This is a genomic window from Nostoc sp. PCC 9305 (assembly GCF_963920915.1).
Taxonomy (GTDB): Bacteria; Cyanobacteriota; Cyanobacteriia; order Cyanobacteriales; family Nostocaceae; genus Nostoc.
This window is the reverse complement of sequence record NZ_CAWUDN010000064.1, coordinates 1-45,435: the sequence shown is the minus strand read 5'-3', so window position 1 is coordinate 45,435 and position 45,435 is coordinate 1. Positions and strand designations below refer to the sequence as shown.

Here is a 45,435-nt window from a genome sequence, read left to right as displayed (position 1 = left end):
AGGGTAAAGTCTTGGCCATCTAATACTTGGCTTATTTCCGCCGTGCTGTACTAGTTGTAGCGGTCATGATTTTGGGCTGATTGATAAGTATGGGTTAATTGCCTGGATTCGTTCACGAAATATATAGCATTCCAGGCTTTTACCTGATTTCAATCTTTAAGCATCTCCAACAATTGTGCCTCGCTTAACTGCGTAATTCCCAATGAAATTGCTTTTTCTAACTTGGAACCGGCATCTTCTCCTAAAACTAAATAATCTGTTTTTTTACTTATTGAATCAGTCACTTTTCCACCAGCTTTTTGAATTAAAGCCTTCGCTTCATCTCGCTTTAAGGTTGGCAATGTACCTGTAATTACAAAAGTTTTACCTGCAAACTTTTGATTACCATCACCAACTGTTTTTGTTTCCTCAGCGGCAGTTAATTGCAATCCTTCTGCTTGTAGGCGTTCTATTAACCTTTGGTTGGCGTCAATCCGAAACCACTGGTACACTGATTGGGCAATTTCAGCACCAATACCGTAAATTCCTTCAATATCTGATTGCTTTGCTGTCGCTAACTGGTCTACAGTGAAGTATTTTTGAGTCAATAATTGAGCATTTACACTGCCAACGTGACGGATGCCTAAACCATACAATACCCTTGACCAAGGTTGATTTTTTGATTGAGCGATCGCATCTATCAACTTCTCTGCCGACTTTTTACCCATCCTCTCCAATGCAGATAACTTCTCTGCTGTCAACTCATATAAATCGGCAACACAATCCACCAAATCTTTATCAACGAGTTGATATACCAGCTTTTCGCCCATACCTTTAATATCTAAGGCATCACGACTTACCCAATGTTCAATGGAACCTTTAAGAATCGCTGGACAACAAGCATTAATGCACCGAGTCACCGCCTCACCGGATTCTCGCACCACCAATTGGCCGCAAACTGGGCAATGGGTGGGCATAACGAAGGGTTCGGTGTCAGCGGGACGGAGTTCTTTGATTACCCTCAGCACTTCTGGAATGATTTCTCCAGCTTTGCGGACAATGACAGTATCACCAATGCGAATATCTAATTGATTAATGCGATCGCTATTATGTAAAGTCGCGCGGGAAACTGTTGTTCCTGCTAGTTGCACCGGGCGCATCTCTGCTAATGGCGTTAATGCCCCTGTTCTCCCAACATTTACAGCAATATTTTCCACACGCGTAGGCGCTTCTTCGGCTGGATACTTTAAAGCGATCGCCCAACGGGGGAATTTCTGGGTAAACCCTAGCTGTTCCTGAAGTTTAAAAGAATTCAACTTCACCACTACCCCATCAGTCATGTAGGGTAAATTCAGCCGTTCCGTATCCCAATATTCATAATATTTTGCCACTTCTGCGATCGAGGCACAAAGTTTGTGGTTGGGGTTGACTCGAAAACCCATCTTTTCCAACAACTCCAACGCTTCCCATTGGGTATTAGCAATACTGGTGTCATCCCTACCAGGAATGTGCAAGGTGTAGCCAAAGAAATCTAACCGCCGTTTAGCCACAATGCGGGAGTCTAATTGCCTGAGTGTACCAGCTGCGGCATTACGGGGATTAGCAAATAATTGCTCGCTGGCTTTTTGCCTTTCCTCGTTGATTTGTTTAAACACTTCCAACGGCAAAAACGCCTCACCTCGCACTTCTACCCTTTCTAAAATTTCTAACCCTTCAAAATTCAAACGTAAGGGAATTGAGCGAATTGTCCGCACATTTTGGGTGATATCTTCACCCGTCACCCCATCACCCCTAGTTGTGCCTCTAACTAGAATGCCATCTTGGTAAGTAAGAGCCAAAGCAGAACCATCAATTTTAAGTTCACTGACATATTCCACTGAATCTATTTTCGGTACTTGTCGCCGCCAACGCTGATCCCATGCTTGTAACTCATCAATATTGAATGCATTCTCCAGACTGTACAAGGGGATATTGTGCCGCACCGAGGTAAACTGTGTTGCCGGTCTTTCACCCACCCGCTGAGTCGGACTATCGGGTGCTGTCAATTCTGGATATTGAGTTTCCAGTTGTTGCAATTCTCGATATAGCTGGTCATAGACTGCATCCTCCATGATGGGAGTATCTAAGACGTAATAAGCATAGCTTGCTTGTTGCAATAACTGGCGCAGTTCTTCTGTGCGCTTTACTTGAGGTTTAATCTGTGTCATGAGAATTCTTATAAAATATCTAGGATTAGGGCTAACAAATCATACATTTGTACTATACAAAATTTTGGCTTTTGAGCCATATCTAAAGCTAAATAAGTTTTACCAAATCCCCCACACCCTCTGCTACCCCAATACAGTTCGGATTGGTCTGGGGAAAGGGTAAGGGGTAAAGGGGAAAGGATGTATTCAAAACCTTTCCCTTTCCCCTTTCCCCTTTACCCTTTAACCGAACCGTATTGTCTGCTACCCAATACTTGCATAGGGCGATCGCGTTGCAAACTTCAGTAGTGCGCTTCCCCTGAGTACTAAGTATAATTCCACTGATAAAAAATGTAGAGCGATCGCAAGTCAATAAATCGCTATATAAAAGAATGTAGAGGCGTAGCACTGCTACATCTCTACAAGGGTAATAACGCATATTTAATTTCACCAGAGTCTATTAGAGAACTGGGTTGAGTAGCTGTGAATAGGCGAAATTATCTGTAGGATGGGGCATCGCCCCACCCCAAATTGTTATCCAATTACCTCAGCAGTCTTCTTCTTATCCAACTTCAGAATCAACACACCCAAAGGTGGCAAACACAAATCCAGTGAATAAGGACGACTGTGCAAAGACCAATCATCCGTCCATTTACCACCTAAATTGCCCATATTACTGCCGCCATACTGACGTGCATCACTATTGAACAACTCAGTATAAAATCCCTTTTGCGGTACACCGATACGGTAATGAGAATGGGGTTGTGGTGTAAAATTACAAACCACGATCGCAAAATCATCAGAATCCTTGTCGCGACGGATAAAGGAAACTACACTATGGCGGTTATCGCTACAGTCAATCCACTCAAACCCCGGTTCAGCAAAATCCTGGGTATACAAAACTGGCTCAGAACGGTAGAGATGGTTCAATTCCCGGAAAAACGTTTTTAACTGTTGGTGGGCTTCATGTTGCAATAAATGCCACTCCAAATCAGCCCAAGCATTCCATTCACTCCACTGCCCAAACTCCATGCTCATAAACATGGTTTTCTTGCCTGGGTGAGTAAACATATAGCTAAATAAACAACGGATATTAGCTAACTTCTGCCATGTATCCCCCGGCATTTTACCGATGATATTGCTCTTACCATGCACCACTTCATCGTGGGACAGAGCCAGCATGAAGTTCTCGCTGTGGTTGTACCACATACTAAAGGTGATGTTATTTTGGTGGAACTGACGGAACCAAGGGTCCATGCTGAAGTAATCCAGCATATCGTGCATCCAGCCCATATTCCACTTCAAGTTAAAGCCCAGTCCGCCTGTATAGGTGGGCCAAGATACCATTGGCCAGGAAGTTGATTCTTCCGCAATTGAGAGAATACCGGGGAAATAGCTAAAGATAATGTGATTTACCTGACGCAGAAAATCTGCTGCTTCTAGGTTTTCTCTGCCGCCGTACTGGTTGGGCAGCCATTCTCCTGGTTCGCGGCAATAATCATTGTAGAGCATTGAGGCAACAGCATCGACACGAATCCCGTCAATGTGGTACTTGTCGAACCAGAAGAGGGCATTTGCTGCTAAGAAATTACTGACTTCATGGCGACCGTAGTTGAACACCAAAGTACCCCATCCTTTGTGTTCGCCTTTACGGGGGTCAGCGTGTTCGTACAGGTGGCTGCCATCAAAGAAAGCTAAACCATGTCCATCTTTGGGGAAGTGACCGGGAACCCAATCCACAATTACCCCTAGATCGTTTTGGTGACATTTGTCAACAAAATACATAAAATCTTCGGGTCTGCCAAAACGCGAGGTAGGGGCGTAGTAACCAGTTACTTGATAACCCCAAGAACCATCAAAGGGATGCTCCGCAATGGGTAGCATTTCTATGTGGGTGTATCCTAATTCTTTGACATAAGGAATGAGTCGGTCTGCCAGTTCCCGATAGGTAAGAAAACGTGCGCCCGGTTTCAGTTCCGAAACGACAACTACAGGTTCCGTTTCACCATTGGGGAGTTTAGCTGGTTCTGCACTTGAAGCGTGTAACCAAGAGCCTAAATGCACTTCGTAAACTGAAACTGGCTGAGTCAGCGGGTCACTACGACGCCGCTTTTCCATCCAATCTTCATCAGTCCAACTGTAAGTATCTAAATCAGTGACAATGGATGCCGTTTTTGGACGGGGTTCCTGCTGGAAACCGTAGGGATCGGATTTTTCGTAAATGTGTCCTTCAAAATTTTTGATTTCATATTTGTAAGACTCCCCTACACCAATTTCAGGAATAAATAATTCCCAAACTCCGGTGGGGCCTTTACGCATCTGGTTTTTACGCCCATCCCAGAGATTAAAATCTCCCAACAATGAAACATTACGAGCGTTAGGTGCCCAAACGGCAAAATAAACACCTTTAACGCCGTCTATTTCCGTGGGGTGCGCTCCCAGTTTTTCATATATCCGGTGATGGTTGCCTTCACCAAACAAATGCAAGTCAAAATCTGTCAAGCGGGGAGAGCGGAAAGCGTAAGGGTCATAGATGACACGCTCATGTTCTCCTTCCTTAATCCGTAACTGGTAGTTTGCCAGTTCGGCAGTTTCAATGGTGCATTCAAAAAAGTGAGGATCGTGCACCGTTTGCATTGGGTATTCCTTGCGTTGTTCAGGAAGAACGACCCATGCTGCACTTGCATTTGGTAGGTAGGCCCGCACAGCCCAGACAGTTTTGCCGTCTTGTTCTATGGGATGAGAACCTAGTATTTCAAAGGGATCGTTATGCTGATTCCAAACGATGCTGTTAACCTGTTCAGGGGCGATCGTGGTCATGGACATGAAGCTACCTAAGTGAAATAACGTGATTGACTAAATCTACTTTTTTAATATCTATATATATTCTTTACATTTATTTGCAATTTTGTCGCCACCGTTATCCTACATCAGAATGGGGTATTGAGCATGAGGCGTTGGGCATAGGGCAAAACAGTTCCGTTAGCTACCCGCTAACATTCCTCAGCACTATTGAGGGGTATTGGGCAGAGGATGAATGACAAATGACAAATTTATCAAAAATTTAAAAATGGAAAAAACTGCAATAAGGTTTTACGTAAGCGAAGCAAGAAAATCTGTTCTCGAATTTTGGGGTCTAGTTTTGGTGGCGGGACTTCTTGCAGCTGGGCTTGCAATTGGATATACTCGGCAGCTGTTAGGAGTCTTCCATCAATAGGCGATCGCGCTTCTATAATAATCTTTGTCCGTAATATTTCTTCTGGTGTATCTTCTGGTGGCGGTAATGCTATTGCTGCCGATCTCCAATAGCTACTTAAAAGAATTGAAGTTACAGTAATTACAATTAAGCTCAGTAATTTTATATATTTTCTCGTTTTAACTCTCCTCATCTTCTGAACTACCTTCACAACGCAGGATGAAAATCTGTTTTTCTCATACCCAAATTTTCCCAATAAAAATCTGGCAACATCAAGGGAGATTACCAAGTCTTTCCTGATACGGAATAGACTACAGGAATGCTCTTGAGAAATTGCCAGCGATCGCAATAAATTATTTTACCCTCTCAAAACTTAGTAGTATAAGCAATTTAAAATGCCAAACGAGGGAAGTACCTGCCGACAAAATAGCTTAGATTGACTCAACTTTCTTGGACTGGTAACAAGGTTTGAGCGGGTGAGAATTTCAGGAGGACACTTGGTAGAGGACATAACCCTCTTTACCAGTGTCCTCTACTTAGTTGATATTTGAGCAAACTCTAGGCTCTGATAAACCAGCATAAAAATGAGGCTTTTTCGTGAACCCAATTAATTTGAGCGATATTTCGAGCTATGTAGTGAGGAATGCTGTCACTAAGTAGTTCTGGGTGCGATTTAAACTAAAGTTTAAGATTCCTTATTTAGGAGTCGCTGCGGGAGTCGCTGCGGGAGTTGCTGCGGGAGTCGCTGCGGGAGTCGCTGCGGGGGTAGTTTTAACAGGTGCGTCAGTTGGTTCACCTGTAGCAGCTGGAGTAGCAGTACCACCACCATCACCACCACCTTCACAGGCCCCAAGAATTGCAGCCAGACTTAACATTAAAGCAAAACCAAAGATTTTTGTTTTCATAACTCCTCTTTCACCAATTGTGGCTAGAACAATTTTTCGCCTGTTGAATACGATACCGTATTTATTGCTTTTTTTAAATTCTGCGAGATTACATACTTAAAAAAAACAATCCTTTGGGGTATTGTTTTTGGAATTACGTATCCTGGTTAGTTTCTCTTAACTCAGGAGCAAAACGAGAATTACCAACTTATTTAGCAAATGGAGCTATGATAGCAAAAAATTTTATTTTTTTCACAGAGTATTGCATCTTGCTATGTGACGTTGCCATACTTTAGGTGCGATACCTAAAGGGTAAGCTGTCCAGTTTCTAATCGCTGATTGCAAACATTGCATATCTGGGGATGCAAAAATTGATACAGCTACCTCTCAGAAAAGTCAAAAGGGTATAGTCTGTTATGTGTGCTTGTTGCACAGAAGGTGATTTCAACCTGAGCAAAAACAGACAATCAATCTAAAGTGCAGTATTTTCCATCTAAAAAAATTTAAAAATTTATGGTAGTTGCTCGTAAATCTACTGTTTCTACAAGGGGTAATTGGTTCCGGCGAGACTCTCTCCTTTCTTTAGGAAGGCGACGCTCTGCGCCTATGGAGTCAGCAGCACGGAGCGCTTCTACACCAGTCTCGTCTCAAAAACAACAGCGTTCCTCAAAAAATTTAGCGGTTTCTCCCACAAATAAGGCAGTTATAGCTAAATCGGTGAAAGAGTTGGGTAGACAACAATTACCAAATCTCAAAGAGCAGTTGAATACGAACTTAAAAAGTCCAGGGGAAGGTTTTCTTGGGCTTCCCACAATGCCTAATTCTGGAACTGCACCTTTGTGGTTGCTGCGCTTGTATACCTTTCATCGTTATTCGTCAGTTGTGGCGTTCTTGTTAGTAGCATCGACACTTGCTGTTTATGCTTGGACAGTCTATTCTCAAGAGCTTTGGGGTCAGTCATATCGCAGATTGCAAAACCTCCAACGTCATGAACGGCTGCTAACGACAACCAACGCGACGCTGAAAAATAAAATGGCTAATGAAGCAGAACAACCAACAGCAGGCCTGGTATCGCCAACTCCTGAAGGGATGATTTTCTTGCCGCCAGCATCTCAGAGTCCGAAGTCAGCATCGCCTAACACAACGCCAAATTCTGAAACCCAACCGCAAACACTCTCGCCACTGGGATACTAATCCCTAAGAGTCATTTGTCATTTGTCATTAGTCATTAGGACTGAGACTTCTGGTTAATCACAAAAGGCAACAGACAAAGCGCAAAGTCTGAGCGGAGGTTTCCTCCGTTGGCGTAGCCCGCCGCAGGCATCAGAACTTTGTAAGAGAGGACAAAGGACAAACCCAATGCAGAAGTCACCAAGCAAAACAAAATTCAGAAAGTTTCGGAATCCAAAATTTACAGGGCGACACAAAGGTGAGAAACGAGGGCTTTTAGGAAAATTAGCCTCTAGTATGCAAGACCAAACATCCAATACTAAGTCCCGACTGTTTATCGTTTGGGGCGTATTAATGGCATCAGGGTTGGGGTTGGCTATTAACTTGTATAATCTCCAAATTGTCAAGGGGCCAAAGTTAACTGAGTATGCACGCAACCAGCAAATGGTGAATGTGCGACCTTTTATGCCCCGTCGCCCAGTGGTAGATCGCAATAGCGATCTGTTGGCTATTGACCGACCTGTATATACCTTGTACGCTCATCCCAAGCTGTTTGATAAGTCTAATGAAGATATGGCAGAGCGACTTGCCCCAATTTTGGCAAAAGATACTGCTGAACTGGTGAAAACTTTTCAAAGCAAAAGAAGCGGAATTATACTTGCGCCAGCCTTACCAGAAGAAATTATCGATCGCGTCATCTCTTTGCGCTTAAATGGCCTGGAGTGGAATCAAAAATACTCCCGATTTTACCCGCCAGACGATTTGGTTGCTGATGTGGTGGGCTATGTAAATGTCGATCGCCGCGGTCAAGCTGGTGTGGAATACTCTCAAGAGAAGTTGTTAGAACGTCCCGTGCAAACGGTGCGGCTCAGTCGGTCGGGAAATGGGGTCTTGATGCCGGATCGGGCGCCCGAAGGTTTTTTGCATTTTGACGATTTGCGATTACAACTCACTATCGATAGCCGTCTACAACGAATTGCTCGGATTGCGCTCAAACAACAGATGGAGAAGTTTGACGCCAAACGTGGAGCGGTAATTGTCATGGATGCATTGGATGGTTCCTTACTCGCCCTTGTTTCTCAGCCTACTTACAATCCTAATGAATATGCTAAATCTGATATTTCCCTATTTAAAAACTGGACAGTAGCGGATCTTTATGAACCGGGATCGACTTTTAAGCCTTTGAATGTGGCGATCGCTCTGGAAAATGGCATCATCAAACCAGATGATATGTTTAATGACTCTGGTTCGATTCGAGTCGCTAATTACACCATCAAAAATGCGATGAATAATGGTAATGGGCGAATCAGCATCGCTCAGATTTTGCAATATTCTAGCAATATTGGCATGGTGCAAATTATCCAACGTTTAAAGCCTTCAATTTACTACAACTGGTTAGAACGCTTAGGGTTAGGACAAAAAGTTGATACAGATTTACCTTTTGAAGTCGGCGGACGCCTCAAAAGTCAAGAAGAATTTATCGCTTCGCCAATTGAAGCAGCGACTACTTCCTTTGGACAAGGCTTTTCCATGACACCCTTACAGCTAGTGCAAATGCACGGTGCTTTAGCTAATGGCGGTAAGTTAGTTACACCCCATGTAGTTCGCGGGTTGATTGATAGCAAAGGACAGATGCATGATTCACCCACTCACACCATCCCCCGCCAAATTTTTTCAACCGCAACAACTCAAAAGGTTGTGGAAATGATGGAAACTGTTGTTACTCAAGGTAGCGGTAAGCCGGCACAAATTCCGGGATATCGCATTGCTGGTAAAACTGGTACAGCCCAAAAAGCTAGTCCCAATGGCGGATACATCAAGGGTGCGAGAATGACCAGTTTCGTGGCTATTTTACCCGTGGAATCTCCTCGCTATGTAGTGTTTGCACTGGTGGATGAGCCAAAAGGAGAAAGTGCCTATGGTTCTACTGTCGCCGCGCCAATTGTGAAGTCGGTGATCGAAGCACTTATTCCTCTTGAGCAGATTCCGCCCAGTAAGGCAATTGAGGAACAGAAGGGAGTGCCGTAGGGAGTGGGGGCAGGGGAGCAGAGGGAGTCAAGAAGGGAATAGGATACAGGTTACAGGGTACAGATTATTCCCTATCACCTATCACCTGTCACCTCTCCCCTCTCCCCTAATCCCCATGCCCAATGCCTCATTCGTTTAAAACTTAATTTTTCTTTATAACCAGGGAAAGAGGTACAGAAAGCTACTGGTGTGGAAACTTAGATATTAGAGGTGAAAGTAATTTCTCACTTTTCCAAAGTACCGAAGATTCCATGCAAAGCAATTTAGTTATATTTCCTAAGACTGAGGCTGCGAAAAATAGCACGCAAACTAAAGAAAGAACAATTACCAAATACGACCGTGCTGAGGAGCAATTTATAGAATTGCTAGCAATGGAAAATTTGGATAATAAATTGAATGCAAAACCTTCAATAGCTAGTGAGTTTGAACAGTCACTCTCTATGGCAATTGAGGCTGCTTATAAAAACGATCGCTCTGATGAACAGGCTCACCGTTTTCTCCAACGGATACTTTATCGAATTAATCGACTAAAGCTGTTTTGGTACGACGATTTGCGGCATTATACCAATGAGCGATCGCTATATTTGCACTCTTGTCGCGACCAAATTGAAGCTGCTTGGCAACAGTGGGAACTAGTACAATTCGATGTGGCTGCACTACAACAACTTGATGTAAAACAAGCTTTAATTGAGCGTGCATCTGCCGATTTAAATCCGCCTTTGTCGGAGAATAGCCGCTACATTCGTGAGGAAATGACTGAAGCTGGCTATCGTCACTTGCTAGCGATCGGTTCCTTTGATGGTTTGGTGGAAGGTAGTCGCCTTTGCTACGTATTGGGTGGTGCTGCTAATGAAATCCAGTGTACGCTGGTGCGAGTACTACTAGAAGAGTACGGCAATGGTCGTTTATCCCGCAAGCACTCGACATTTTTTGCTCAAATGTTGGCTGAGTTTGGAATGAACACTGAACCGGAAGGATACTTCGATTTAGTGCCTTGGGAAGTCTTAGCTTGCGATAATCATAATTTTCTGACTACCGATCGCAAACGCTATTTTTTACGTTACAGTGGCGCGTTGACATATTTTGAGGTGGCTGGCCCTGCGACTTATAAAAACTATCTGGCGGCGGCGCAACGATTGGAACTATCAGAGGCGGCGATGGGTTATTGGGAACTACACATTAAGGAAGATGAACGCCACGGTCGTTGGATGTTAGATGATGTAGCTTTGTCTTTGGCAGAACGATATCCCAATGATGCGTGGGAACTCGTGCTTGGCTATGACCAAGAGAAACAAATGGGCGATCGCGCTGCTAGTGCTGTTGTGCGATCGATACGTGAAGCGAAATAAGCCGCTTTACTCCTATGAGCAATCCCAAAAATTATAAATAGCAGGTTATTCTTAGCATTTTAATTTGACATTTTAAGTCATTTTATTGCTGATTCTCCTGCAAACAAATTTCTTTAGCAATCCTTTGCTAAAGGAACAGTTTTTATTGCCTTAATACAAGGTAATAAATAACCTCCTATTACATTGATTATACCTTACACTTTGAGTTGCAGTCAAATGAAAGATATCTTTTTTTGTCCTGAAGAATCTAATTTCTACTCAAATTGCTTAGAAAGTTTTGTGATTAGAAATTGCCAAAATTCTGAATCTATTGTAGAGTTTGGCTCAGGAGATGGCAGCCCTGTAATTAATTCGTTATTGAGAAACAAGTTTGATGGAGTCATCCAGGGATTTGAATTAAATACTTCTGCATGGAAAGTTGCAAATTCAACCATTGATGAATACAATCTCACTAATAAATACATCATTCACAATTCATCTTTGTTTAATTCTTCTCAACCTGATGCCGAGTATCTTGTAGCCAATCCGCCCTATCTCCCTGCACCAGATAACGATATTTATATGCCACTTCTGTTTGGGGGTGTAGATGGAGCCACAATTACCAATGAGCTTTTATCGTTAGGTTATGAAAATGTGTTGGTTTTAATATCTAGCTTTTCTAATCCAATCAATACGTTGAACATAGCAAAAGAAAATGGTTATTATGTTCAAAACTTCATGGTGTTACCTTTGCAGTTCGGCTACTATAGCTCTGACCCCAAGGTAAAGAAGCACATCGAAAAACTCCAAAAAAATCAGATGGCATTTTATTCTGGCGATTATTATTTTTTAGCTGGTGTTTTATTTAAAAAATACCAGGAGTCTGTAATTGATTTATCTAATCAATTAGCTCAGGTGATGACTAGTTTGTGAAAATCAAGAACAACTTAAGTGATGTCATCCCTTGCCTAAAGTACAGATGTGTCTCTAAGCCACGCTTCGAGACATATCCTCAAAGATTTTCAACGAGCATTTTTATAAATCCATATTCCCAAGTAATCATTTTATCTGGCTGAAGTTATTGCATTAACTTCTTTGTTGTATGGCTGCACTTTTAGAGTGAGGTTTGGGCTTAAATGCAGCAAATAAAATTACACCAGCACCGAACAACAAAATAGGAAAGCCTGAAGTTGGTTCCGCTACAGAGACAGATGAGATTGGCGTCAACAGGAAGGCGTGTAATTCACCATTAACTGCACCACGACCGACAATTTGCCCATTATTATTAATGGCAGATGCCGCTGTCAAGGTAAAGCCACCCTTTGAACTAGGAGCAATCAGGTTATTTAAGTCGTACAGAGTCTGATCGCTATAAAGAAAAGCCCGCAAACCGTTGCCATCTGCGGCAAAAAAGTTATTGTTAGTGCCAGAAAACCCGACTACTTGACCCAAATTATTGATCCCCAAACCAGTACTAAACAAATCTGTAGGACGTAACCTACCAAGGTCTTGGAGTCCTGTGCTAGAACTGTACACAAAAGCACGACTATCATTTACGCCAGTGAGTCCCGAACTACCAACTACTTGTCCTAAGTCATTAACATCGTTTGCTTGACTGTAGGTGTCACCTGGCAAAGTTCCCAAGTTAGTAGTTTGTCCGTTTTCATATAGAAAAGCTCTTCCTGAATTGAGAATACCTACTGCTTGTCCCAAGTTATTTAAACCGTAAGCAACTGTACCAGGAGTTCCTATGGTGGTTGTTACACCATCGCTGTACAAAAAAGTCCCTGTACTTGCTCCCCCTACTACTTGGGTGCGATCGTTAATTGCATAAGGAATAGCATCTTGAATTGGGAGGGGTTGGGTGAGGCCATTGCTGTACAAGAAAGGGTTATTTCCAGTGTATTTATTACTATTAACCGAATTACCAACTACTTGCCCCAAGTTATTGATATCAGCCACTCCAAGTTGATTATCACCGGGCAACGGACTAATTGTTTTGAGCGAACCATTGCTGTAAAAAAAAGAATTAGAACTATATAAAGAATTAATGGCTACCTCACCTGAGTCATTAATATCTGAAGCATAACTATTGGCATCTCCCGTAAGAGCACCTAAGTCAGTGACTGAGTATAAAGATACCGCCAATGCCGACTTAGATACAGCAAGACTGATTGCAGTGAAGGTAATTGCTGCTATACAGGATTTCCACTTAAGTAAAACCATGTTACTTTTCTGTGATTTTGTATTACCCTACCAAATTACCACTGAAGAGTAGAGTGGCAAGCTGCCGTATCAGGGTAATCGCTAAATACGCCATCAACACCTAAGTTGAAAAATAGTTCATATTCACCTTGGGGATTTCCTTGAAAATCCAGTGGCAAAAAACAGTCTTCATTGCGGAAAGTCCAGACATGAACCAGTAAACTAGCCGCATGAGCATCTATAACTAAAGATGTAGGCGGTCGCAATTTACCATTGTTGTCTCTCGGAACCAGTAAATTTTTATGAATTCCTATCGCTTGTGCATATTTGGCAATTTCTTTTAAGCCTGATGCAGTAACTAAATCTGCATAAGTGCGATGCCTACGGCGGGCTTCTCTACGAGAGGCTACGCCAACGCCTACGCAACCACTTACGACAAAATCATAAGGTTTACCACTGTTATTCAGCAATTGCACTAGAGGTAAATCAGTCTTTGTGGATAAATCTTGTAAATTACCTACTTCAAAAGACTGAATAAAAATAGGTGCGTTAGCTCCCTGATAACCGTTGGCTGTTAAAGTGGCAAGTAGGGGTGCTTCTAGGGCTAACCCAATAGATTGAAAGTAAGTTGGGTGCTTAGTTTCTGGGTAAATGCCAATCGTCCGATTAATTTCGGCACTTTTAACCTTGACTAAATCGATTATTTCTTGCAGTGTGGGGATTTCAAAAAGTCCATCATAGGCGGTATTTTGCGATCGCACTTGGGGAATTCGCTCTTTGGCTCGTAGTGTTTTCAGTTCTCTTAGGGTAAAGTCTTCAGTAAACCAGCCAGTTTTTGATTCGCCATCAATTATTTTAGTGGTTTGAAGATGAGCAAATTCTGCATGGCTTGCAACGTCGGTGGTTTCAGAAATCTCATTTTCGTGACGAGCAATTAAAATACCATCTTTGGTGGAAACTAAATCAGGTTCAATATAATCAGCCCCAAGTGCGATCGCTAATTCATAAGCAGCTAAAGTATGTTCTGGACGATAGCCGCTAGCACCTCGGTGTGCAATGATAATTGGAGATGTATCTTGCAAAGTTGTAGTCATTACTTTACTCACCTAAGTAGGACAACGTAAACAATTAAAGGTTTGTAGTGAGGGCTTTGCTACTCAACCTACAATTATTTTTCACTTAATTTTAAATAAATTAAGACAAATAAAACTCTCTTTAGATAGTTGTAATTTTTCATTAGTAATAGTTTCAAGAGTCTTTACATTTAATAATATAGTTATGTTCATTCACACTGAATGACTTGTTGGCTGATAATTTAATTATTCAAATCTACGGTGTTAATACACTAAATCGATAAAGTTTTAGTAATATTTAAAAAACTAATATCGAACAATAAGTATTGCTATTAAATAATAAATCTGTCATATTTAAGAATCTTATTTGATCCCTCCTTTAATCCTATTGTGTTTAACACATCCTATAGGATTAATATTTGTCTCTTCAAAAAACTCAGTATATATCTATTTTTTTCTTCCGTGTTCCTTACCTATGCAAGTAAATTCAGAAATGAAATCGGATTTATAGATAATTAATTTGTTTCATTGTTCAATAATAGGAATTAGATCGTGAATAGTCTACAATCTGCTCAACCTCCAAAACTTGATAGTTGTAACAACCAAGCGATCCTCAATTACTTTGAGAATGCTTGGCAACTGGAAGATATATTATTGAAAAGTCTAGTTGGGGAAGAGACATTTTATCTCAATCCTGACCCTTTGAGAAATCCTCTAATTTTTTACCTGGGACATTCGGCAATTTTCTACATCAATAAATTAATTCAGGTAGGGTTATTAGAAAAACGCCTCAATCCAGAGTATGAAATTTTGTTTGAAATTGGAGTAGATCCAGAAAAACCAGAAGAATTGAATGCAGCGATCGCTCATTTGCAATGGCCGCAAGTTTCACAAACTTGGGAGTATCGAGAACAAGCATATTCCGTAATTTACGAACTAATTAAGACAACCCCAATTACTCTGCCAATTCATCCCAATCATTCTCTTTGGGCTTTAATGATGGGGATTGAACACCAGCGTATTCACATTGAAACTTCTTCGATGTTAATTCGCCAATTACCAATTGAGAGAGTAAAACGTCCTCAAAATTGGCAATATGCTCCTTTTAATGGTTACACTTCTCAGAACGAAATGCTCGAAGTCGCCGGTGGAGTAGTAAAACTCGGAAAAGCCTTAGATGATTCGACTTATGGATGGGATATTGATTATGGCGATCGCACTGTTGAAGTTGCACCCTTTTTCGCCAGCAAATATTTGATTACTAATGGCGAATTTATCTATTTTGTCAAAGCTGGTGGTTACGAAAATCAAGACTATTGGGATGAAGAATCTTGGAATTGGAAAACTCGATACAATATTCAATGTCCCAAATTTTGGTTACATGAAAATGGTAGCTACAAATATCGAGCCATGTTTGATGAAATTGACTTACCTCTAGACTGGCCTGTGGAAGTCAATCATTATGAAGCAATGGCTTATTGTCGTTGGCAAGGTAAAGATACTCGCTTAATGAGTGAACCAGAATACCATTTAGCAACTTATGGTAATAGTTCATTAGATGATGTCGAAAATTATAATCTCAATTTAAAATTTGGTTCACCTAGTCCCGTTGGAATGTTAGAAACAGCCAAAAGCTCTTCGGGATTGTGCGATTTACGTGGGAATGTCTGGGAATGGTTGAGTAATAACTTAAACCCTCTTCCAGGATATCAACCTCATTTTCTTTATGAAGATAATTCTGCAATATTTTTTGATGATAAACATCAAATGATGTTAGGAGGATGTTGGATAACTAATGGTACAGAAGCTTTAAAATATTACCGCAACTGGTTCCGTCCCAATTTTTATCAACATGCTGGTTTTCGGATTGTTCAAGATATGAAAGATTAATAGAATATGCCTCAGTCACATACTATAAGGTTACAGAGATGCAAAAGTTTTTGAATTTCTGTTCTGAGATCGAATTCTATCTCAAGATCGCTATTAGTTGTACGATTGTTCAGCAGGTATTTTATTTGCTGTTAAACAATATCGAGATCGACTTGATAACGCAGGTGCTATTGTACTGGCTCCTTGGTTCTATCTCATTTTATAGTATTGGCATTTTCATTGAAAAAGGAATCAAAAATAACGATGTTTTAAGAGATAAGCTGACTGCAAGAGTCAAGACAGTTAAAAATCAACCATTTCCTTCTTTTACTGTCCAAGGCATCATAACAGGAGAAATTAAAGCTTTTCTATCAGCATTAATTATTCTATATCTAGCTCCAGAGGTTCATAGAGGAAATAGCTTACTCTTAAACTTTGGATGGTTCTTGATGAGAATAGTTGCTGCTGATTTCTGTTTTTATGTTGCTCATCGTCTCTTGCACACAAGATTCTTGCAGAAAATCCATCTTAAACATCATGAGTTTCGTGACTCATCAAGTTTTGTTGCTGGACACAAGAGTTTGGTTGAATATATTATTGTTGCGATCGCTGATGTTTTACCTATTTTTATATTTGGATATGACATCACTCAATTGTGTGCATGGAGCATTATAGGCAATGCTTACAACTTAGAAGGTCATAGTTCTTTGTCAGTATTTTTCATTCCATCAGATTTCCACGATCTTCATCACACTTGTTTTAATGGAAACTATGGTATTCAGGGATTCTGGGACAGAATATTTAACACACTGAATCCTCCTACCAAGAAGCCGGGAATTATGTTTCCCGTGAGTTTTATCGAGCATATAACTATTCAGTCATCTATGAATAATGACACCGAAAAAATGTAATTCTTGTAAAGACGGCGATTCATCGCGTCTCTTGTCTTAACCGAACAGTATTGCCTCAAGGTTCTCATGCAGATATCTGGAGTTGAGCAATTACGGCATTATTAGCAGATTTAGGTAAATTAGGCAATCAACTAAGTTTTGTCTTTGGGATGCCTCCCAAAATGACAAAATAATGATATTATCGAACGCCCCGATCGAGATACTTCTAGGACTTACGCACGGGTAACGGAAAACGAACCACAGAGGGCGCAGAGTTCACGGAGGAATGAGAGTTTGAGAGGGTTTTTGCGTAAGTCCTAACTTCCTTACGTTTGGAATTATATTATCGCTACCCACCTAATGATAGGATTTTTCTTACTACCGGATTTTAAATAATCATAAATTCTAAACATAACACAGTTAATGGTACAGTTTAGATTGGATTAATCTGAACTTCCTTTACCTTTTAATTGCAGTATGGAAAAAGATATGAAATTATGCTGACCGGATTAGTATAACTTTACCAACTAAAAATTCTAGATTCTAAAGGCACTAACAGGACAGGAAAAATCAACATTCTCTATGCGATCGCATTTTCTATGGATGTCAAGAAACATTATTCAATAAATTAGTTTGATGCCACCTGAAAATACCTTGCGTTTCAAAGGAATAATACTGCTTATTTTTGTAATTCCGCGAACAAATATTGCGCGATCGCTATGGAGAGTACATTGCAGATTATCTTAAAATCTTAAGCAAATGATATTATTTAGAATGCATCTATCTATGGATTCTAAATAATATCTATAGCGGCATGAAAAATAATTCTGCGTAATTTAAAAATCATTCTAGAGACGTTACATTGCAACGTCTCTACATTCAGATCCTTGTTTTGCTTAAGCCTTTTTCAACCAGCTAAACATAGCGCGTAAATCTTTACCAACTTCCTCAATTTTGTGTTCAGCTTCTTTACGACGCATGGCGGTAAATCCTGGTTTACCAGCTTGGTTTTCGAGAACGAATTCTCGTGCAAATTGCCCAGATTGAATTTCGCTAAGAATCTTCTGCATTTCAGCTTTGGTTTGTTCGGTGACAATCCGCGGCCCACGGGTATAATCGCCATATTCAGCAGTGTTAGAAATGCTGTCGCGCATCTTGGCTAAACCACCTTCCACAACCAAGTCAACAATCAGCTTGACTTCATGCAGACATTCAAAATAAGCCAATTCTGGTTGATAACCAGCTTCTACTAAAGTTTCAAATCCAGCTTTAATTAAAGCACTCAAACCACCGCACAATACGGCTTGTTCGCCAAATAAATCTGTTTCGGTTTCTTCGCGGAAAGTAGTTTCGAGAACACCAGCGCGAGTACCACCAATACCTTTAGCGTAAGACATGGCGCGATCGCGTGCCTGACCACTAGCATCTTGATAAACTGCAAACAGCGCTGGGACACCTTCCCCACCTTCATAAGTCCGCCGTACCAAATGCCCCGGCCCTTTTGGTGCTACCATCACCACATCTACATTATCTGGTGGTACAACTTGCCCAAAGTGAATATTGAAGCCGTGGGCAAAGGCTAACACATTCCCTTCTTCTAAATTTGGTTCAATCTCGTTTTTGTAAATCGTTTTTTGAACTTCATCAGGTAACAAAATCATGATGAAATCAGCAGCATTGGCAGCATCTGCGACATTCTTCACAGTTAACCCAGCAGCTTCAGCTTTTGCTACTGACTTACTACCCGGATATAGTCCCACAATCACATTCAAACCACTATCTTTGAGATTGAGAGCGTGGGCATGACCTTGAGAACCATAGCCGATGATAGCAATAGTTTTTCCAGCCAAAAGGTCTAAATTGGCATCTTCGTCATAGTACATCCGGGCCATAGAAGCATCTCCTGTCAGCAAGCATCGTCATTTATTGGCAGGCTTACGATTGTACCTCAAATTGAGTAACACAGATGAACTATGAGCCATTGAATTTATCCGTTTCAAGTGAAGTTTGAAGGGGAAACAACGAACCACAGAGGCGCAGAGGGCACAGAGTCAGAGAAAAAAAGAGATGCTCATAAAACCTTTAGAATTTTTTTCTCCTTCTCTCTGTGTTCTCTGTGCCTCTGCGGTTCGTTCTTTAACCCCGCCAGAGGGGCAACAAATAACTATGCCCAATGCCCAATCCTGTTACATAAATCGCAACAATCCAGGTTTTGAATTTTTATTCAGTAATACTGGGGTTAACTTCATCTATCTAGGGGTAGATTATGTATACTGCGACGAAATTACCGCGCACATCTGCTTTATTTATAAGTGCGTTATTGGGAGGATTGATTTTCACCAGTTGCGCCTCTTCCGAACAGACGGCAAATAAGGCTGCACCTCAAATTGCAGCCAATGGCGCGGTAAATCAATTATCTGCTCGTGAAAGCAGTATTTCCCAAAAGGCGGAAACTGCACCAATAAACCGTTCTCGTCCCCAACTGATCAAAAAGGCAGCAATCTCTTTGACTGTCAACTCTGTAGATAAGACTGTTGATGCTGTTTCGCAAATTATCAATCAACAGCAAGGAGATTTAATCGGGTTGAAACAACAACAACCTAAAAATGACAACCCGCGTTACACAGCAACAATCCAATTGCGGATACCAGAGGATCGGCTAGAACCTACCCTAGAACAACTAGCTAAATTGGGCACTGTCGAGAGTCGTAATATCACTGCCGAGGATGTAGGCGATCGCCTGGTGGATTTTCAAGCCAGATTAACCAATTTACAAAAAACTGAAGCTAATTTGCAAAAAATTATGGATCGGGCTGGTTCTGTCAGAGATGTGCTTAGTGTTGCCCAAGAATTGAGTAATGTCCGCCAAACCATAGAACAAATTGATGCCCAACTAAAAAGCTTACAAAATCAAGTTGCTTATTCCACTATCACGCTGAACCTAGAAGCAGCAGTTTCTAGTACCAGTCCCCAACCTGCCTTGGGTTTGCAAGTTAAGGAAACTTGGAATAACTCTACCCATTCTTTGAGTGCATTTTCCGTTGGCTTACTTAAACTGGGTATTTGGTTAATTGTTTACAGCCCCTATTTGTTAATTTTTGTTGCTCTTATCTATGGCTTTAGGCGTTGGCGGCGAACTCATTTACCACGTTTGCCACAAACACCAGAGTCAACTAGTTCTGACTAAACTTGCATAAATTCTACATCTACCTTTGATAAATCTACACAGATAAAGAGGGATTGAAAGATTCCAAACTCTTATTGTCTGTACCTTTCTCTTAAAAAATTTTGTTTATCCTGTAGTCTCAATTACTTTAATACTTTTTCAAATGTAAAGAGCAATACAAAATATATGATGACAATTTTGATACAAATCTGTTAAGAATAGTTACAATAGTCGGCATACGCGATAATATTTCTTATGGTAAATTCACTTGACAATAATCCACCCCATCAAGTTGTTATTGTTGGCGGTGGTTTTGGTGGACTTTATGCAGCAAAAACACTCGCCAAAGCGGCAGTAAACGTTACTCTGATTGATAAACGTAACTTTCATCTATTTCAACCCCTTTTATATCAAGTCGCCACAGGTGCGCTATCTCCTGCTGATATCTCCTCACCGTTGCGTTCTGTCCTCAGCAAGAGCAAGAATACGAAAGTGCTGCTGGGAGAGGTGAATAATATCGATCCACAATCAAAACAAGTGATTGTGGGCGACGAAGCAATAGCTTACGATACGTTAATTGTCGCCACAGGTGCGAAGCATTCCTACTTTGGCAAAGATAACTGGGAAGAATTCGCCCCCGGCTTGAAAACTGTAGAAGATGCCATAGAAATGCGTAGCCGGATTTTTTCAGCCTTTGAAGCCGCAGAAAATGAAACCGATCCAGAAAAACGTCGTGCTTGGTTAACTTTTGTAATTGTGGGTGGCGGCCCAACAGGTGTAGAGTTAGCTGGTGCGATCGCAGAATTGGCAAACCAAACTCTCAAAGAAGATTTCCGCAACATTGACACCTCAGAAGCGAAGATTTTGCTATTAGAAGGTTTGGATCGGATTTTGCCACCCTTTGCACCAGAGTTATCACAAGAAGCGGAAGCATCCTTGACGCGCTTAGGGGTGATTGTGCAGACAAAAACACTGGTAACGAATATTGAAAATGATACTGTTAGCCTCAAACAAGGCGAAGAAGTTAAAGAAATTGCTTCAAAAACGGTATTATGGGCAGCAGGTGTAAAAGCTTCCGCAATGGGAAAAGTGCTAGCAGAACGCACAGGTGCTGAGTGCGATCGCGCTGGACGGATTATCGTTGAACCTGACTTGAGTATTAAGGGACATCCCAATATTTTTGTAGTTGGCGACTTAGCAAATTTTTCTCATCAAAATGGTAAACCCCTACCTGGTGTTGCACCTGTAGCGAAGCAAGAAGGTGAATATGTAGCAGCATTAGTCCAAAAGCGGCTTGCAGGTAAAAATTTACCACCCTTTGCTTATACCGATCATGGTAGTTTGGCGATGATTGGGCACAATTCTGCTGTGGTAGATTTGGGCTTTACCAAGCTGAAAGGTTTCGTTGCATGGCTGTTTTGGCTATTTATTCACATCTACTTCTTAATTGAATTTAACAACAAATTAGTAGTAATGATTCAGTGGGCATGGAGCTATTTCACCCGTAATCGTGGAGCAAGATTGATTACAGGAAGAGAAACCATCACGGAGTTTGTAATTAGCGATCGCAACAATTATTCAGCTGAGAATAAACAGCCGGTAAATGTCTAATTGGGAAGAGGTGATAGGTGACAGGTAGCAGGTGATAGGGAATAATCTGTACCCTGTAACCTTTACCCTATTCCCTTCTTCACTCTCCATAACAAAGTTATCGCCCTCATAAATTAGCAGTAAGCTATTTGAGGGCGTTTTTTCATAATCTACATAATGGCAACTATTAACGACAACTACCTGAAGCTGAAAGCGGGTTATCTGTTTCCAGAAATTGCTCGGCGGGTGAATGTCTTTGCAGAAGCAAATCCTGATGCTAAAATCATCCGTTTGGGCATTGGCGATGTCACCGAACCGCTGCCAGAGGCTTGCCGCACAGCGATGATTAAAGCTGTGGAAGAAATGGGCGATCGCAATACCTTCAAAGGCTACGGCCCTGAGCAAGGCTACGCATGGTTGCGGGAAAAAATTGCTACTCAAGATTTCCAAGCACAGGGAGCCGATATAGATGCCTCAGAAATCTTTATCTCCGATGGTTCCAAGTGCGACACAGGCAACATTCTAGAAATCTTTGGTCATGACAATATAATTGCCGTAACTGACCCAGTTTATCCCGTGTATGTAGACACCAACGTTATGGTGGGAAATACTGGGGATGCCAACGATAAAGGCGAATTTGAGGGTTTAGTTTATCTACCAATTACGGCTGATAACAACTTCACCGCCGAAATTCCCTCAAAGAAAGTTGATTTAATTTATCTCTGCTTTCCCAATAACCCCACTGGCGCAACTGCTACTAAGGAATATCTCAAAGCATGGGTAGACTATGCCAAAGCTAATAACTCAATTATTTTCTTTGATGCAGCCTACGAAGCTTATATTACCGATCCGTCGATTCCTCACTCAATTTATGAAATTGAAGGTGCAAGAGAAGTTGCGATCGAATTTCGGTCTTTCTCCAAGAATGCAGGTTTTACAGGAACTCGTTGCGCGTTAACCGTAGTACCGAAGACACTCACAGCAAAAGCCGCCGATGGTTCCGATGTCGAACTATGGAAACTCTGGAATCGTCGCCAGTCTACCAAATTCAACGGTGTTTCTTACATCGTCCAACGAGGAGCCGAAGCGGTTTACTCTGAAGAAGGACAAGCGCAAATCAAAGGATTGGTGAGTTTCTATTTAGAAAACGCCAAAATTATCCGCGAGAAACTCACAGCCGCAGGATTATCAGTTTATGGTGGTGTGAATGCACCTTACGTTTGGGTAAAAACGCCTAATAGTTTATCCAGTTGGGAATTCTTTGATAAGCTGCTGCAAAATGTCAACGTTGTCGGGACACCTGGTTCTGGCTTTGGTGCTGCGGGTGAAGGTTACTTCCGCATTTCGGCGTTTAACAGCCGGGAGAATGTGGAAGAGGCGATGAAGCGGATTGCAGAAAAGTTTAAAGTGTAGAGCGATCGCTTTTAGCTGCTTTTGTTAAACTCATTCTATTAATCTAAAGGTTACGGTGGGCTATATTATCCACCGCAACCTGATAGATAATTATTAAAAATCAGCTTACTTGTATTCTGGTTATGACTTCTGCCATCCCCGTTTTTAAACCTGTTAGCCAGATGCAGTTAGCACCTGGTAGCACGGTGACAATTCCAGATGTTAGCTGGGAAGAATTTGAATCTATATTACAAGAATTGGGAGAAAAAAGAACTACACGAATTGCCTACAGCCAGGGTACTTTAGAAATTATGGCTCCTTTACCAGACCATGAAATTCCCAAAGATTTAATTTCTGATATTGTCAAAATATTGCTGAAAGCTAAAGATATCAGATATCAACCTTTTGGTTCCACCACCTTTAAACGACAAGGTGTAGCAGGAGTTGAACCTGATGCTTGCTTTTACATTCAGAATTATCAACAAATGATTGGCCATCGCCGCTTGCAACCTGATGATCCGCCGCCAGATTTAGCGATTGAGACTGATGTAACATCAAAAACTACTCTTGATGCTTATGAAGCTATTGGAGTCCCAGAATTATGGGTTTACGATAGTGGGAGTCTTTCTATTTATTTGCTGAGAGATGGGAAATACATAAAATCTAATACCAGTCATAATTTTGAAGATATAGCTATTACTCAAATTATCCCTGCTGCGGTGGAACGTAGTTGGCAAGTAGGAAGTTTTCAAGCTTTAGAAGAATTGGAAGCGATGGTTTAGTAAATAATAAAGTAGCTGCCGGATGGTATAAAAATAATTAATTTAATCTCAAAGATAAGCATTATCGAATAAATTTGTTTAGCTCCTCAACTAAAAGATGTACTGTTGTTGAAGGATTATCACTTTCTGGATTAGAAGGGTTATATTGCTTGAGAAGACTTTTAGCGTGTTTGATGGCAGTAGATTGCCGATTTTCTATTTCTTCATAGATGGTTGCACTATTTTTTTTATATTTGTATCCAAGCAATTTCTCTAATTTATCGATGTAATCCTTGCGAGGAAGTCCAGTATTTAAAAACTCAAAATGCAATACATACCATAACTCAAAAGCTTCATTAGAATAAGCAACTTTAAAACCTTCTCTTTCAGCGTTTGCAATGGCGTTGTTAAAATCTTGCTTAGGCCAATCATCCCTATCAAATACGCACCAAATTTGATCGTAATCTCCTTGAGCTTTTAATTCTTTAGCTTCTTGTACTAGTTTACTTGGATTGTATCCAAATCCTTTAACATCAATTTTCTTCACAGTCGTGGAAACGCGAAAGCTCATGAAGTAATTTGGCTCGGTTTTTTCACCTTCACAAACAATTAAAAATATTTGCCTAAGTTCTCTTGTTTCAACTTTTCTATCGGTATATCCACGAGATGATGATCTCCTTGAATTATTTCTAGGCATTAGGCTCACCAATAAATGGAATAGCACCATATCTGCCTTTAAGATAGTCACTTTCAAAAGAGGCATCATTCCGTATTTTATATTCAACTAAGGAATATAAATCTGTAGCACCATATTTGTTTTTCTCAGTAAACCAAATCTGATCTCTCCGAAAGATTTTATTACTAAGCAAATTGGTGTCATCAGTCATAAATATTAGTTGTGCATTATTAGAATTTGTCTTTTTGGAGTTAAATAATTCAACAATTGCTTTACTGATTAGCGGGTGAAGTCTCGCATCCAATTCATCAAATATCAAAATTTTGCCATATTTAAGAGTATCTACCAAAAGTCCAGCAATAGAAATTATTTTTTTAGTTCCCTCCGACTCTTGATTTTCTAAATCGAAGAACTTTATAGAAACATAATTACCTTTTTTGTCAAATTTTTGATGCCCTGTCTTAATTAAATTTTCTGTTTTAAAATGATAAGAGCTTTGTTCTATAGGAATAATTTCTGCTTGCTTTATTCTTATTTGTTTAATACCTAAATCTAGTTGTTTAATTAACTGAATTATTTCTGATTTATTATCATTATTCCTGGCTAAATAACTTACTGTATGAATCAAATGCTCTTGATCATCTAAACCTGAAACTATATTTACTTTTTTTGTAAGCCAATCTAGTATTCTCTCAGCTATTTCAACATTAAATTGAGCAGCTACTGATAGAAAAAGTGCATTACTCCTAGTTTTTGGGTAAATACCCTGAGCTTTAAACTTTTTAGATAGATATTTTAGCTTACGCGAATTCCCTTCAGAAACTCGCTCAAAAAGAGGAGTTTTCCTTGTGTTAGGAACGTAAGATAGCCACTCAGAAATAACTCTTTTTTGATTAGCTTGAAACCCATATATATACTTTGTAGCATCTAATAGAAACACAATTTCAAAAAAAGATGGTTGTGCTTCAGTTTCTGTACTTAGCTCAAATGGCTCAACTCCTATTTTTTCTGTACTTTGAGTTTCCTTAGAGGAATTAATCATAAACCACTTCATGAAGCTCAAAGCTTTCGCAAGATTACTTTTGCCACTGGCATTAGCACCATAAATTGCAGCACTTTTGAGTAATTTTAGATCATCGTCTATTGCAAAAACGTTGTTTTCATCAAGTTCCTTTTCTTTGGCAACAATATTGGCAGCCACCATACTAAAGGTTACTTTATCCTTAAAGGATCGGTAATTACCAATACTAAACTCTATGAGCATAGTAACTTTTTATCCTAAACAGCATATTTGTGAAACGATCGCAAATATATAAGTTAAGCATAGCGGTTATCGCACATAAAATATGGCTACTCTGACTATGTGATGCCTACAGCGGTAAACTATACACTTTCCCAATTATCGATTTATGCAATCAATAAATTATTTCTGAGAATTACTTCCTCCTTCTTCTCTATCATCAGGTAAATCAATTTTTGGTTGCCCATAATTAGCCAAAGTCACCCCTTCTTCTAAATATATAGCAGAGTATTTGCTCAACCCGATACGCTGTGCAGAGTAAATTCCTGAATGACCTGAAAATAAATAGCTCACTATACAGCCAATACCAATAAATACCCCCGATTCCAGACCAAATAGTTCAATTCCCATTAATGTGGATGCTATAGGTGTATTTGCTGCACCTGCAAATACACCCACAAATCCCATTCCTGCTAAGAGTGGTGCAGGTAATGCTAAAAGCAACGATAAAGCATTACCTAAAGTTGCACCAATAAAAAATAAAGGTGTCACTTCTCCTCCTTTAAAACCTGCTCCTAAAGTTAAAGCAGTCAGACCTAATTTTGCAGCAAAATCCCAAGGAGGTAACTGAGTGAAAAAAGAATCAACAATAGTTGGAATACCAAGCCCAATGTATTTGGTTGTACCACTCAATCCAACAATTACTCCTATCATTGCACCGCCGATAAAAGGACGCATTGGAGGATAAGATATTTTTGTTTTAAATAAGTGGCTAATTTGGTGAGTTACTTTCGCAAAAAATCTTGCGACAATTCCAAAAATTGCACCTGCGATAATGGCAGAAATCAATCCCCAAATTGTGAGCGTCGGTATAGAGGGAGCGTGTCGGTATGCGGTATGATGTAAACCTAATAGTAAGGTGACTTGATTTCCAACGATCGCAGCAATTAAAGAAGGAAAAAGAGCATCATAATGAATCTTCCCAATTGCTAAAACTTCTAGACCAAATACGGTTCCAGCTAAGGGAGTACCGAAAACTGAAGCGAATCCTCCACTGATACCTGCTGTTAAGAGAATTCGCCGATTAGCCCCTTGAAAACGCAATATTTTAGTTAACTGGTCTGCCAAAGAAGCACCCATTTGTAATGCTGTCCCTTCACGACCGGCTGAACCACCAAAAAAATGCGTCAGGTCTGTTCCTAGTAAAACTAGAGGAGCCATACGGAAGGGAATAATATTTTTAGGATTATGAATTTCTTCCAGTAAAAGGTTATTTCCAGCTTCTACAGTCCGCCCAAATTGATGATAAATCCAACCACTCAAGAAGCCGCCAAGGGGAAGCAAGGCGATAATCCAGCGATGTGATTCCCGCCAATCAGTTGCCCATTCTAATGATGCTAAAAGAGCCGCAGAGGCAGTTCCAGCAAGAATGCCAACGACAAAGGAAATAGGCAACCACTTGATTAGATGAGGTAACGCAATAAATGGTTCAAACTGACGAAAGTGTTTCATACCATGACTCCTTGAAGTGCGATTTGTAGACAAATACTTTCTACAGGGGAGTCAGGTAATGCATTTAGCCAAGCCCTACTCTCCCGCAGTCAGCAAGGAAAGTAGGAGCCATCAGCCTTCCAGAAGAGAGTTTATCGCGCTGGAAAGGCGGTTTTGGCGAGCTCCATCGCCGTTGATAGTTTAATCAAATTAATAATACCATTTTTGCTGTGGCTCAATATCTTTGGTATTCTACGATATAGATAAATAATGTGTATCATTGGCGGTATTATATGCTGCCATCATCAGAAACTAATTCTCAGCCTGTTAAAGATTCTCAGACAAAACTAGATCGATTTTTAGTTTGTGGGCTAGGAAGTTTGGGTCAGCATTGTGTTGCAGTCTTGAAAGAGTATGGTGCTATTGTCAATGCTATCGATCTAGAACAACCCAAAAATTTGCAGGTATCAAATTTATCAAGTTTATTAGAACAGTTATTAATCGGAGATTGCCGTCAAACCAGTATTTTAGAACAAGCAAATATTTCTCAGTGCCGAACTGTACTTTTAGTCACTGGTAATGAACGGGTAAATATAGAAGCGGCCTTTGCAGCGAGGCTTTCAAATCCTCAAGTTCGCCTAGTTGTACGTTCTGACAAACAAAATCTCAATGAACTTTTAAGTCAAACACTTGGTAATTTTATTGCCTTTGAACCGAATCAAATTTCTGCTTCTGGCTTTGCTGTTGCAGCCCTTGGAGATGATAATCTCGGATATTTCCAACTGGAGGAACGCCAATTTCGGGTAGTAAAGCGTCAGATTAAAACGAGTGATAATTGGGGCAATAAATGGCGTATATATGAACTAAATACCTTATATCGTCGGGTATTAAATCACGCTAATGATTCATCTCCCTTGCCTAAAGAATTTCATCAGTGGGAACCAGAAGCGAGGTTACACCCAGGTGATACGATTATTTATATCGAAGTCACAGAGCAAGTTAAAAGTTTGAAGCAACTTGCTACTGTGCGTCAATACAACTGGCAGCAGTTATGGCAAGAGATTGTATTAGAGAAAGCTTGGAATAATTTCAAACAGAAAATAGCATATATTTCACGAACATTCTATCATTATCAGAGTTTGCGCGTGGCAATTATCTGTGGACTTACAGTACTTTTTCTTTGGTTTTTTGGAACAATTATCTATATCTTAAATTATCCTGGAACTAATATAATAGAAGCATTTTATGCTATTGCTGTCTTGCTTTTAGGAGGATACGGAGATATATTTGGCGGTGTAAATTTTAAAACGCCACCAGATCCAGCGCAAAATATGCCAGGTTGGTTACGATTGTTTAGTCTCGCACTAACTTTAACGGGTATAGGTTTTGTTGGGGTTTTATATGCGTTGCTAACTGATACTTTGTTAAGTTCAAGGTTTCAGTTTTTCAATAGTTACCAGCCATCAATTCCTCAAAAAGACCACGTTATACTTATTGGATTAAATCGAGTTGGCCAGCGAGTCGCGGCTTTATTACAAGAATTCAAGCAACCTTTAGTAGGTATTAGCAGCACAGCACTAAACGCCGATTTTCTCAACAAAATACCACTGATTATTGATAATATTGCCGATGCTCTAGGCAAGGTAAATCTTGCTAATAGTAAAAGTGTCGTTGTCGTTACAGATGATGATATGGAGAATCTGGAAATAGCTTTGATGGCATACGCTAAGAGTCCTACAACTCGTGTGATTATTCGGACTTACGACCAATATTTTCGTGATAATGTAGCACGGTTGTTTCCTTATGCTCAAGTTATTTGCACCTCTGCTATTTCAGCGGAAGTATTTGCGGCTGCGGCTTTTGGAGAAAATATTCTCAGCTTGTTTAACTTCGATACTCAAACTATTTTGGTAGTAGAGTACATGATTGAGGCTGGAGATACACTGAATGGATTACTATTGGCTGAGGTTGCTTATGGTTATGGAGTTGTACCAATTTTATATCAAAGTCTTAAGCGATCGCCTGTTAAGTTAATGCCTGCCGATCATACACAACTTGCTATTGGCGATCGCCTGATTGTTCTAGCAAATAGTAATAGTCTCCAGCGGATTGAGCGAGGTGAAATGTTTCCTCGAACTTGGCAAGTACAAATCGATAAAGTTTTAGCTCAAGATGCTATTTTTGATGGTGCAAATGAAATAAGTATAATATCGGGATGTAATATTGGCACAGCTAGAGAGTTAATGCATAATTTACCTGGACTGCTACCAACGGCATTATATAAACAACAAGCTCTGCTACTAGTAAGAAGACTTAGTAAATTAAGAGTTACAGCCCGGTTGAAATCATTCGTTGAGGATACAGGGGATTAGGGATTAGGGACTGGGTACTGGGTACTGGGTATTAGAGGATGTTTGAAAAGTCTTGTTGTTGGTAGCAAAAAGTTTTAGATCCCCCTAAATCCCCCTTAAAAAGGGGGACTTTGACTCTGGTTCCCCCTTTTTTACTATCCATTACCCGGATCTTTCTTAACATTCGTGAGAGTATTCACTCAGGCTTTTATAACCCTTATTGGTTCGTTGTTTATTCTCAATAAAAACGCAGTTTTAGCGAGAATATTAAAAGCGAATTTGTCAAGTATGCCTAACTATTCAGTGTCTAAGACGGCTATAGAGCATAGGTTTCAAGATTGTAAAGAAAGATGTGACTAATGGATAGCTTTTTTAAGGGGGGTTAGGGGGGATCTAAACGCTGTGAGGCAACTCTCAAAGACTTGTGTGTACACCGTAGCCTTTATAAGGGAGAGGGATTGAGGGTGAGGTAAAGCAGAGACATAAATTGTATGTTATTTAATTCTTATTCCTTACCCTTTAGGACTTACGCAAAAACCCTCTCAAACTCTCATTCCTCCGTGAACTCTGCGCCCTCTGTGGTTCGTTTTCCGTTACCCGTGCGTAAGTCCTACCCTTCTCCTTCCCTATATTTGTAAATATTTTTTTCTATTAATTACCAGCAATAAGACAGCAGCGATCGCAAACAAGCTCCCAGTTATAAATGTCGCCTTTGCTCCTAGTGTTTGCCACAACCCACCAGCTAGCAAACTAGCAGGTAAAAGGGCTAATCCTACAGCTAAATTCAGGAATCCAAAAGCAGTGCCGCGCAGATTTGCAGGGATACTATTTGCCACTAGCGCCAACAGCAATCCTTTACTCATACCCAAATGCAAACCATAAAGGGCAAACAATCCCCAGACTTGCCAAGGTGTCTGCACAAAAGCAAAACCCAGATACACTACAGCGTATAGGAGAAATCCGCCTACCAGTAGCCCAAATTTACCCACGCGATCGGAAAGTATTCCTATTGGGTAGGCACTGAATGAGTAGGTGATGTTCATCATCATTAATGTCAATGGGATAAGTGAGGCAGAAATACCTGTTTGTTCAGCTCGCAGCAACAAAAAAGCATTACTGGAGTTTCCTAAATTGAATAGCAGGGCCACTACTACAAGTACCCAGTATCCTTTACCCAAACTGCGTAAAGCTTGCCATTGCAGAGGGTTGCTTCGGTTCCCTTGAATTTCACTTGTTTTTGGTTCGCGCACTCCCACTGCTAATAAAGCCACTGCGAAGAATCCAGGGATGAGTGCTAGCCAAAAAATCAGGCGGAAGTTGTTTTGGGAAGCAGCCATCAGGGCAAATGCTGCCAAAGGCCCCAAAAATGCTCCGATAGTATCGAGGGATTGACGCAATCCATAAGCTGCACCGCGTACCTCTGCGTTAGTGGAATCGGCAACTAAAGCATCGCGGGGTGCTACCCGGATACCTTTGCCAATGCGATCGCCAAATCGAGCTATTAACACCCCAGTTGGACTAGTAGCTACAGCAAATAGAGGTTTCACAAAGGTTGATAATCCGTAGCCAAACACCGCTAATCCTTTACGATGTCCCAAGTAATCACTCAATACTCCCGAAAAGACTTTTAAAATTGAAGCTGTCGCCTCTGCAATACCTTCAATGATGCCGACAGTCAAAATATCCGCCCCTAAAACTGATACTAGAAATAAGGGCAACACAGAATGAATCATCTCGGAACTAATATCTGTCAACAGACTGACAAACCCTAAAACCCAAACAGTCCGAGGAATTTTCTGGACAAATTTATTTTGTAGCTGCATATTGCCTATTTCTGCTACATCTATATTGATAAATATGTACACCCTTACAGCCGATTTATTTGCTGCAAATATTTTTGAAAATAGTATTACTACATCAGTTCTATAATTCTTGAGAACCAATAGGTGATTTCTGCATCGCTGAAGGTAGTCAATCGGGCAATTTCTCTCGCTATCTGATAGGCTTTCTCACCTTGAGGATGTTGAGCCAAACCAGCATGATTCAGTAAAACAGTTTTCAAATCCCCTGGATATGCAGGTAAGTGACAATTCCCCTGAGGTTCCATCCTTTGGATAATCGGACTCCAGTCAATGCTGCCAACTTGATAGTTCACATTCATAAATTCTTCTAAATGCAACAGATGTTTCATTAATCAACCTAACAATAAATTAAATTGAATGCAACACTTGTTACAATACGTCTATGGATAGAGAAGCTTGGAACCTATTAGTCTACAAAGTACCCGCACAGCCTTCGACGCAGCGGGTGTATGTTTGGCGTAAGCTTAAGGGATTAGGCGCACTTTATTTACAGCAGTCGGTATGCTTGCTACCACAACGAAAAGACTTGCAGAGCCATTTGGAAGAATTAAAAGCGGATATTATAGCAGGTGGCGGTGAAGCAGATTTGTTAACTATTTGGATTGACGAACCTCAGCAAAATGCTATGTTAATAGAGCGTTTTCAACAGCAGGCAGACCAAGAATATCAAGAGTTTTTGGGGCAATGTCGGGATTTGCATAGCGAATTGAGCGAGGAACGGAAAATAGGTAATCTCACTTTTGCAGAATTAGAAGAGAACGAGGCGGAACTAACGAAACTGCGTTCTTGGTTGCCAAAAATCCGCGATCGCGATTTGTTTGATGCCCCAAAATCCTCACAAGCTACTGAAGCTTTGAAGGCGTGTGAATTAGATTTTCAGCTATTTTCCGAACAAATATATCAAGCACAAGGAATAGACTCAGAATCTTTATAAGTAAATGGATCTTAAATAATTGCGTAGGCATAGCCCAATCTAAGCATCACACTTGTAATCTCTGCCTAGATAAATATATTTATTCCTATAGATAGATGCGTTTTTACTATCTTTTTACTATCTATAAATATTAATTCTATGACTAAAACTTAAGTAGGAAAACCGTACTTATTTGATAGGTTTTCTGTACCATATATCTCAGTTTAGCTGGATAAAATCAAAATGTAGCTGAAGTAATGCTGTTTTCTCAAAAATTTACACAGCATTAGCAGGAGAGCAAAAACATGACAAATCAATTGAAAACGGCTGCAATGCTTGCTGCACTAAGTGGTCTTTTGATAGCAATTAGTTACTGGGTAATTGGCGGTTCTAGTGGTTTGATTATCGGGATTGGCTTGGCAGCAGCAACCAACCTGTTTTCCTGGTATCAATCAGATAAGATTGCCCTAGCAGTATACCAAGCGCAACCGGTGAGTGAAAGGGAAGCACCAGGACTTTATCGGATGGTGCAGAGATTGAGCGATCGCGCTAACATTCCCATGCCTAAAGTTTATATAGTTCCAAGCCTTGGTGCTAATGCCTTCGCTACAGGGCGCGATCCAGAACACGCTGCTGTGGCTGTCACCGAAGGTATTCTAAATATATTGCCAGACGATGAACTCGAAGGTGTTATCGCCCACGAGCTAACCCATATTATTAATCGTGACACCCTCACACAAGCCGTTGCTGCTACTGTGGCTGGTGCGATCTCATTCCTAGCCCAAATGGTTAGTTACAGCCTATGGTTTGGCGGTGGTTCGCGAGATGACAATAGAGGTGGAAATCCAATAGGAGTTTTATTAACAGTCATACTTGCGCCGGTGGCTGCGACAATTATTCAGCTAGCAATTTCGCGCACACGAGAATTTTCTGCTGATGCTGGTTCTGCTAGATTAACTGGTAATCCCCGCGCCTTAGCTAGAGCATTGCAACGCTTAGAAGCTTCAGCAAAGCAGATGCCTTTAAATGCCAATCCAGCTTATGAGCCGTTATTAATTATCAATTCCATCTCTGGACAATTTCTGGGTAACTTATTCTCCAGTCACCCAGCGACAGAAGTGCGAGTTGCAGCATTACTAAAATTAGAGCAACAACTGCCAACAAAAACTTATTAATTAGTCATTTGTCATTAGTCATTTTTCCTTTGTGAAATTAACAATGACTAATGATTAATCATTACAGGGTGCAGTTTTTAAAGAATATATAGATACTGCAAACAATATTGAAGCAAGGAAATTGATACAACGCGATCGCTTAGAAAACTCTTGGGCGGTAATTTAAGATGAAGCCGAGAGAAACTGGCACTTATTGATGAAAGACGTAGTAGACTTCAGCTTTCGCGTGCAAAAGGCGGCTATTGCTGCTTGGGGAAACCTTCAATAAACCCTTATTCAGGGTAACTGAAACTTTTGTTAGGCATAATCAGGATTTGACGTTTATTCCATGTACGAATACACCAACTTCACTATAAGGTGTACCTAAATCTATTCCTATTGGTGCAACTTTCGCAGCAAAGCCACCTACTACGTTCTTAGCTTCACCGTCTGATAATTCCTCTATTTCTGGAGCTTGCAAATTTTTAATTTCTATCGTTTTTACTTTTTTCATATCAACCAATTTTAATATCAGTTCAATAACAGGGTAACAACTGTAATTACAAGAATCAACGAAAACAGTCAGACATCCTACTTTTCCCACCTTTCCTACCTTTTTTCTCTGTACGGATACCGCCACTACCAGAGATTAAACCCTAAAATCTGATTCCTAACCCTAGTGCTGTTGCTAGGGTTCATCGTTGCTAGGCAGCGCTGGGGTGATTAACCACACGCTGGAACTATCGGCGGTCTTGCTACAGCTATCCTTGGTTATTTGGTACAACAGCCTGCGACTAGTGAACAACTACCGCAGCCTAAATAGTCATCTGGGGATTCTCGTTAAAAAAGGGAAAGGGTGCGATGCCTACGGCGGGCTACGCCTACGCAGATAAATATTTTAGGGGGCGTACATCTATCTGTACGCCCTTTTATTATAGCCCGTCAAAAATATCGCTCTTTGTAGACCAAAAATGATTTACTAAACTAAATAGCCTTTACCATAAAAAGCGTAAATATTCAGTACTCTAGGTTTCACAAATAGGAAATAAGCAGTGTTACCAAACAAGCCCCCCGCTAGCAATCAAACTCAACGCTGGACATTTGCTCAACTTTTTGGACTGGTAAAGCGTAATCCCCTAATGATTTCGCAGTGGGTTATCCGCTGGATAGTCGTGGGGACTGCTGGTGGTCTATTTGCGGCATTGTACTGGAATATTCTAGAGTTTTTAACTCACAGACTCCAGCGATTTGAGGGTTTTAGCCTCCTGATAGTAATGCCACTTAGCGGTTTAGTTATCGGTCTGGTGATTCATTTTTTGGGAAATCCCGGTGAAATCGCCGTGATTGTTGATAATATTCATTTTCGTGGCGGACGCCTAGATGTTCGCAAAAATCCTTCAATGATTCTTGCTTCTCTAGTCAGCATCTCAGCAGGCGGTAGTGCTGGCCCAGAAGCGCCACTGGTACAGGTAACAGGTTCTTTTGGTACTTGGATTGCCGATCGCTTAAAACTCCAAGGTGAAGACCTCAGAACCATGAGTTTAGCAGCAATGGCGGCTGGCTTCACTGCCTTGTTTGGCGCACCTCTTGGCGGTGCAATGTTCGCTTTGGAGATTTTGCACCACGAGCATATTGTGGAATATTACGAAGCCTTAATGCCAGCCATTGTTTCGAGTTGCGCTAGCTATCTGGTGTTTGCAGCAATTACACATTTGGGTATTGCCCCCACTTGGCATTTTCCTCAGTATCACTTAGAAAGGATTGATGATTTTGCGATCGCGATCGTGTTTGGAATTATCGGGGCAGTGGCAGGATGGATTTTTATGGGTATTTTTCGGGGCTGCGATGCCTTTTGGCAAGCCGTTTCACCAACTTCTGTTCCCATTTATGTGCGGACAACACTAGCAGGTGTGGGACTTGGCATTTTAGCAGTTTTATTACCCCTTACCCGTTATTTTGGACATGAAGAGTTAGATTCAGTCCTGACTGCTAACTTTAGTGCTGTTTTTCTCTTAACTCTAGCTCTTGGGAAAATGGCTGCCATTAGCATTACGGTAACAGGTGGGTGGCGCGGTGGATTCATCATTCCCCTATTTTTCACTGGTGCTTGCATTGGTAAAGCAGTAGCAGTCTTAATTCCGGGACTCGATCCTGCCCTTGCCATGATTTGTACAATGGCGGCTGTCAACGCAGCCGTAACCCGCACACCGATAAGTACGACTTTGCTACTGTCAAAACTGACTAACTTGAGTCCCTTTACGCCAATCCTTTTTGCCAGTTTGGTTGGATTTTTTCTTGCCCCTAAAGTTCCTTTGATCGCATCTCAACTAAAATCCCAGAGAGAAGCTACGGATTGAACAATTGCCTGAGTTAGCTGCCCAGGCAAGAAAAAGCAATATATGCTAAGATTGTATCAAATTATAGCAATTATTCAAGAGCAATTTAGAATAATTTTGCGCTTTGTTGAGTAAAAAAGCTAAAATCTACGATTTTTGGAGATTTTTAGGTTATGACAACCTCACAGGAGAGGATTATCCCGATTGACTTGCGCACCGAAATGTCGCAGTCTTATCTGGAATACGCCATGAGCGTGATAGTGGGTCGGGCGTTGCCAGATGCCAGGGATGGTCTAAAACCTGTGCATCGTCGCATTCTCTACGCAATGCACGAGCTAGGTCTGCTCCACGATCGCCCCTTTAAGAAATGCGCCCGTGTAGTGGGGGAAGTATTGGGTAAATATCACCCCCACGGAGACACGGCAGTATATGATGCCTTGGTGCGGATGGCGCAGGATTTTTCCATGCGATCGCCCCTAGTTAACGGGCATGGTAACTTTGGTTCGGTAGACAACGATCCGCCAGCCGCCATGCGGTACACCGAATGTCGGTTGCAAGCTTTAACTAGTGCTGGTTTACTCCACGACATTGAGTATGAAACCGTAGACTTTGCTGATAACTTCGACGGTTCCCAACAAGAACCGACAGTTTTACCAGCACGGATTCCCCAGTTATTGCTCAACGGTTCCTCTGGGATTGCCGTGGGTATGGCAACCAACATTCCGCCGCATAATTTGGGCGAATTGATTGATGCTTTGGTGGCTGTAATCCACAATCCAGAAATCACCGATCTCGAATTAATGCAGTATGTCCACGGCCCAGACTTTCCGACTGGGGCGCAGATTTTGGGGACATCTGCCATTCGAGAAGCTTATACTACCGGGCGTGGTTCTATTACCATGCGTGGTGTCGCCAACATTGAAACCGTTGAACAACGGGGACGCCCAGATAGAGAAGCAATTATCATCACCGAATTGCCCTATCAAACCAACAAAGCGGCGCTGATTGAAAAAATCGCCGAAATGGTGAACGAGAAGCGTCTAGAAGGGATTGCAGACATCCGGGATGAAAGCGATCGCGACGGGATGCGAGTTGTCATCGAACTCAAGCGTGATGCTTACCCGCGTGTCGTGCTGAACAACCTCTACAAGCAAACGCCACTGCAAGCCAACTTCGGCGCAAATATGCTGGCGTTGGTGAATAGCGAACCCCAAGTCCTCACCCTCAAGCAGTTTTTAACCGTCTTCTTGGATTTCCGCATCGAATCCATTGCCAGACGCACCCGCTACGAATTGCGAAAAGCCGAGGAACGCGACCATCTCCTGCAAGGGTTATTAATTGCCCTATCTCAGTTAGATCCAATTATTGTCTTAATTCGTCATGCGCCCGATGCGCCGACAGCCAAAGGCGAATTAATCACAACTTATGGACTCTCGGAAGTGCAAGCAGATGCGATTTTGCAGATGCAATTGCGGCGGTTGACTGCCTTAGAAGCAGACAAAATTCGTTTGGAACACGACGAATTACAAGCGAAGATTACCGACTTGCAAGATATTTTGGCACGCCGGGAGAGAGTGCTAGAAATCATTGAAACCGAAGTCGCGCAACTAAAAACTAACTTTGCCACACCCCGCCGCACGGTAATTTTACCAGGGGAAGGGGAATTAGACGATCGCGACTTAATTGCCAATGAAAAAGCGATCATTCTGGTGACAGAGCAAGGTTACATCAAACGGATGCCAGTTAATACCTTTGAAGCGCAAAGCCGTGCTACCAGAGGTAAAGCCGCAGCCAAGGTAAAAGATGATGATACCATTGAGCATTTCTTAACTTGCTGCGATCACGACAGTATTTTATTCTTTAGTGAGCGTGGTGTTGTTTATTGCCTGAGAGCATATCAAATTCCAGCAAGTTCGCGTACCAGTCGCGGGACACCAATCGTCCAGATGCTGCCCATTCCCAAAGAGGAAAAAATCACCTCGATTGTACCTGTTGACGAGTTTAGCAGCGAAGAATATTTGGTCATGCTCACTAAGGGCGGGAATATCAAGAAAACCGAATTGGCAGCCTTTAGTCATATTCGCGCCAATGGTTTGATTGCCATTTCCTTAGAAGAAGGCGACCAACTGCGCTGGGTGCGACGCGCCAGAGTAGAGGATAGCGTAATCATTGGTTCTCGTAACGGAATGGCAATTAACTTCCGGTGCAACCACGAACAACTGCGTCCTTTAAGTAGGGCGACTCGTGGAGTCAAAGCCATGAAACTCAAAAATAAAGATGAACTCGTGGGTATGGACATTCTGCCCGCAGCAATTCTGGAAACTTTGGATGTTATAGAAGCAGAAACTGAAGATATCGAAACAATCGAAACAGAAGATATCGAAATTACCGAAATTACTGAAGAGTCCGCAGAAGTGCCTAGCAGTGGCGTAGTTGGCCCTTGGGTGTTGGTAATTACAATGGGTGGATATGGTAAGCGCGTACCAGTTGCTCAATTCCGGCTGCAAAATCGAGCTGGTCAGGGTTTAATGGCAACCAAGTTCAAAAACCGCAAAACTAAAGACAAGCTAGCAACCCTACGCATTGTCAACAATGATGATGATGAAATCATGATGGTGACAAATCGCGGTATTATCATTCGTCAAGCAGTGAACGCGATTTCTATCCAATCGCGATCGGCAACTGGAGTCAGAGTGCAGCGTTTAGACGAAGATGACGCTATTACCGGAGTAGCAATAGTTCCACCTGATGCTGTCGATGCAGAAGAAGCAGAATAAAAAGCAGGGGGAGAGGTTAATCGCCTTACTCCCCTATTTGATTGCATTCGCTAGCGGCATTTTAATGGGGCTAACCGTAGCCCCAGTAGGTGCATGGTTCCTCGCTTGGATTGCTATAGTTCCCTTATGGGTGCTAGTTGTCACTTCAGCCAAAAGCAAAAACCAATACCCCCCGGCTTTCCTGTGGGGTATTGGTTTTCACGGTGTCGCCCTATTCTGGATTACCGGAATTCATCCGATGACATGGTTGGGCGTTCCGTGGTTGCCGAGTTTGGCAATCACCCTTTTTTGTTGGGGATTTATTAGTGTCTTGGGTGGGGTATTCCTTACTATTTGGGCGGCTGTGATGGTTCGCCTAGCCGGACAAAAACCGTGGTTACGTATACTGATTGGTACAGCCGTCTGGTGCGGTTTAGAAAGTCTGTGGAGTGCTGGCCCTCTGTGGTGGAGTTCCCTTGCTTACACACAAAGTCCACATAATCTCGTAATTGTACATCTTGGTCAACTCTCTGGGCCTAATACTGTGACAGCAGCGATCGTTGCTGTGAATGGGTTGATTGCTGAAGGATGGACGAACCGCAGAGGCACAGAGGGCGCAGAGAGAATTTCCTCTGTGTCCTCCGCGCCTCTGCGGTTCGTTAATAAATACTTAACTACCGCCGCAGGACTATTAATTGCTTTACACCTAATTGGTTTTATCTTATACAGCCGTCCCATCGCCCAACCACCAGAAGCGGCTTTAAAAGTGGGGATTATTCAAGGTAATATTCCTAACCGACTTTTACGAAGTTCCGAAGGGTTTCGTCGCGCTCAAGAAAATTACACCAGTGGGTATATAAATTTAGCAAATCAAGGTGTAGATGCAGTCCTGACCCCAGAAGGAGCCTTACCTATTTTCCAGCGTAATTTGCTGGAAACAGCCTTAGTCGCAGCCGTGAAGGAAAAAGGCGTAGTTGCTTGGATTGGGGCTTTTGGCGAACGGGGAGATAGTTATACAATTAGTTTGTTTACTTTCAACAGTAAAGGTGAAATTGTCAGCCGCTACGATAAGTCCAAACTAGTACCTCTGGGAGAATATATTCCCTTTGAAGGAATTTTAGGGAAAATAGTTCAGCGCTTGTCGCCTTTGGATGCGCACCAAGTTGCTGGTTCAGCAAATCAGCTATTTGACACTCCTTTTGGTCGAGCGATCGCTAGTATATGTTATGAATCTGCTTTTCCCGAACAATTTCGCCGTCAAGCGGCGGCAGGTGGACAATTTATTCTCAGTTCTTCTAACGATGCCCATTACACTGCATCCATGCCATTCCAGCATCATGCACAGGATATCATGCGGGCAATTGAAAGCGATCGCTGGTCAGCACGGGCAACTAATACCGGATATTCAGCCTTTGTAGATCCTCATGGCAGAACCTTGTGGATGTCTGGATATAATACCTACGAAACTCATGCTGAAACAATTTATCGGCGACAGACACAGACTTTATATGTGCGTTGGGGTGATTGGTTAACACCGTTGTTGTTAATCTCCTCTGGAGGAGCTTGGCTGGTAATTTGCGGTATAAAGAAATTGAACACGATAGAATTAGTATTATGAGACGGTTTTTGAGGGAAAACTTTTCAATTTATTAAAATTATGCAGAAATTGGAGTTCAGAGGCGGTGAGGTCGCGCCATTGACCCAATTGTAGGTCATCTAATTGTAAATGAGCTATGCTGACCCTGACCAGTCGCAAAGTCGGAAACCCGACAGCCGCAGTCATGCGCCGAACTTGGCGGTTTTTTCCCTCTGTTAAAGTCATTTCTAGCCAAGCTGTCGGTACATTTTTACGAAATCTAATTGGTGGAGTGCGTTCAGGTAGCTGTGGTTCTTCTGGTAAGAGCCTAACTTCTGCTGGTTGAGTGCGGTAATCTTGAATTTCCACACCTGTTTGCAACCTTTTGATAGCTTCTGCATCTGGAATTCGCTCTACTTGTACCCAGTAAGTACGTTTATGACCAAAACGCGGATGGGCGAGGCGATGTTGCAATTGTCCATCATTCGTTAACAGCAGCAATCCTTCACTATCCCAATCTAAGCGTCCCACAGGATACACATCAGACACATCAATATAATCTTTTAGGGTGCTATGTGTGGGGGCATCTTTTGTAAACTGGCTGAGAACGCCGTATGGTTTGTAAAAAATAATATATCGATAATGATTGGGCATGAGACATTTGACTTCTGAATTCTCTTTTAACAATAGAAGCAGAATTTATAAATCTTACTTTAAACTTATAAGTTATCAAGTGAAAAATCAATCGCGGTTAAAACCACAACCTAAACAACGCATACAAACAGAGAAAGCTGCTAAAACTGAAACAATCTCAATTAGTAATTGAAATGACAAGGGAGCTAAAGCCAAACTCCAAATCAAAAGAATTGTCCCGCTGATCATAGCAGTAATGCGATGAATTTCATCTTTAGTATTGAAAACCAAGAATAATGTTCCTAAACCAATTAATAATAAGACTAAGCTACTCATAAACATCTTCCTGACTTATACTTTTTCTTTGTGAAGCTGGATATACAGCAGAATCCAGGAGTCAAACACTCTTCGTATCAGGCTTTGAGACGAATCGTTGTGTACTTTACCTTCCTTGAAACCTGTTGTATTTAACCCCTGTAGTCCTACCGTTCCTTGGGCGGACTACAGGGCAGTCTTGTTATGTGCATCTGATTAGTTCCCAGCCTCCAGGCTGGGTAGTTCCCAGCCTCCAGGCTGGGAACCCATTCTGGGAGGCTCCGCATCCAGTGCTTGACAAGAGGCAGAAGCCCACTTTAAGTACATTCTCAGCCTGGAGGCTAGGAACAAGACGAAATTATCCAAAGATTTGGGCATCCTTATAAGAACAATATAGTGAAGAGTTGATTATGCCAAGTTCTAAAATCTGCCGACGGTCTTTCTTGTTTTTAGGAGGTGCTGTCTTGGCACAAGGATTAACATTGGCACTCCCCGCAGCCGCTCAAACTGTACAAGTGAAGAGGGGTAAGGTAAATGGTTTCTCTTTTTATCAAACTATTATAGACCTCACCGACCCCAAAACCTTTATTACTATTGGTTTAGCGAATAATGCAACTTTAGCTAATACTAATCAAAAAACTAGTGGTGATGAAGAATTTAATAACCTAGTGGCTCGTCATCGCGCGGCTGTCGTTGCTAATGGTACTTTTTTTGCCAAGAATAGCCAGAAAACAGTGATGGGTAACATGGTAGCGGCAGGAAGATTTATCAAATACAGCCAGTGGGAAAATTTTGGCACTACCTTGGGATTGCGAGTTGGCAATAAACCGGAAATGGTAACAGCACGGGTTGATGGTAAACCGGAATGGAATCAACATTGGTTGTCTATTACCTGCGGGCCTCGACTGTTGAGACAAGGACAAATTTGGCTGAGGCCGGATGTTGAAGGATTTAAAGATCCTGGTGTTTTAGGTACTGGCGCACGAACTGCGATCGGATTTCCTGCTGATGGTAAAAAGCTATTTTTGATAAATTTCGATAGTGGATTAACTTTACAGCAAGAAGCGCAAGCAATGAAAGCAATCGGCTGTCACGAAGCAATGAACTTAGATGGTGGTGCATCGAAAGCTTTTGCTGCTAACGGTAAAATTTTAGTCCCCGCCGGACGCCCACTAACTAATGTGATTGTTGTTTATGATGCGAAGAATCCTGCTCCTGCTGCTTTACAACAATCATGGAGCAGGTTTCAGAAAGGCGATCGCCCCATCATACCTGTTAATTGAGAGTGCTGGAGTGCGTAGGCGTAGCCCGTCGTAGACATCGCTCTTTTAACTTATCCTGCCAGAGTACCGATTAAAAATATTCAAAAATGCCGCTCCTACGCTCGTTGTAGACATCGCTTTTCTAAGCGTCAAGGTATTATGTACTCGAACACCGTGCAGCATACATAAAATCTGAGGTTTTGCATGAAAGTAGCAGTTTTTAGTACAAAAGCCTACGATCGGCAGTTTTTGTCAGCTGCAAATTCTCCTATCCAACACGAGTTAGTATTTTTTGAACCCCGTTTAAACCGAGATACAGCTATCCTGGCTGCCGAATTTCCGGCAGTTTGCGTATTTGTCCACGATCAGGTTGATGCCACAACTTTAGAACTTCTCGCCTCACGGGGAACTCGTCTGATTGTCCTTCGCTGTGCCGGGTTTAACAATGTAGACTTACAAGCCGCAGCAGATTTAGGAATTACCGTTGTGCGCGTTCCCGCCTATTCTCCTTATGGGGTGGCAGAACACGCCGTAGGATTGATTTTGAGCTTAAATCGCAAAATTCATCGTGCTTATAACCGTGTCCGAGAAGGCAATTTTTCTTTAGATGGACTGTTGGGATTTAATTTGCATGAGCGCACAGTGGGAATTGTTGGCACTGGCAAAATCGGTCTGATTTTAGGACAGATTATGAAGGGATTTGGCTGTCACATACTCGCCTATGACGTTTATCGCAATCCAGAATTGGAGGCGCTAGGTGGAAAGTATGTAGAACTACCTGAGCTATTTGCCAATTCCGATATTATCTCTCTGCATTGCCCCCTAACTCCTGAAACCCATCACTTAATTAACACTGAGGCTATAGAAAAAATTAAGCCAGGTGTGATGCTAATTAATACTAGCCGAGGAGCGCTGATTGATACCCAAGCAGTGATTGAGGGATTAAAGTCTGGTAAAATTGGCTATCTTGCTGTAGATGTCTACGAACAAGAATCGGAATTGTTCTTTGAGGATTTGTCTGGGGAAATTATTCAAGATGATATTTTCCAACGTCTGACAACGTTCCCCAATGTACTTATTACCGGACATCAAGCCTTTTTTACAGCAGAAGCTCTCTACAATATTGCCGAAACAACTTTTGCTAATATTACCGATATTGAACAGAGTCGTCCTTGTGCAAATGAAATTCGCGCCTAAACCCTAAAATCCAAAATTGTATTACCTCATAAATTGTTAACACCTTTGCTCCCAGATATAACCAAGGTGCTACACTACATCCATGCTAGGGGTGCCTACATAACGAGGCTGAGATCAAACCCTTAACACCTGAGTCTGGGTAATACCAGCGGAGGGAAGCTGTTTATTGAGGAATTACAATATGCGGACTGAATGGGTTGCTAAACGACGTGGGCAGGTTAATGTATCTCAAATGCACTACGCCCGCCAAGGTGTTATCACCGAAGAAATGCACTACGTCGCCAAACGGGAAAATCTCCCGGCCGATCTCATTCGTGAGGAAGTAGCACGGGGACGAATGATTATCCCCGCGAATATTAATCACACTAACCTAGAGCCGATGGCTATTGGCATCGCCTCTAAATGTAAGGTAAATGCTAATATCGGTGCTTCCCCCAACTCTTCTAATCTTCAAGAAGAAGTGGATAAGCTGAATCTGGCGGTGAAGTACGGTGCTGATACCGTGATGGATTTATCCACAGGCGGCGGTAATTTGGATGAAATTCGTACCGCAATCATCAAGGCTTCCCCTGTTCCCATTGGTACAGTGCCGGTTTACCAAGCTTTAGAAAGCGTCCACGGCACAATTGAAAATCTGACTGCTGATGATTTTCTCCATATCATCGAAAAGCACGCCCAGCAAGGAGTAGACTATCAAACTATCCACGCTGGGATTTTGCTTGAGCATTTGCCTTTGGTGAGAAACCGGCTGACTGGTATTGTCTCTCGCGGCGGCGGAATTTTGGCGCGGTGGATGCTACATCACCACAAACAAAACCCACTTTATACCCATTTCCAAGACATTATTGAGATTTTCAAAAGGTACGATGTCTCCTTCAGTTTAGGAGATTCTCTGCGTCCCGGCTGTACCCATGATGCCTCAGATGAAGCACAATTAGCTGAATTGAAAACCCTCGGACAGCTAACTCGCAAAGCCTGGGAAGATGATATCCAGGTGATGGTGGAAGGGCCTGGACACGTGCCAATGGATCAAATTGAGTTCAACGTCCGTAAGCAGATGGAAGAGTGTTCGGAAGCACCTTTCTATGTGTTGGGGCCATTGGTGACAGATATTGCTCCCGGTTATGACCACATCACTTCAGCCATTGGAGCTGCGATGGCTGGATGGTACGGTACTGCAATGCTGTGTTATGTAACACCTAAAGAACATTTAGGTCTACCAGATGCCGAAGATGTCAGAAATGGGTTGATTGCCTATAAAATAGCAGCTCATGCGGCTGATATTGCTAGACATCGCCCTGGTGCAAGGGATAGAGATGATGAACTTTCTAAGGCGCGTTACAACTTCGATTGGAACCGTCAGTTTGAATTATCACTCGATCCCGAAAGAGCTAAGGAATATCACGATGAAACTCTGCCAGCAGATATCTATAAAACTGCTGAGTTTTGTTCGATGTGTGGGCCTAAGTTCTGCCCGATGCAAACTAAGGTTGATGCTGATGCGCTGACAGAATTAGAGAAGTTCTTGGCGAAAGAGGCTGTGACTCAAAGTTAACAGATTAGACCTCTTGCAAAAGTCAAAAAACCGCTGTAACTGTTATCAACTATAAGTTAAAACTCTTTTAAAACCTTGTTCCCAGTCTGAGACTGGGAATGAGACAAAATGGTTTTGCTTCACGTGAAAGTGGAAGCTGCTACAGGCTGCGCATAACACGGAAACGTTAAAGCGGAAGTTCTTACAGGGAAGAATATTTTGATTTTTGCTCAGTAATATGTGGTTATTTAACAGAGTATTAAAAATACCCCACCTTAACCCTCCCCGTATGTATTGGCTACCGTTGTACACACAAGTATTCTAGAGTTGCGCTACAGGCTTTTGATCCCCCCAACCCCCCTTTTTAAGCAGGGTGGATTAATTGTCGGGAGAGAAAAAGTTTTCTCAGTCGACCATTGGAC

At 41.7% G+C, this 45,435-nt stretch carries 35 protein-coding genes and 2 riboswitches; of the genes, 19 read left to right on the top strand and 16 right to left on the bottom strand.

Annotated features, from left to right (window positions below; translation table 11 throughout):
* Window positions 1-149: 149 nt before the first annotated feature.
* The 5 genes from ligA to ACM0OX_RS22480 form a co-directional block, all read right to left on the bottom strand.
* The gene (gene ligA / locus ACM0OX_RS22500; RefSeq protein WP_414517206.1) at window positions 150-2,186 is read right to left on the bottom strand and encodes an NAD-dependent DNA ligase LigA; all 2,037 of its coding nucleotides are present in this window, start codon (window positions 2,184-2,186) and stop codon (window positions 150-152) included.
* An 88-nt stretch (window positions 2,187-2,274) separates the two neighbouring features.
* Window positions 2,275-2,604 carry a hypothetical protein gene (locus ACM0OX_RS22495; protein ID WP_414517205.1) on the bottom strand — a complete coding sequence of 110 codons (330 nt, stop codon included), beginning with the start codon at window positions 2,602-2,604 and terminating at the stop codon, window positions 2,275-2,277.
* A gap of 95 nt (window positions 2,605-2,699) precedes the next feature.
* Window positions 2,700-4,991, bottom strand: a complete 2,292-nt coding sequence (glgB, locus tag ACM0OX_RS22490) for a 1,4-alpha-glucan branching enzyme (protein ID WP_414517203.1) — start codon at window positions 4,989-4,991, stop codon at window positions 2,700-2,702.
* A 230-nt stretch (window positions 4,992-5,221) separates the two neighbouring features.
* On the bottom strand, window positions 5,222-5,554 hold the full coding sequence (locus ACM0OX_RS22485) for a hypothetical protein (protein WP_414517202.1): 333 nt from the start codon (window positions 5,552-5,554) through the stop codon (window positions 5,222-5,224).
* Between the two features lie 502 nt (window positions 5,555-6,056).
* The gene (locus ACM0OX_RS22480) at window positions 6,057-6,266 is read right to left on the bottom strand and encodes a hypothetical protein (protein WP_335199080.1); all 210 of its coding nucleotides are present in this window, start codon (window positions 6,264-6,266) and stop codon (window positions 6,057-6,059) included.
* A 492-nt stretch (window positions 6,267-6,758) separates the two neighbouring features.
* Here ACM0OX_RS22480 and ACM0OX_RS22475 point away from each other — a divergent pair, with 492 nt between their 5' ends.
* The 4 genes from ACM0OX_RS22475 to ACM0OX_RS22460 all read left to right on the top strand — a co-directional run bounded on the left by ACM0OX_RS22475 (window position 6,759) and on the right by ACM0OX_RS22460 (window position 11,704).
* Entirely contained in the window at window positions 6,759-7,439 is a 681-nt protein-coding gene (locus ACM0OX_RS22475; RefSeq protein ID WP_414517201.1) for a hypothetical protein, read from the top strand.
* A gap of 165 nt (window positions 7,440-7,604) precedes the next feature.
* A complete protein-coding gene (locus ACM0OX_RS22470) occupies window positions 7,605-9,443 on the top strand; it encodes a peptidoglycan D,D-transpeptidase FtsI family protein (protein ID WP_414517200.1) in 1,839 nt (612 codons plus the stop codon).
* 251 nt (window positions 9,444-9,694) lie between these two features.
* Window positions 9,695-10,792 (top strand): iron-containing redox enzyme family protein, encoded by a 1,098-nt coding sequence (locus tag ACM0OX_RS22465; protein ID WP_414517198.1) that lies wholly within the window; start codon window positions 9,695-9,697, stop codon window positions 10,790-10,792.
* 216 nt (window positions 10,793-11,008) lie between these two features.
* Window positions 11,009-11,704 (top strand): SAM-dependent methyltransferase, encoded by a 696-nt coding sequence (locus ACM0OX_RS22460; RefSeq protein ID WP_414517196.1) that lies wholly within the window; start codon window positions 11,009-11,011, stop codon window positions 11,702-11,704.
* A gap of 153 nt (window positions 11,705-11,857) precedes the next feature.
* On the opposite strand, the gene ACM0OX_RS22455 is transcribed toward ACM0OX_RS22460, so the two are convergent.
* The gene (locus ACM0OX_RS22455; protein ID WP_414517195.1) at window positions 11,858-12,997 is read right to left on the bottom strand and encodes a DUF3466 family protein; all 1,140 of its coding nucleotides are present in this window, start codon (window positions 12,995-12,997) and stop codon (window positions 11,858-11,860) included.
* 35 nt (window positions 12,998-13,032) lie between these two features.
* On the bottom strand, window positions 13,033-14,070 hold the full coding sequence (locus tag ACM0OX_RS22450; protein ID WP_414517193.1) for a glycerophosphodiester phosphodiesterase: 1,038 nt from the start codon (window positions 14,068-14,070) through the stop codon (window positions 13,033-13,035).
* A 531-nt stretch (window positions 14,071-14,601) separates the two neighbouring features.
* Here ACM0OX_RS22450 and ovoA point away from each other — a divergent pair.
* Complete coding sequence (ovoA, locus tag ACM0OX_RS22445) at window positions 14,602-15,939, top strand: 5-histidylcysteine sulfoxide synthase (protein WP_414517192.1); 1,338 nt, start codon at window positions 14,602-14,604, stop codon at window positions 15,937-15,939.
* A gap of 38 nt (window positions 15,940-15,977) precedes the next feature.
* Complete coding sequence (locus tag ACM0OX_RS22440; RefSeq protein ID WP_414517191.1) at window positions 15,978-16,829, top strand: sterol desaturase family protein; 852 nt, start codon at window positions 15,978-15,980, stop codon at window positions 16,827-16,829.
* Window positions 16,830-17,704: 875 nt separating this feature from the next.
* Here ACM0OX_RS22440 and ilvC read toward each other — a convergent pair.
* On the bottom strand, window positions 17,705-18,700 hold the full coding sequence (gene ilvC, locus ACM0OX_RS22435; RefSeq protein ID WP_094351210.1) for a ketol-acid reductoisomerase: 996 nt from the start codon (window positions 18,698-18,700) through the stop codon (window positions 17,705-17,707).
* 374 nt (window positions 18,701-19,074) lie between these two features.
* On the opposite strand from ilvC, the gene ACM0OX_RS22430 reads away from it, so the two are divergent.
* From ACM0OX_RS22430 to ACM0OX_RS22415, 4 genes are all read left to right on the top strand, one after another.
* Window positions 19,075-19,995 carry a DUF4349 domain-containing protein gene (locus tag ACM0OX_RS22430; protein ID WP_414517190.1) on the top strand — a complete coding sequence of 307 codons (921 nt, stop codon included), beginning with the start codon at window positions 19,075-19,077 and terminating at the stop codon, window positions 19,993-19,995.
* 234 nt (window positions 19,996-20,229) lie between these two features.
* Window positions 20,230-21,585 carry an NAD(P)/FAD-dependent oxidoreductase gene (locus tag ACM0OX_RS22425; RefSeq protein WP_414517188.1) on the top strand — a complete coding sequence of 452 codons (1,356 nt, stop codon included), beginning with the start codon at window positions 20,230-20,232 and terminating at the stop codon, window positions 21,583-21,585.
* A 156-nt stretch (window positions 21,586-21,741) separates the two neighbouring features.
* Window positions 21,742-22,977 (top strand): LL-diaminopimelate aminotransferase, encoded by a 1,236-nt coding sequence (locus ACM0OX_RS22420; RefSeq protein WP_414517186.1) that lies wholly within the window; start codon window positions 21,742-21,744, stop codon window positions 22,975-22,977.
* Window positions 22,978-23,099: 122 nt separating this feature from the next.
* The gene (locus tag ACM0OX_RS22415) at window positions 23,100-23,738 is read left to right on the top strand and encodes a Uma2 family endonuclease (RefSeq protein ID WP_414517185.1); all 639 of its coding nucleotides are present in this window, start codon (window positions 23,100-23,102) and stop codon (window positions 23,736-23,738) included.
* A 61-nt stretch (window positions 23,739-23,799) separates the two neighbouring features.
* On the opposite strand, the gene ACM0OX_RS22410 is transcribed toward ACM0OX_RS22415, so the two are convergent.
* From ACM0OX_RS22410 to ACM0OX_RS22400, 3 genes are all read right to left on the bottom strand, one after another.
* Window positions 23,800-24,414 carry an RloB family protein gene (locus ACM0OX_RS22410; RefSeq protein WP_414517184.1) on the bottom strand — a complete coding sequence of 205 codons (615 nt, stop codon included), beginning with the start codon at window positions 24,412-24,414 and terminating at the stop codon, window positions 23,800-23,802.
* Window positions 24,407-25,597, bottom strand: a complete 1,191-nt coding sequence (locus ACM0OX_RS22405) for an AAA family ATPase (RefSeq protein WP_414517183.1) — start codon at window positions 25,595-25,597, stop codon at window positions 24,407-24,409. Before ACM0OX_RS22405 ends, ACM0OX_RS22410 begins: the two co-directional genes overlap by 8 nt.
* A gap of 219 nt (window positions 25,598-25,816) precedes the next feature.
* Window positions 25,817-27,145, bottom strand: coding sequence for a voltage-gated chloride channel family protein (locus ACM0OX_RS22400; protein ID WP_414517181.1), 1,329 nt, complete (start codon window positions 27,143-27,145; stop codon window positions 25,817-25,819).
* 95 nt (window positions 27,146-27,240) lie between these two features.
* A riboswitch (Fluoride riboswitch) is annotated at window positions 27,241-27,325 on the bottom strand.
* A gap of 92 nt (window positions 27,326-27,417) precedes the next feature.
* On the opposite strand from ACM0OX_RS22400, the gene ACM0OX_RS22395 reads away from it, so the two are divergent.
* A complete protein-coding gene (locus ACM0OX_RS22395; protein ID WP_414517180.1) occupies window positions 27,418-29,496 on the top strand; it encodes a potassium channel family protein in 2,079 nt (692 codons plus the stop codon).
* A gap of 605 nt (window positions 29,497-30,101) precedes the next feature.
* On the opposite strand, the gene ACM0OX_RS22390 is transcribed toward ACM0OX_RS22395, so the two are convergent.
* Together ACM0OX_RS22390 and ACM0OX_RS22385 are read right to left on the bottom strand one after the other, a co-directional pair.
* On the bottom strand, window positions 30,102-31,298 hold the full coding sequence (locus ACM0OX_RS22390) for an MFS transporter (RefSeq protein WP_414517207.1): 1,197 nt from the start codon (window positions 31,296-31,298) through the stop codon (window positions 30,102-30,104).
* An 89-nt stretch (window positions 31,299-31,387) separates the two neighbouring features.
* Complete coding sequence (locus ACM0OX_RS22385; RefSeq protein ID WP_414517179.1) at window positions 31,388-31,666, bottom strand: hypothetical protein; 279 nt, start codon at window positions 31,664-31,666, stop codon at window positions 31,388-31,390.
* Window positions 31,667-31,719: 53 nt separating this feature from the next.
* Here ACM0OX_RS22385 and ACM0OX_RS22380 point away from each other — a divergent pair, with 53 nt between their 5' ends.
* The gene (locus tag ACM0OX_RS22380) at window positions 31,720-32,271 is read left to right on the top strand and encodes a Chromate resistance protein ChrB (protein ID WP_414517178.1); all 552 of its coding nucleotides are present in this window, start codon (window positions 31,720-31,722) and stop codon (window positions 32,269-32,271) included.
* A gap of 284 nt (window positions 32,272-32,555) precedes the next feature.
* Window positions 32,556-33,425, top strand: coding sequence for a zinc metalloprotease HtpX (locus ACM0OX_RS22375; RefSeq protein WP_414517177.1), 870 nt, complete (start codon window positions 32,556-32,558; stop codon window positions 33,423-33,425).
* Window positions 33,426-33,732: 307 nt separating this feature from the next.
* Here the strand turns inward: ACM0OX_RS22375 and ACM0OX_RS22370 are convergent, their stop codons facing one another.
* Complete coding sequence (locus ACM0OX_RS22370; RefSeq protein WP_414517176.1) at window positions 33,733-34,008, bottom strand: hypothetical protein; 276 nt, start codon at window positions 34,006-34,008, stop codon at window positions 33,733-33,735.
* Window positions 34,009-34,456: 448 nt separating this feature from the next.
* Between ACM0OX_RS22370 and ACM0OX_RS22365 the strand changes: the two genes are divergently transcribed.
* From ACM0OX_RS22365 to lnt, 3 genes are all read left to right on the top strand, one after another.
* Window positions 34,457-35,761 carry a chloride channel protein gene (locus ACM0OX_RS22365; RefSeq protein ID WP_414517175.1) on the top strand — a complete coding sequence of 435 codons (1,305 nt, stop codon included), beginning with the start codon at window positions 34,457-34,459 and terminating at the stop codon, window positions 35,759-35,761.
* A gap of 152 nt (window positions 35,762-35,913) precedes the next feature.
* Window positions 35,914-38,517, top strand: a complete 2,604-nt coding sequence (gyrA, locus tag ACM0OX_RS22360) for a DNA topoisomerase (ATP-hydrolyzing) subunit A (protein WP_414517173.1) — start codon at window positions 35,914-35,916, stop codon at window positions 38,515-38,517.
* On the top strand, window positions 38,498-40,114 hold the full coding sequence (lnt, locus tag ACM0OX_RS22355; protein ID WP_414517172.1) for an apolipoprotein N-acyltransferase: 1,617 nt from the start codon (window positions 38,498-38,500) through the stop codon (window positions 40,112-40,114). Before gyrA ends, lnt begins: the two co-directional genes overlap by 20 nt.
* On the opposite strand, the gene ACM0OX_RS22350 is transcribed toward lnt, so the two are convergent.
* Together ACM0OX_RS22350 and ACM0OX_RS22345 are read right to left on the bottom strand one after the other, a co-directional pair.
* Entirely contained in the window at window positions 40,109-40,726 is a 618-nt protein-coding gene (locus tag ACM0OX_RS22350; protein WP_414517171.1) for an rRNA large subunit pseudouridine synthase E, read from the bottom strand. The two genes, lnt and ACM0OX_RS22350, sit on opposite strands and share 6 nt — an antisense overlap.
* Window positions 40,727-40,813: 87 nt before the next feature.
* On the bottom strand, window positions 40,814-41,041 hold the full coding sequence (locus ACM0OX_RS22345; protein ID WP_335181747.1) for a hypothetical protein: 228 nt from the start codon (window positions 41,039-41,041) through the stop codon (window positions 40,814-40,816).
* A gap of 389 nt (window positions 41,042-41,430) precedes the next feature.
* Here ACM0OX_RS22345 and ACM0OX_RS22340 point away from each other — a divergent pair, with 389 nt between their 5' ends.
* The 3 genes from ACM0OX_RS22340 to thiC all read left to right on the top strand — a co-directional run bounded on the left by ACM0OX_RS22340 (window position 41,431) and on the right by thiC (window position 45,034).
* Window positions 41,431-42,303 carry a phosphodiester glycosidase family protein gene (locus tag ACM0OX_RS22340; RefSeq protein ID WP_414517170.1) on the top strand — a complete coding sequence of 291 codons (873 nt, stop codon included), beginning with the start codon at window positions 41,431-41,433 and terminating at the stop codon, window positions 42,301-42,303.
* A gap of 183 nt (window positions 42,304-42,486) precedes the next feature.
* Window positions 42,487-43,479: a 2-hydroxyacid dehydrogenase gene (locus ACM0OX_RS22335; RefSeq protein WP_414517169.1), complete on the top strand. Its 993-nt coding sequence runs from the start codon at window positions 42,487-42,489 to the stop codon at window positions 43,477-43,479.
* A gap of 77 nt (window positions 43,480-43,556) precedes the next feature.
* Window positions 43,557-43,653: riboswitch (TPP riboswitch) on the top strand.
* A gap of 7 nt (window positions 43,654-43,660) precedes the next feature.
* On the top strand, window positions 43,661-45,034 hold the full coding sequence (thiC, locus tag ACM0OX_RS22330; protein ID WP_292818366.1) for a phosphomethylpyrimidine synthase: 1,374 nt from the start codon (window positions 43,661-43,663) through the stop codon (window positions 45,032-45,034).
* The last annotated feature ends 401 nt before the right edge of the window (window positions 45,035-45,435 follow it).

Excerpts from the sequence above, each read along its gene's own strand:
- ligA (WP_414517206.1), bottom strand. The coding sequence starts at position 2,186 with ATGACACAGATTAAACCTCAAGTAAAGCGCACAGAAGAACTGCGCCAG.
- ACM0OX_RS22495 (WP_414517205.1), bottom strand. The coding sequence starts at position 2,604 with ATGCGTTATTACCCTTGTAGAGATGTAGCAGTGCTACGCCTCTACATT.
- glgB (WP_414517203.1), bottom strand. The coding sequence starts at position 4,991 with ATGTCCATGACCACGATCGCCCCTGAACAGGTTAACAGCATCGTTTGG.
- ACM0OX_RS22485 (WP_414517202.1), bottom strand. The coding sequence starts at position 5,554 with ATGAGGAGAGTTAAAACGAGAAAATATATAAAATTACTGAGCTTAATT.
- ACM0OX_RS22480 (WP_335199080.1), bottom strand. The coding sequence starts at position 6,266 with ATGAAAACAAAAATCTTTGGTTTTGCTTTAATGTTAAGTCTGGCTGCA.
- ACM0OX_RS22475 (WP_414517201.1), top strand. The coding sequence starts at position 6,759 with ATGGTAGTTGCTCGTAAATCTACTGTTTCTACAAGGGGTAATTGGTTC.
- ACM0OX_RS22470 (WP_414517200.1), top strand. The coding sequence starts at position 7,605 with ATGCAGAAGTCACCAAGCAAAACAAAATTCAGAAAGTTTCGGAATCCA.
- ACM0OX_RS22465 (WP_414517198.1), top strand. The coding sequence starts at position 9,695 with ATGCAAAGCAATTTAGTTATATTTCCTAAGACTGAGGCTGCGAAAAAT.
- ACM0OX_RS22460 (WP_414517196.1), top strand. The coding sequence starts at position 11,009 with ATGAAAGATATCTTTTTTTGTCCTGAAGAATCTAATTTCTACTCAAAT.
- ACM0OX_RS22455 (WP_414517195.1), bottom strand. The coding sequence starts at position 12,997 with ATGGTTTTACTTAAGTGGAAATCCTGTATAGCAGCAATTACCTTCACT.
- ACM0OX_RS22450 (WP_414517193.1), bottom strand. The coding sequence starts at position 14,070 with ATGACTACAACTTTGCAAGATACATCTCCAATTATCATTGCACACCGA.
- ACM0OX_RS22440 (WP_414517191.1), top strand. The coding sequence starts at position 15,978 with ATGCAAAAGTTTTTGAATTTCTGTTCTGAGATCGAATTCTATCTCAAG.
- ilvC (WP_094351210.1), bottom strand. The coding sequence starts at position 18,700 with ATGGCCCGGATGTACTATGACGAAGATGCCAATTTAGACCTTTTGGCT.
- ACM0OX_RS22430 (WP_414517190.1), top strand. The coding sequence starts at position 19,075 with ATGTATACTGCGACGAAATTACCGCGCACATCTGCTTTATTTATAAGT.
- ACM0OX_RS22425 (WP_414517188.1), top strand. The coding sequence starts at position 20,230 with ATGGTAAATTCACTTGACAATAATCCACCCCATCAAGTTGTTATTGTT.
- ACM0OX_RS22420 (WP_414517186.1), top strand. The coding sequence starts at position 21,742 with ATGGCAACTATTAACGACAACTACCTGAAGCTGAAAGCGGGTTATCTG.
- ACM0OX_RS22415 (WP_414517185.1), top strand. The coding sequence starts at position 23,100 with ATGACTTCTGCCATCCCCGTTTTTAAACCTGTTAGCCAGATGCAGTTA.
- ACM0OX_RS22410 (WP_414517184.1), bottom strand. The coding sequence starts at position 24,414 with ATGCCTAGAAATAATTCAAGGAGATCATCATCTCGTGGATATACCGAT.
- ACM0OX_RS22405 (WP_414517183.1), bottom strand. The coding sequence starts at position 25,597 with ATGGTGGCTGCCAATATTGTTGCCAAAGAAAAGGAACTTGATGAAAAC.
- ACM0OX_RS22400 (WP_414517181.1), bottom strand. The coding sequence starts at position 27,145 with ATGAAACACTTTCGTCAGTTTGAACCATTTATTGCGTTACCTCATCTA.
- ACM0OX_RS22395 (WP_414517180.1), top strand. The coding sequence starts at position 27,418 with ATGCTGCCATCATCAGAAACTAATTCTCAGCCTGTTAAAGATTCTCAG.
- ACM0OX_RS22390 (WP_414517207.1), bottom strand. The coding sequence starts at position 31,298 with ATGCAGCTACAAAATAAATTTGTCCAGAAAATTCCTCGGACTGTTTGG.
- ACM0OX_RS22385 (WP_414517179.1), bottom strand. The coding sequence starts at position 31,666 with ATGAAACATCTGTTGCATTTAGAAGAATTTATGAATGTGAACTATCAA.
- ACM0OX_RS22380 (WP_414517178.1), top strand. The coding sequence starts at position 31,720 with ATGGATAGAGAAGCTTGGAACCTATTAGTCTACAAAGTACCCGCACAG.
- ACM0OX_RS22375 (WP_414517177.1), top strand. The coding sequence starts at position 32,556 with ATGACAAATCAATTGAAAACGGCTGCAATGCTTGCTGCACTAAGTGGT.
- gyrA (WP_414517173.1), top strand. The coding sequence starts at position 35,914 with ATGACAACCTCACAGGAGAGGATTATCCCGATTGACTTGCGCACCGAA.
- lnt (WP_414517172.1), top strand. The coding sequence starts at position 38,498 with ATGCAGAAGAAGCAGAATAAAAAGCAGGGGGAGAGGTTAATCGCCTTA.
- ACM0OX_RS22350 (WP_414517171.1), bottom strand. The coding sequence starts at position 40,726 with ATGCCCAATCATTATCGATATATTATTTTTTACAAACCATACGGCGTT.
- ACM0OX_RS22345 (WP_335181747.1), bottom strand. The coding sequence starts at position 41,041 with ATGAGTAGCTTAGTCTTATTATTAATTGGTTTAGGAACATTATTCTTG.
- ACM0OX_RS22340 (WP_414517170.1), top strand. The coding sequence starts at position 41,431 with ATGCCAAGTTCTAAAATCTGCCGACGGTCTTTCTTGTTTTTAGGAGGT.
- ACM0OX_RS22335 (WP_414517169.1), top strand. The coding sequence starts at position 42,487 with ATGAAAGTAGCAGTTTTTAGTACAAAAGCCTACGATCGGCAGTTTTTG.
- thiC (WP_292818366.1), top strand. The coding sequence starts at position 43,661 with ATGCGGACTGAATGGGTTGCTAAACGACGTGGGCAGGTTAATGTATCT.